At 71.5% G+C, this 57,208-nt stretch carries 49 protein-coding genes, 1 tRNA gene and 1 riboswitch (2 of these 51 only partly in view); of the genes, 12 read left to right on the top strand and 38 right to left on the bottom strand.

What is annotated here, in order from left to right; translation table 11 throughout:
- The 10 genes in view from DNK56_RS05010 to DNK56_RS04965 are tightly spaced (at most 59 nt apart) and all read right to left on the bottom strand, a layout consistent with a single transcriptional unit that may run on beyond the window.
- Positions 1-1,288, bottom strand: partial view of a glycoside hydrolase family 3 protein gene (locus tag DNK56_RS05010; protein ID WP_111330841.1) — the 5' portion only. 221 nt of this gene lie to the left of the window's left edge; only the first 1,288 of its 1,509 coding nucleotides appear in the window; the start codon lies at positions 1,286-1,288; its stop codon lies off the left edge, out of view.
- 45 nt (positions 1,289-1,333) lie between these two features.
- A complete protein-coding gene (locus tag DNK56_RS05005) occupies positions 1,334-2,404 on the bottom strand; it encodes a hypothetical protein (protein ID WP_111330838.1) in 1,071 nt (356 codons plus the stop codon).
- Positions 2,401-3,717 carry a hypothetical protein gene (locus DNK56_RS05000; RefSeq protein ID WP_111330836.1) on the bottom strand — a complete coding sequence of 439 codons (1,317 nt, stop codon included), beginning with the start codon at positions 3,715-3,717 and terminating at the stop codon, positions 2,401-2,403. Before DNK56_RS05000 ends, DNK56_RS05005 begins: the two co-directional genes overlap by 4 nt.
- Positions 3,718-3,776: 59 nt before the next feature.
- Positions 3,777-5,066 (bottom strand): aminoacyl--tRNA ligase-related protein, encoded by a 1,290-nt coding sequence (locus DNK56_RS04995; RefSeq protein ID WP_111330833.1) that lies wholly within the window; start codon positions 5,064-5,066, stop codon positions 3,777-3,779.
- A 27-nt stretch (positions 5,067-5,093) separates the two neighbouring features.
- Positions 5,094-6,101 (bottom strand): radical SAM protein, encoded by a 1,008-nt coding sequence (locus tag DNK56_RS04990; RefSeq protein WP_111330831.1) that lies wholly within the window; start codon positions 6,099-6,101, stop codon positions 5,094-5,096.
- A 20-nt stretch (positions 6,102-6,121) separates the two neighbouring features.
- Complete coding sequence (locus tag DNK56_RS04985) at positions 6,122-7,204, bottom strand: 1-aminocyclopropane-1-carboxylate deaminase/D-cysteine desulfhydrase (RefSeq protein ID WP_111330828.1); 1,083 nt, start codon at positions 7,202-7,204, stop codon at positions 6,122-6,124.
- Positions 7,201-8,013, bottom strand: a complete 813-nt coding sequence (locus DNK56_RS04980; protein ID WP_111330826.1) for a class I SAM-dependent methyltransferase — start codon at positions 8,011-8,013, stop codon at positions 7,201-7,203. The genes DNK56_RS04985 and DNK56_RS04980 overlap by 4 nt, the downstream gene beginning before the upstream one ends.
- Positions 8,010-9,710: a carbamoyltransferase family protein gene (locus tag DNK56_RS04975; RefSeq protein ID WP_111330824.1), complete on the bottom strand. Its 1,701-nt coding sequence runs from the start codon at positions 9,708-9,710 to the stop codon at positions 8,010-8,012. The genes DNK56_RS04980 and DNK56_RS04975 overlap by 4 nt, the downstream gene beginning before the upstream one ends.
- A 45-nt stretch (positions 9,711-9,755) precedes the next feature.
- Entirely contained in the window at positions 9,756-10,472 is a 717-nt protein-coding gene (locus DNK56_RS04970) for a hypothetical protein (RefSeq protein WP_146610526.1), read from the bottom strand.
- Between the two features lie 58 nt (positions 10,473-10,530).
- Complete coding sequence (locus DNK56_RS04965; protein ID WP_146610527.1) at positions 10,531-10,851, bottom strand: hypothetical protein; 321 nt, start codon at positions 10,849-10,851, stop codon at positions 10,531-10,533.
- 48 nt (positions 10,852-10,899) lie between these two features.
- On the opposite strand from DNK56_RS04965, the gene DNK56_RS04960 reads away from it, so the two are divergent.
- Complete coding sequence (locus tag DNK56_RS04960) at positions 10,900-11,907, top strand: helix-turn-helix transcriptional regulator (protein WP_342211069.1); 1,008 nt, start codon at positions 10,900-10,902, stop codon at positions 11,905-11,907.
- Positions 11,908-11,931: 24 nt separating this feature from the next.
- Here the strand turns inward: DNK56_RS04960 and DNK56_RS34910 are convergent, their stop codons facing one another.
- On the bottom strand, positions 11,932-12,087 hold the full coding sequence (locus tag DNK56_RS34910; protein ID WP_158564894.1) for a hypothetical protein: 156 nt from the start codon (positions 12,085-12,087) through the stop codon (positions 11,932-11,934).
- Positions 12,088-12,723: 636 nt separating this feature from the next.
- Here DNK56_RS34910 and DNK56_RS04955 point away from each other — a divergent pair.
- Complete coding sequence (locus DNK56_RS04955) at positions 12,724-13,575, top strand: AfsR/SARP family transcriptional regulator (RefSeq protein ID WP_111330816.1); 852 nt, start codon at positions 12,724-12,726, stop codon at positions 13,573-13,575.
- Here the strand turns inward: DNK56_RS04955 and DNK56_RS04950 are convergent.
- The 7 genes from DNK56_RS04950 to DNK56_RS04925 all read right to left on the bottom strand — a co-directional run bounded on the left by DNK56_RS04950 (position 13,552) and on the right by DNK56_RS04925 (position 24,289).
- Positions 13,552-14,535: an LLM class flavin-dependent oxidoreductase gene (locus DNK56_RS04950; protein WP_199563877.1), complete on the bottom strand. Its 984-nt coding sequence runs from the start codon at positions 14,533-14,535 to the stop codon at positions 13,552-13,554. The genes DNK56_RS04955 and DNK56_RS04950 overlap by 24 nt on opposite strands.
- 67 nt (positions 14,536-14,602) lie before the next feature.
- Positions 14,603-17,398: a DUF4135 domain-containing protein gene (locus tag DNK56_RS04945; protein ID WP_111330812.1), complete on the bottom strand. Its 2,796-nt coding sequence runs from the start codon at positions 17,396-17,398 to the stop codon at positions 14,603-14,605.
- On the bottom strand, positions 17,395-19,560 hold the full coding sequence (locus DNK56_RS04940) for a peptidase domain-containing ABC transporter (RefSeq protein WP_111330809.1): 2,166 nt from the start codon (positions 19,558-19,560) through the stop codon (positions 17,395-17,397). Before DNK56_RS04940 ends, DNK56_RS04945 begins: the two co-directional genes overlap by 4 nt.
- On the bottom strand, positions 19,557-22,643 hold the full coding sequence (locus tag DNK56_RS04935; protein WP_111330807.1) for a type 2 lanthipeptide synthetase LanM family protein: 3,087 nt from the start codon (positions 22,641-22,643) through the stop codon (positions 19,557-19,559). Before DNK56_RS04935 ends, DNK56_RS04940 begins: the two co-directional genes overlap by 4 nt.
- 166 nt (positions 22,644-22,809) lie before the next feature.
- Positions 22,810-22,980: a class II lanthipeptide, LchA2/BrtA2 family gene (locus DNK56_RS35245; RefSeq protein WP_199563878.1), complete on the bottom strand. Its 171-nt coding sequence runs from the start codon at positions 22,978-22,980 to the stop codon at positions 22,810-22,812.
- 21 nt (positions 22,981-23,001) lie between these two features.
- On the bottom strand, positions 23,002-23,169 hold the full coding sequence (locus tag DNK56_RS04930; RefSeq protein ID WP_111330805.1) for a plantaricin C family lantibiotic: 168 nt from the start codon (positions 23,167-23,169) through the stop codon (positions 23,002-23,004).
- A gap of 274 nt (positions 23,170-23,443) precedes the next feature.
- On the bottom strand, positions 23,444-24,289 hold the full coding sequence (locus DNK56_RS04925) for a MurR/RpiR family transcriptional regulator (RefSeq protein WP_111330803.1): 846 nt from the start codon (positions 24,287-24,289) through the stop codon (positions 23,444-23,446).
- Between the two features lie 634 nt (positions 24,290-24,923).
- Between DNK56_RS04925 and DNK56_RS04920 the strand changes: the two genes are divergently transcribed.
- The 3 genes from DNK56_RS04920 (at position 24,924) to DNK56_RS04910 (ending at position 27,487) form a co-directional block, all read left to right on the top strand.
- Positions 24,924-25,688 carry a phytanoyl-CoA dioxygenase family protein gene (locus DNK56_RS04920; protein ID WP_111330800.1) on the top strand — a complete coding sequence of 255 codons (765 nt, stop codon included), beginning with the start codon at positions 24,924-24,926 and terminating at the stop codon, positions 25,686-25,688.
- Between the two features lie 38 nt (positions 25,689-25,726).
- Positions 25,727-26,527 (top strand): C1 family peptidase, encoded by an 801-nt coding sequence (locus DNK56_RS04915; RefSeq protein ID WP_158558547.1) that lies wholly within the window; start codon positions 25,727-25,729, stop codon positions 26,525-26,527.
- A 135-nt stretch (positions 26,528-26,662) separates the two neighbouring features.
- Positions 26,663-27,487: a hypothetical protein gene (locus DNK56_RS04910; protein ID WP_241989763.1), complete on the top strand. Its 825-nt coding sequence runs from the start codon at positions 26,663-26,665 to the stop codon at positions 27,485-27,487.
- Between the two features lie 51 nt (positions 27,488-27,538).
- On the opposite strand, the gene DNK56_RS04905 is transcribed toward DNK56_RS04910, so the two are convergent.
- A complete protein-coding gene (locus DNK56_RS04905) occupies positions 27,539-28,414 on the bottom strand; it encodes an isocitrate lyase/PEP mutase family protein (protein ID WP_111330796.1) in 876 nt (291 codons plus the stop codon).
- Positions 28,415-28,700: 286 nt separating this feature from the next.
- On the opposite strand from DNK56_RS04905, the gene DNK56_RS04900 reads away from it, so the two are divergent.
- The gene (locus tag DNK56_RS04900) at positions 28,701-29,126 is read left to right on the top strand and encodes a hypothetical protein (protein WP_111335471.1); all 426 of its coding nucleotides are present in this window, start codon (positions 28,701-28,703) and stop codon (positions 29,124-29,126) included.
- A gap of 290 nt (positions 29,127-29,416) precedes the next feature.
- Here DNK56_RS04900 and DNK56_RS04895 read toward each other — a convergent pair whose 3' ends face one another.
- Positions 29,417-30,823 (bottom strand): cystathionine beta-synthase, encoded by a 1,407-nt coding sequence (locus tag DNK56_RS04895; RefSeq protein ID WP_111330794.1) that lies wholly within the window; start codon positions 30,821-30,823, stop codon positions 29,417-29,419.
- Between the two features lie 164 nt (positions 30,824-30,987).
- On the opposite strand from DNK56_RS04895, the gene DNK56_RS04890 reads away from it, so the two are divergent.
- The 3 genes from DNK56_RS04890 (at position 30,988) to DNK56_RS04880 (ending at position 34,575) form a co-directional block, all read left to right on the top strand.
- Entirely contained in the window at positions 30,988-32,031 is a 1,044-nt protein-coding gene (locus tag DNK56_RS04890; protein WP_111330791.1) for an SGNH/GDSL hydrolase family protein, read from the top strand.
- A 226-nt stretch (positions 32,032-32,257) separates the two neighbouring features.
- Entirely contained in the window at positions 32,258-33,478 is a 1,221-nt protein-coding gene (locus DNK56_RS04885) for an acetyl-CoA C-acetyltransferase (RefSeq protein ID WP_111330789.1), read from the top strand.
- A gap of 284 nt (positions 33,479-33,762) precedes the next feature.
- Positions 33,763-34,575: a hypothetical protein gene (locus DNK56_RS04880; protein ID WP_111330786.1), complete on the top strand. Its 813-nt coding sequence runs from the start codon at positions 33,763-33,765 to the stop codon at positions 34,573-34,575.
- Positions 34,576-34,644: 69 nt separating this feature from the next.
- Here the strand turns inward: DNK56_RS04880 and DNK56_RS04875 are convergent, their stop codons facing one another.
- The 4 genes from DNK56_RS04875 to DNK56_RS04860 form a co-directional block, all read right to left on the bottom strand.
- Entirely contained in the window at positions 34,645-34,962 is a 318-nt protein-coding gene (locus DNK56_RS04875; protein WP_111330784.1) for a hypothetical protein, read from the bottom strand.
- A 114-nt stretch (positions 34,963-35,076) separates the two neighbouring features.
- Entirely contained in the window at positions 35,077-35,949 is an 873-nt protein-coding gene (locus tag DNK56_RS04870) for a Bax inhibitor-1/YccA family protein (protein WP_111330781.1), read from the bottom strand.
- Positions 35,950-36,051: 102 nt separating this feature from the next.
- On the bottom strand, positions 36,052-36,414 hold the full coding sequence (locus DNK56_RS04865) for a DUF4259 domain-containing protein (protein WP_111330779.1): 363 nt from the start codon (positions 36,412-36,414) through the stop codon (positions 36,052-36,054).
- A 157-nt stretch (positions 36,415-36,571) separates the two neighbouring features.
- Positions 36,572-36,657: transfer RNA gene (locus tag DNK56_RS04860), tRNA-Leu, on the bottom strand.
- A 554-nt stretch (positions 36,658-37,211) separates the two neighbouring features.
- On the opposite strand from DNK56_RS04860, the gene DNK56_RS04855 reads away from it, so the two are divergent.
- Together DNK56_RS04855 and DNK56_RS04850 are read left to right on the top strand one after the other, a co-directional pair.
- Positions 37,212-37,982 carry an ABC transporter ATP-binding protein gene (locus DNK56_RS04855; RefSeq protein ID WP_111330776.1) on the top strand — a complete coding sequence of 257 codons (771 nt, stop codon included), beginning with the start codon at positions 37,212-37,214 and terminating at the stop codon, positions 37,980-37,982.
- 64 nt (positions 37,983-38,046) lie between these two features.
- A complete protein-coding gene (locus DNK56_RS04850; protein WP_111330774.1) occupies positions 38,047-40,575 on the top strand; it encodes an ABC transporter permease in 2,529 nt (842 codons plus the stop codon).
- 75 nt (positions 40,576-40,650) lie between these two features.
- Here DNK56_RS04850 and DNK56_RS04845 read toward each other — a convergent pair whose 3' ends face one another.
- The 9 genes from DNK56_RS04845 to DNK56_RS04805 form a co-directional block, all read right to left on the bottom strand.
- Complete coding sequence (locus tag DNK56_RS04845; RefSeq protein ID WP_111330771.1) at positions 40,651-41,955, bottom strand: SAM-dependent methyltransferase; 1,305 nt, start codon at positions 41,953-41,955, stop codon at positions 40,651-40,653.
- Positions 41,956-42,279: 324 nt separating this feature from the next.
- Positions 42,280-43,665 carry an NAD(P)/FAD-dependent oxidoreductase gene (locus DNK56_RS04840; protein WP_111330768.1) on the bottom strand — a complete coding sequence of 462 codons (1,386 nt, stop codon included), beginning with the start codon at positions 43,663-43,665 and terminating at the stop codon, positions 42,280-42,282.
- A gap of 415 nt (positions 43,666-44,080) precedes the next feature.
- On the bottom strand, positions 44,081-45,022 hold the full coding sequence (locus DNK56_RS04835; protein WP_111330766.1) for a Ppx/GppA phosphatase family protein: 942 nt from the start codon (positions 45,020-45,022) through the stop codon (positions 44,081-44,083).
- Entirely contained in the window at positions 45,019-45,573 is a 555-nt protein-coding gene (locus DNK56_RS04830; RefSeq protein WP_111330764.1) for a DUF501 domain-containing protein, read from the bottom strand. Before DNK56_RS04830 ends, DNK56_RS04835 begins: the two co-directional genes overlap by 4 nt.
- An 81-nt stretch (positions 45,574-45,654) precedes the next feature.
- Positions 45,655-46,125, bottom strand: a complete 471-nt coding sequence (locus DNK56_RS04825) for an FtsB family cell division protein (protein WP_111330761.1) — start codon at positions 46,123-46,125, stop codon at positions 45,655-45,657.
- Between the two features lie 118 nt (positions 46,126-46,243).
- Positions 46,244-47,530: a phosphopyruvate hydratase gene (gene eno, locus DNK56_RS04820; RefSeq protein WP_111330759.1), complete on the bottom strand. Its 1,287-nt coding sequence runs from the start codon at positions 47,528-47,530 to the stop codon at positions 46,244-46,246.
- A gap of 226 nt (positions 47,531-47,756) precedes the next feature.
- On the bottom strand, positions 47,757-48,512 hold the full coding sequence (locus tag DNK56_RS04815; protein ID WP_111330757.1) for a LysM peptidoglycan-binding domain-containing protein: 756 nt from the start codon (positions 48,510-48,512) through the stop codon (positions 47,757-47,759).
- Positions 48,513-48,516: 4 nt separating this feature from the next.
- A riboswitch (cyclic di-AMP (ydaO/yuaA leader) is annotated at positions 48,517-48,688 on the bottom strand.
- Between the two features lie 267 nt (positions 48,689-48,955).
- Entirely contained in the window at positions 48,956-49,993 is a 1,038-nt protein-coding gene (locus tag DNK56_RS04810; RefSeq protein WP_111330754.1) for a LysM peptidoglycan-binding domain-containing protein, read from the bottom strand.
- A gap of 417 nt (positions 49,994-50,410) precedes the next feature.
- Entirely contained in the window at positions 50,411-51,721 is a 1,311-nt protein-coding gene (locus DNK56_RS04805) for an RNA-guided endonuclease InsQ/TnpB family protein (protein ID WP_241989761.1), read from the bottom strand.
- 529 nt (positions 51,722-52,250) lie between these two features.
- On the opposite strand from DNK56_RS04805, the gene DNK56_RS04800 reads away from it, so the two are divergent.
- Complete coding sequence (locus DNK56_RS04800; RefSeq protein ID WP_342211071.1) at positions 52,251-53,498, top strand: cytochrome P450 family protein; 1,248 nt, start codon at positions 52,251-52,253, stop codon at positions 53,496-53,498.
- Here DNK56_RS04800 and DNK56_RS04795 read toward each other — a convergent pair.
- The 5 genes from DNK56_RS04795 to DNK56_RS04775 all read right to left on the bottom strand — a co-directional run.
- On the bottom strand, positions 53,470-54,435 hold the full coding sequence (locus DNK56_RS04795; RefSeq protein WP_111330749.1) for a nucleoside triphosphate pyrophosphohydrolase: 966 nt from the start codon (positions 54,433-54,435) through the stop codon (positions 53,470-53,472). The genes DNK56_RS04800 and DNK56_RS04795 overlap by 29 nt on opposite strands.
- 33 nt (positions 54,436-54,468) lie before the next feature.
- The gene (locus DNK56_RS04790) at positions 54,469-55,125 is read right to left on the bottom strand and encodes a SurA N-terminal domain-containing protein (protein WP_111330746.1); all 657 of its coding nucleotides are present in this window, start codon (positions 55,123-55,125) and stop codon (positions 54,469-54,471) included.
- Between the two features lie 136 nt (positions 55,126-55,261).
- Positions 55,262-55,663 carry a GtrA family protein gene (locus DNK56_RS04785; RefSeq protein WP_111330744.1) on the bottom strand — a complete coding sequence of 134 codons (402 nt, stop codon included), beginning with the start codon at positions 55,661-55,663 and terminating at the stop codon, positions 55,262-55,264.
- A complete protein-coding gene (locus DNK56_RS04780; RefSeq protein WP_111330741.1) occupies positions 55,660-56,628 on the bottom strand; it encodes a glycosyltransferase family 2 protein in 969 nt (322 codons plus the stop codon). Before DNK56_RS04780 ends, DNK56_RS04785 begins: the two co-directional genes overlap by 4 nt.
- Positions 56,629-56,732: 104 nt before the next feature.
- Positions 56,733-57,208: the final stretch of a serine/threonine-protein kinase gene (locus tag DNK56_RS04775; protein WP_111330738.1), read on the bottom strand. The gene runs 1,057 nt beyond the window's last position; 476 of the gene's 1,533 nt are visible here — the last part of the coding sequence; the start codon falls outside the window, past its right edge; its stop codon occupies positions 56,733-56,735.

The following is a 57,208-nucleotide window of genomic DNA, read 5'->3' as shown; positions in this document are numbered from 1 at the left end:
CGTCGCGTCCGTCCGCCCGCTCCCTGGGGAAGTCCCCGGCATCGGCGTCGCTCACGTGCAGGACCTCGCACGCGGGGAGTACCTCGGCCAGGTACGGGGCCAGGGCCCACGGCACCCGCCCCGCCGCGAGATTGGCCTCGGAGTCGAGCTGGACGACCAGCGGCGCGTCGAGGGGTCCGGTCCGGCCGAAAGTGCGCAGCGCCCGCCGCGCGGCCTCGCGGCCGGCTCCCCGCCGCACCCGGGGTGCGGTCCCCCGGGGTGTCCTCAGCCAGTCCTGGAGCGCGTCCCCGTGGCGGTTCGCCTCCTCCAGGCGCTCCCGGGTCAGCGTCCCGGCGGCGACCGCGGCGACCACGGCGCCGGTGCAGTCGTCGATCAGGGAGCGCAGGGCGCCGGGGCCGGGCCGGCCGGCGCCGAGGCAGACGAGGTCGCATCCGGCCGCCAGGGCGCGCACCACGGCCTCGCCAGGTCCGGCCGTGCCGACGGCGCGCATGTCCACGGCGTCGGTGACGACAACACCGCCGAAGCCCATCTCCCGGCGCAGCAGTGCGGTGACGGCCGCGTCGGAGAAGGTGGCGGGCTGCGCGCCGGTGAGCGCGGGCATGCGAATGTGACCGGTCATGGCCATCCGGGTCCCGGCCGCGACGGCGGCGCGGAACGGGCCGAAGTCGCGCTGCCGCAGGACGTCCAGGGGTTCGTCCACCGTGGGCAGGGTGTGGTGCGAGTCCTGGGTGGTGGCGCCATGACCGGGGAAGTGCTTCACGCAGGCGGCCACGCCCATGTCCTGGAGACCGGTCACCGCGGCGGCCACGTGCCGGGCGACGCGCTCCGGATCGCTTCCGAACGACCGGGTCCCGATGATGGAGTTGGCGTGGTGCGTGTTCACGTCGGCGACCGGGGCGAAGTCCACGTCGACGCCGATATCACGCAGTTCGGCGCCGATCCCCCGGTAGACCTCCCGTGTCAGCTCGGTGTCGTCCACCCTGCCCAGGGCGGCGTTCCCGGGCGTGGTCGCCCCGGTCGTGTAGTGGAGTCTGGTGATGTCACCGCCCTCCTCGTCGAGCCCGATCAACGCGTGGGGACGGGCGCCGCGGAGATCCGCGATCAGCTCGCCGAGCTGGTCCCGGTCCCTGATGTTGTTGCCGAAGAGCGCGTAGCCGCGCAGCCCCTCGTCCAGGGCGTCCTCGGCCTCCGGGGGGACGGAGAGTCCGGCGAATCCCGGCAGCAGCGTCCGCAGGGCGAGCTCCGCGACCGTCCGGTTCTCCCGGTGCGTCGTACCTGTTCCGTTCATGGTCTTCTCACTTCGCTGGTCGACGGGTCTCACGACAGGGGGAGGTCACCGCAGCCCCTCGGTATGGCCGTCGACCGCCAGGGCGTGCAGGGGGTCGACACGGTCCTGGACGACTCCGACGGGCACGAAGACGTTGCGCAGTGAGCCGATGGCAACGGTGCGCAGGGCGGCGAGGGCCACGGGCGACAGGTCCGGGGCGCCGGTGCCGCCGTTCGCCCGCACGACGCGGCCCAGGAGGAAGGAGGTCAGCCACACGTTGTAGAGGAACTCCTCGTGCGTGTCCTCGCACAGTGCGGTGAACACCGAGCTCGACCGCAGTGTCCTGCCGAACAGGGCCCTGACCTCGTCCGCGTCCAGCCCCAGCCGTTCGCCGTGGTCCGTCCAGTGTGACCTGATCCACCGGTCCCGCCCGCCGACGGGCACCCGCGCCAGGAAGTCCGTGTGCCCCTCGCCGGTGAACGGGCACAGCGCGAAGTCCCGTACCATCGCGTCGTGGTCGAGGGCAGGAGCGGTGTCACCGTCGAGGAAGCAGGCCGAACGCAGCGGGATGTAGTAGGTGTTGCCGGCGACGCTGTGGTCGTCCCCGTGCTCGACCAGTGAGGGCGCGGAGATGAGCGCCGGGATCTCCCGCTCCCGGATGAACCGCGCCAGCGGGAAGTCGTCGTGGCGCATCATGCCGATGTAGCGGCTCGCGTACGTGACGTAGTCGTCCAGGTGGGCGACCGGGATCGCGGTGGCGAGCATCGGGAAGTAGAAGTCGTGGACGGGCTCCACCCAGGAGGCTCCGGAGACCGCGCCGAGCCGCACTGCGGCGCCGTTCTCCGCGTTCCAGTTCGCGTACCCGGCGAGGACGGTGCCGGGGTGGCGGGCCGCGGCCCGCTCGAACTCCTCGATGAGCCCCGGAACGGGGCGGATATCGTCCTGGAGCACGAGGTGGTGGCTGGCCGAGGGGTCGGCCGACCGCCAGGCCCGTACCGCGTTGTGGAGCGGACCGTGCTTCTCCTCGTCGACCAGCACGGGCACGTCGCCCAGCGCCCGCGACAGGGCACGCGCGGCATCGCGACGGTCCGGGTGGCTCATGATCGTCACTGAGAGGGTGGCCTTCGGCTCGCTCATCGCAGCGGCTCGCCTTCGTGGGTGACGGACCGGCTGACGGCGGAGAACAGGTCCAGCAGGCCGGGCGGCGCCCCCATCTCCACCAGGTCCTCGTAGCCGTAGCAGAAGGCGGGGCCCGGCAGTCGCCTGCGCAGGTCCCGGACGCGGTCGTGGTGGTCGGGGACGGGACCGCCGGAGAGGAAGGACGCGAAGAGCGAGGCCAGTTCCTTCATGTCGTCGCCCGTGGCGCCCAGCCGTGTCATCTCCGCCAGGGACAGCCGGAACGCCGGACCCTCCAGTCCGGGCAGTCCGCCGAGCCGGTTCACCAGGATGCCGCTGTCGTGCATCCGCTGGGCGACGCTGCCCGCGTCCACGCCGTCGACCGTCTGCGCCCACACCTGGTGGCACCGGGTGAACCCCTGGTCCGGTGCGGCGACCGGAATCCCCTGTGCGCTGAGGTGTTCGGCGAACTGGCGGGCGTTCTCCAGGATGCTCGCCCCGTACACCTCCCCGCCGCAGTCCCGCAGTTCCAGCAGGGTGATCGCGAGGGAGATCACCGCGCCGAGGTGATGGTGGCTGACGTAGTGGTACGCGATCGCGTCGATGCGGTCGCGCAGCCGCTCGTCGTTCGTGGCGAGGAAGCCCTTGTGCGGGCCGGGCAGCGTCTTGTGGGTGGAGCCGCCGAAGGTGTGCGCGCCGGCCGTCAGCGGGTTCGTCATCGCCCCGGTGAGGATGAGGCCGTTGGTGTGGCTGGAGTCGACGTGCAGGACGGTCTCGGGCGAGGTGGCGTCGATCAGCGCGCGCACCGGACGGGGGTCGATCGGGAAGAGCTGGGTGGACTGGTCGAGGTAGATGAGGTCGGGGTGGTGGCGGGCGAGGTCGCGCTCCAGCGCTTCGAGGTCGAGACCGTGGGTGTCGCGCATGGGGAGCGGCACGGTCCTGATGCCGAGACGGGCGGCCACGTGTGTGGTGCTCATGTGCCCGCCGCCGGACTCCGGGACGGTGAACATGGTGCCGCCGTTCGGGCAGAGACCCGCCATGGCGATCGTCATGCAGTTGAGCCCCGAGATGGGGCGCACGTCGACGTACCGGGCACCGGTCATCTCCTGGAGCAGGGGGCGCAGGATCTCCGGCTCGATCAGCCCGGCCTCCAGCCCGCCGAAGAACATCCACTCCCCGAACAGCTCCTGGTGGTTGAAGAAGTAGCGGGAGTAGGAGTCGGTCACGAGGGGCACGCGCGCCAGCGGGGACAGCACGTTCTCGCTCGGGGTGAAGTTGAGCGACCGTCGGGCACGCGCCTCGTGGCCGCCCAGGCGGTGGAGCAGAGCCGACATCGATCCGTTGGGCACGGTAACTGGCCTTTCTGCTGAGAGAGTCGGTTCACGGGGGAGGATCAGCCGCGGCCGGGGCGCGGCCGCAGGACATCGGTGTCCATGGCGGTCCGCAGCGCCTCCGGAAGGACGACCCGGCCGTCGTCGCGCAGGCCGTTCTCGATCAGAACGCCCCAGAGCCGGGAGGCCGCGAGTGCCGAGGCGTTGAGCGTGTGGGGGAAGGTCCTGCCTCGCGGTGTGCCGACCCTGATGCCGCTGCGGCGTGCCTGGAAGTCCGTGAAGAGGCTGACGGTGGAGACGGGGAGCCAGCTCCGGGTGCCGGCCGAGTAGACGTCCAGTCGTCGCGCGAGCGCGGCGGCGAAGGGAAGCCGGCCGGTGCAGACGTCCAGGACGCGGTAGGGAAGCCCCAGCGCGACGAGCGCGCGCTCCGCGTCGGTGAGGAGCATCCGGAAGTGCTCGTGGGAGTCGGCCGGGGAGACGATCCGGGCCAGCTCCACCTGGTGGTACTCGTGGAGCCGCTGCATCCCCCGGGAGCTTCCGCCCGAGGCTCCCGCGGCCCGCCGGAAGCACGTGCTGTGCATCATGTAGAGCAGCGGCAGCTCCTGCGGGGTCAGCAGCTCGTCGCGGTGCAGGGCGGTCACGGGGACCTCGGCGGTGGGCACCGCGTAGAGGTCCTCGTCCTCGACGCGGTACACCCCGTCCGCGAACTCCGGCAGGTGCCCCGAGCCGACCATCGCCTCGCCCCGGACCAGTTGCGGAAGGACGAGCTCCTCGTAGGTACCCCGGTGGAGATCGAGCCCGAACGCGACGAGGGCCCGCAGCAGCCGCGCGCCGTCGCCCCGCAGTACGGAGAAGCCGTGGCCGCTCAGCTTCACCGACCGGGCCGCGTCCGACCAGCCGTCCGCCTCGGCGGTGACCCAGTGCGCCGGCGGGGCGTGGCCGCGGTCGGGCGGACCCGATTCGCCGACGAGGGCGCTGTCGGTGTCGCGGGTGCCCCGGGGAGCTTTCTCCTCCGGCAGATTGGGCAGCGCCAGGACCCGGGCCCGAGCCTCCCGCCGGGCGGACCTGTGCTGGTCCTCGAGCTCGGTGACCCGGGCCCGCGCGGCGCGCAGGTCGGAGCGCGAGGGCGGGGGTGCCCCGTCCTCGGAGGGCTCCGTGCCGCGCGCGGCCCGCGCATGGTCGCGGGTCTGCCGGTTGGCGCTTTCCCGCGCCGTGTCGAGCAGCTTCGCCGTCTCACGGGCGAGCCGGAGCGCTTCGGCGGTGGCACGCACCTCCGCCGGGTCGACGCCCCGTGTCGCGAGGAGTCCGGCCACCCGGTCCGGTTCCTCGAGCAGCAGTCTGGTATCGAGCATGACGCCCCGTTCTCCGCGTCGGCGCGGTCAGTTGACCGACTGATCGACGCAGCGCAGGCACGCCTCGTTCGTGGTGACGTCCAGGGTGCGGCGGAACTCCGTCGCCCCGGGCGAATTGACCGCCTCCAGCAGCGAGGTGTGGTCATTGCGGTTTCCGTAGGCCGGCATGGGGAAACAGGGACGCACGGTGCCGTCGTACTCGAGGATCGCGGAGGTCCACGGGGCATTGCAGCGGATGGAGCGGCGGCCGATTCCGTTGAGGCTCCGGTAGTAGGTGACGAGGATGTCCCGGAGCCGGTCCGGCGCGTCGCCGATGAAGCCCGAGGCGAAGTCCTCCGCACGGGTCACGATCAGCCGCTCCACCTCCTCCTCCAGGACGGGAAGCTCCTCCGAGCCGATCATGAGGCTCTCGATGTACTTCTGGTCGATCGTCTCGAAGCGGCGGAACGCCTCCTCGTTGTGCATGTCCGTGCCGGAGAACGTGATTCCGTGGACGCCCAGCTCCTTGGCCGTCTCCACCGTCGCGGCCAGATGCCGGAAGTTCTGCTTGTGCACGGCGCACCGGGCGTGGACGGGGTAGTCCGGGTAGCGCTCGTGGAGGGCTGCTATCCCGCGGCGCAGCCGCTCGTACGCCTTGGAGACGTTCCGCATCCGCTCGTGCACGGGTTCGGGTCCGTCCAGCGAGACCCGCAGGACATCGCAGTACTTCCCGACGTTCTCCGCGTGCCGGTGCAGCAGCAGCCCGTTGCTGAGCAGTTCGACGCGGATCCGCTCCTCCTTGATCGCGGCGACGACCGGCCACACATCCGGGTGCATCAGCGACTCACCGCACATGACGACGGTGGTGATGCCGGCCTCCCGCCATTCGGGGGCCCAGGAGCGGATCTCCTCCACCGTCAGGGTGGTGCCGGGCTTCTCGCGCCAGATGTCGCACATGCGGCACCGGGCGTTGCATCCGCTGTTCATCCACAGCATCAGCTTCGACAGACTGGCCACATTCGCCGCGGGGAATTCCGTCAGCGTTCGCGTGGACATACGAGGTCTCCTTCGTGGGGTTACGAGTGCGGCGAAGGGCGCGGGGCCAGGAACTCCGCGAAACTCCTGGCGTACCAGTCCTGGAGGACCGGGCTGTCGCCGTGGATGCCCAGTCCGCCGCCGGTGTGGACGAGTACAGTCCGTACGTCGCGCGAGAGCGCGCCCGTCCTCAGGGCGTCGCGCATCCCGCCGTAGGCCTTGACCATGTAGTTGGGGTCGAGCAGCAGCCGGTGTCGGCGCAGGGCGCCGCGCATGGTCTCCAGTTCGGCGTCGGTCGGCCGGTCGTATCCCGCGCCGAGCGAGGCACCGTGCACGGTGACGTCCGCGCCGCGCACGGTGGCGTCGCCGAGCAGTCCGGCCGCCTCCTCGCGCAGCCGCGCCACCTCGTGCCGCACGGTGTCGGCGGATCCGCCGATGCACATGCCGTGCACGGTCCAGCGCAGGCCGAGCAGCCGGGCGGCGATGCTCAGGCCCAGACATGTGGTGCCGGAGCCGGCCGCGGTGACCACCTGGACGTCGTCCGCGCCCTCGGGTGCCGCGGCGAGCTGCCCGGCGAGTTCGACGCCCAGATCGATGCTGCCGAGGATGCCGGGCCAGGCGTTGAGGCCCGGCGGGATCACCTGGGGCCGGCGTCCCCGCTCCCGCTCCTGGTGGGCGGCGGCGGCGAGCAGCTCCTCGATCCGTGCCCACGGGGTCCGCTCGTGCCAGGAGACGCGTGGCCCCAGCAGCAGCGTGACCAGGTAACTGCCTTGGGGGCGAGCCGGTTTGACCTGCTCGTCGCCGCAGTAGACCACATGGCATTCGATGCCCAGGCGACGGGCTTCCGCGGCCACGGCCACGCACTGCCCGGAGGGCAGGCTGCCCCCGGTGACGAGGACGTCGACGCCGCGGCGGACGGCGTCCGCGGCCACGTAGGCGAGTTTCCGCGCCTTGTGGCCGGAGCCGAGATCGTCGAACAGGTCCTCGCGCTTCAGCCATACGGGAGCGCCCAGGTCCTCTGCCAGGTCGCGTCGCTCGTCGAGCGGTGTGGGCAGCCGTCCGCCCGGTACGGGTACGGGGATCGCGGCTCCGGGCAGCAGCCCGGCAAGCCGGCCGGCGTTCATCGGCCGGTCCGCTCAGCCACGAGGGAGAACATGAAGGGGTAGGGGGAGGACCCGGTGGCCGTGTGCCACATCCCGTCACGCTCTTCGGTCAGCTCGTCGAACAACTGATAGGAGCTGTACGGGTGTTCACGCAGAGTGGTGAGGGTGAGTCCGGCTCCGAGCAGGGCCGTGGCGATATCGGCCAGCGTGTGCTGCCAGCGGAACTCCCGGTACTCGATGTCCGCGCTCTGATCGGCGTACGTGCCCCGGTTCCACACCCCCTTCGCGGCCGGCGCGCCGAAATAGCTCTCGGCCCCCGTCATCTTCCCGGGGTGGACGTACTCCAGGATCGGGTGGAAGTCGACCACCACCAGACGGCCGCCCTCCTTCAGCGAACGCGCGATGCCCTGGGCCCAGGCCGCCAGATCGGAGATCCAGCACAGCACCCCGTACGTCGTGACGGCCAGGTCGTAGGGTTCGTCGGGCTGCGGCAGGTCCTGGACGTCCGCGGTCTCGAAACGTGCGCCGATGCCGGTCTCGGCCGCCGCCGCACGGGCGACGGCGATGGCGGCCGGCGAGAAGTCGACGCCGGTGACCTCCGCACCACGACGGGCCCAGGAGAGGGTGTCGAGCCCGAAATGGCACTGGAGGTGCAGCAGCCGCAGCCCCCGGACGTCGCCGGCGAGCGTGAGCTCGACCGGTTTGAGCGAGCAACGGCCGGCCTTGACCGCTTCTGTGCTGTAGAAGTCCGAGCCGACATGGACCGATGTGAGCAGGTCCCAGGTCCGGCGGTTGACGTCGAGAGGCTTGTCGGGCGCGGTCCCGGTCATCGGCTCCTCCGCTCGATGAACCGGTTCTCCATGACCATCGCTTCGATGCCGGAGGAGAAGAAGCAGCCGAGGGCTTCCTGTGGGCTCTCGATGATGGGCCTGCCCCGCACATTGAACGAGGTGTTGATGAGCACGGGGTGTCCGGTGATGCGCCCGAACTCGGTGAGGACGGCGTGCAGGAAGGGGTCGTGGTCCCGGGGGACGCTCTGGACGCGTGCGGTGTCGTCCGCGTGGACTGCGGACGGGATCAGGTCCCGGGCCTCCGGCCTGACCTTGGTCGTGAACAGCATGTACGGGTCGCGGTGCCCGTCGAAGTACCGGTCGAAGGCCTCGTCGGCGACGAGCGGGGCGACCGGGCGGAACTGCTCGCGCCCCTTCACCACGTTCAGCCGCTTGCGCATCGTGGGGTCGAGCGGGCTGGCCAGGAGGCTCCGCATCCCCAGGGCGCGGGGGCCGAACTCCATCCTGCCGCGGAACACGGCGCAGATGTCGCCGTCGGCGAGCCGGCGTGCCAGCCGCTCGACCATGTCCTTCTCCACCAGGACCTCGGACTCCGCTCCGGACTGGTCGATCGCCTCGGCGATGCTCCGCTCGTCGTGGCTGGTGCCGAGGGCGAACGACGCGTAGCGCAGCTGGGCGTCGCCGCCGCGCCGGATCGCACTGAGGGCCGCCGCGCCGAGCGCGGTTCCCGCGTCGCTGGCGGCGGGCTGGACGAAGATCTCGTCGAAGAGCCCGAGCCCGGCCAGCCGGCCGTTGGCCACGCAGTTGAGGAAGGTCCCCCCGGCGAGACAGAGCCGCCTGAGCCCGGTGGCCCGCGCGTGGTGGGACACCAGGTGGACCAGGGTCTCCTCAAGGCGCGCTTGGGCCGACCGGGCGATGTCCATGTGAATCTGTTCGATCTTCTGGTGCGGCAGCCGACGTTCGCCCAGGGCGGCGGTCAGGGACCGCAGCGCGCGCAGGTCGACGGTGTAGCGCCCCTGCGGGCCGAGCCGGACGATGGAGTCGAAGACGTCCTTGTAGCGCGGCTCGCCGTAGGCGGCGAGACCCATGACCTTGAACTCGTCCCCGAAGGGCTCGAACCCAAGGTGTTCGGTGACGAAGGAGTAGAAGTGCCCGAGGGAGTTCGGCAGCACCTCCTCGGTGATCTTCCGCAGTTCCTTGCCCCGGCCCTCGTACACCGTGGTGCACGCCTTCTCCCCCGCGCCGTCGGCGACGACGACCAGGGCGTTGTCCCAGCCCGAGCAGTAGTACGCGGAGGCCGCGTGGCTCAGATGGTGACGCCACTCACGGACCGGAACCCCGCGCAGGTCCTCCGGGCGGAGGCGGTCGCGCAACCGGTGCGGTATCTCGTACCCGCTGCGCAGCGCGTGGGGGAGGTTGGCGAGGGTCGCGAAGGCGCTGAGTTCGTCCCGTAGCGAGGACAGCCGGCTGCCGGTCAGGCAGCCGGCCAGGCTCTTCAGGTGGTCCCAGCGATGGTAGGAGTACGCGATCTCGTCCAGGTCGGCCGCGGTGCGCCCGATGTAGGCCAGCCCCTTGTGCATGGCGTTCACCGGGAGGTAGCTGCTGAACGGGGTGTAGCGGCGGCCGTGCTTGATCCCGGTGAAGCGTTCGTCCTCGGCCGCGAAGAGGACTTCACCATCCTCGATCAGCGCCACCGAAGGGTGCTCGAAGTAGCTGTTGATTCCCATGATGAGCATGAGGAAACCTCTCCGTATCCATCGCCTGTACGGCGTAGCGGCTGGTCAGAAGGGTGCGTGGCATTCCAGGAAGGTGCTCAGACGGCGCTGCAGCGCCACGTCGGTGTAGAGGCTCGGCGCGGCGGACGGCTGCTCGTCGAAGAGGGGCGAGTCGGTCAGGGTGGTCGCGGTCTCGCTGCGCTGCGGGGAGTGGAGCATCAGGGTCGCGACGAGGTCGCGGCGGTCGGTGACGATGCGGTGCATGAGCGAGCGCGTCAGCAGATAGCTGTCTCCGCGCCGGATCGTCCCGCTCATCGCCAGGGAGACCTGACGCCTGCCCAGGAAGCGGTGGCGATACGAGGAGCCGTCGCCCTTGGCGTACTCGTAGCCGTACATCGGCGTGCCGTCGGAGGCCGGCTGGAAGTAGTCCGCCAGACAGGCTCCGGCGAGCATGAACGAGGCGAAGTCCCACCGGTGGTTGTGGATGTTCTCGGTGTGCACGCCCCGGTCGGGCCACCAGATGTTGAGCCGCAGCCGCCAGCCCGACGTGGAGGACGCCAGCGTGATCTTGTCGAAGCCGTTGTCATGGGCGTGCGAGCGCCGGGCGGCGGATCGCAGGGCCTCGGGACTGTCCAGCAGCGTCTTGACCACACCGATCAGCCCGTTGCCCGTGGCCAGTCGCTGGACGGCGGTCCGGGCGGCGTGCTCCCCGTGCCCCTCTCCCGAGGGGAGCATCCCGTCCAGCCAGTCCGGAACGTCATGAATATGGCTAGGGGTATCCACTGCTTTCTCCAAATCTGTACTCGGTGGGATGGCACCCGTGCGCTCGGCGTCCCGGAGGTCACAGGACGCATCGGACATCGACGAGCCGGCCGGCCCCGAATCGCGTGTCCCGACGGATCAGGAGCCGGCAGAGCGCTGCGAGGTCCTCCTCGGCCCGGCGGCCCGAGGAGTGCAGGGTGAACACGCCGATCACGGGCAGTGCCCCGGGACCCCGGTCGTGCACGGTCACGTGCTCGATGAGCCCATGGGAAAGCGAGGCCGACCGGATCGCTTCGGCGAAGGACCCGAGGAAGCGCTCCCGTTCCCCTTCCAGGGCGAGGGTGAGGTGGGTCAGCCGCATGGACTCACGGCCGGCGCACGCGTCGGCATAGGCACCCACACCCATTGGCCTAGACCTTTCCGGGGGCTCGCTGGCATGATCTGCCAGATGGGAAATCTGCTCGAACCACTGGGCGTGGACGCCACGTGCGAATTGGTGTACCGGGAGATGCTCACCCATCCAGGTGAAGGCGTGGCCGCCTTGGCCCAGCGTCTCGGACTGTCGAGGGAGGACGTGGGAATCGCCCTGGACCAGCTCAGCTCACTGGCCCTGGTGCGTCAGTCCTACGAGCCCTCCGGACGTCAGCGGCCGGTGAGCCCCGAAGTGGCGATGAGGATCCTTCTCGAACGGCAGAGCGCCGAGCTCGAAGCACATCAGCACCGCCTCGCCCTGTCACGGGCCGCCGCGACACAGCTCATCGCCGAGGCGTCCGAGGCGATGGCCGATCCCCAGCAGGTCGGTGTGGAACTCCTCGTCGGCATCGACCGGATACGCGAATGGCTGTCCCAGCTCGCCACCGAGATCCAGGGCGAAGTGCTGACCTTCGCCCCGGACGGGGCACAGACGCAGGACAACATGGACGCGTCCCGGCCCCTCAACCTGGGGCTGCTCCAGCGCGGCGTCCGTCTGCGGACGATCTACCTGGAGAGCATCCGCAGCGACGCGCCCACCCTCGACCACGTGCGATCCCTCATACGGTCGGGTGCCGAGGTGCGGACAGCGCCTTTACTGCCCACCCGAATGATCATCGCCGACCGCCGTCTGGCCATGCTGCCCGTCGACGACCACGACAGCGGACGCGGAGCGGTCGTCTTCTCCGAGTCCCCAACGGTCCAAGCGCTCCACGCGCTCTTCGAATCGGTCTGGGAACGGGCCCGCGTGGTCGGCGGGGCTCCTCCGAGCTCGAAGGACGCCGATCTCGCCCCGCAGGACGCGGCGGCGCTGAAGCTCCTCGCCGAGGGCCACACCGTGGAGAGCATCGCCAAGCGGCTGGGGGTCTCCCCCCGTACCGCCCGCCGCATCACCACCTCGCTGCAGGACCGCCTCGGAGCCCGGGGCCGTTTCGAGGCCGGCGTCAAAGCGGTCCGCCGCGGCTGGCTGCCGATGCGCGACTGACGGGCACCGCCGCCCTCCGGCCCGCTACTGCCAGCCGAGGTCATCGGAGGAGTCCTGGGGCACCGTGTCCGTCGCGGCGTCGGTACCGGTGAGTTGCGCCGACCGCACCTCCGCGGGACCCGACGCCGCAGACGTTCCGACGGCGCCGACCGCCACGCCGGAGACAACGGGTACGGCCATCACGAACAGTGCCACAGCACAAGTCAGAGAGATTCTGCTCATCTCAGGTTGCCACTCCACTCACGTGAACGACACAGGTGGGACATCGCCGACAGCCGGACCGGCTGCCGCGACTGCCTGTCGGTGACTCCATACTTTCCAGCGCGGCAGTGCTTGTCAGCGCCTGAGAGCGGACACTTGGGGCCATGACCCCATATGGCCAACGGCACGGCGGTGTCCCTGGAGGGTTCGGCCGCACGAAACGGCCGGCGCGGCGGCCAGGCAGGGCCGCAGGGGCAGGCCGCGATGGGTGGCCATGACAATCAACTCCCGTCCTGACCACGGACGTTGCAGGATGACGCAACACCCTTGACCCCCTCGTGACCCGGTGACATGGTGAGGGCCGCGCGAGCGAGGAGAGTGGCACACGAAGCCTCTGTACGGGAGAGCGGGGGCGACGACGGACGCCCCCTCCGCGGACTGGCCGGGCCGGGTGACCACCCTCGAACGCCGATCCGTTCCGCTCCCTGCCGCTCCACGCCGGGCCCCGTTGCCCCCGGACACCCGCTTCTTTGACCTGTCCGGCGCGTGACAGGAACCATTGTTCTCAGTACTGCCCGGTACCTGACCCAAGTCCGGGCTAGGGGGGATCGGGGCATGCTCTTCAGGATTCTGGGACCGGTGCAGGTGGGCCCTCGGGCCGAGGCCTGCTCAAGCGTCCGGCGCGCGCTGCTCACCGCGCTGCTGCTGCGGCGGGGGCGGCCGCTGGCCGCCTCCGACCTCATGGAGATCCTCTGGGACGAGCCGCCCGGTTCGGCCACCGCCAACATCCGCAGCCATCTGACCGGGCTGCGCCGCGACCTCGACCGCGCGGTGCCGGGCCTCAGCGACCGGCTGCACACCCACCGGGGACCCGCCGGCGGCTACGTGCTGCGCGCCGAGGCACACGAGCTGGACCTGGCCGCCTTCACCGGGCACGCACGGCGCGGCCGGCAGCTGCTGCTGCGGGGCGAACCGCACGCGGCGGTGACCGAGCTGGAGGCCGGGACGGCGCTGTGGCGCGGGCCATTCGGCCACGCGCTGCCGCCCACCCGCTGGTTCGGCGCGCACGCCGCCGGGCTGGACTGCGCCCGGCTCGACGCCTACCAGGACCTCTTCACCGCCTGTGTGCTGGCCGGCCACACGGAGCTGCTGGCCTACCGCATCGAGAGCGTCATCGCCGAGGCCCCCTACCGGCAGCGGCTGTGGACGCTGCTGGCGGCGACGCACTGCGTCACCGGTGACGCGGCCGGGGCGCTGGCCGCCGTCGAGCGGTGCGCGTCGGTCTTCGCGGAGGATCTCGGGCTGGCGCTGCCACCCGAGGTCGAGGCGGTGCGGACGGCGGCCCTGGCCTGGGACCGGGAGGCCGCCCTGCGGCTCGTGGCCGCGTATCCGGCACGTACGTCCGCCCGCCCCGCGGCGGACCTCACCGTGAACCGTGTCCCGTCACCACAGGCCGCCGTCCCCTGACTCCGCGTCGGGCGTGACGCCCCGCAGCATCCGCAGCAGATCGTCGGCCGCCGCCTTGGGACCGTGCGTCAGGGCCACGCCCGTGGCGTTCAGCACCACCTCGTCCACCCCGGCGGCCGCGAACTCACCGAGCGCGCCGTGGATCTCCTCGGCGCTCCCGTACAGGAAGACCCCGGCGTCGACCAGGGCCCGCGCGTCCTCGTCCGCCTCGCCCCGGACCTCGACCCCGGCGCGGCGCAGCGTGTCCCGGTAGTGCGGCAGCTGGATGTGGGACCCGCAGGCCGCCGACGCGAGGGCGACCGGGTCGCGGCCGGGGCCCGCGAGGGCGAAGGGCACGATGGCGCTCACCCGCAGCGGGGCGGCGAGTTCGCGATCGGCGCCGCGCATCGCCGGGAGCAGGGTGTCCGTGAGGTACCGGGCGCCGGCCATCCAGGTGACGGCCGCGTCGGCGGCCTCGCCCGCCGCGACCGCCATCCGCTCACGCAGCACCCCGAGGCCGACCGCGACCGGCGGCGCCAGGGCCGGAATGAGGGCCGCCGACACGGTGAAGTGCTCGCCCTCCGCCTCCGCGGTGCGGCCCGCGACCAGGTCCCGGACGATCCGGACGTACTCCTTGGCGGCGCCGATCTGGCTCGGGTAGGGGCGCCCGAGCAGGCCCCGCTGGAGCGACACCGCGCCGGGGCCGAACCCGGCGACCGCCGGGCGTCCGGTGGTGATCGCCACCGAACGCGCCTCGACGGCGGCGTGGTACGGCGACCGGAACGGCATCAGTGAGACGCCGAAGCCGATGGGCACCCGGATGCCGAGCCCGGCCAGCCAGCTGACCAGGTGCTGCGACTCCAGCACCATGCCCTGCCCCAGCCAGAGCCGGTCGGCCGCCGTCCACTGCACCAGATTGGCGAAGGGGACCACCTGCTCGGGCCGGGTGGGGCCGATGGGCAGCAGCAAGGAGTACTTCATCACCGTTCCTTTCCGCGGCCGGACCCGCGCCGCGTCACCGGGGCCGCACCCGCGCGGGTACGGCCGCTCACCGGGCGGCGGCCGGCACGACCGCGTCCGCGTGCGCCGGGACGCGCAGGGCGACGGGCACCGGTACGTCCGGCCCGTCCTCCAGCGCCGCCGCGAGCAGCAGATCCGTGTCGCCGACCCCGGCCCAGCCGAACATGTAGCCGAGCAGGGAGGTCCGTCCGGGCGCGCCGAGATGGAAGCCGTGCCGGACGGCGGTGGCGATGGCCCGCTCCTGGAGGTCCACCGCCCGTTCCAGGAGCGCCGGTTCGCCGAGCAGCCCGGCGGCGGCGACGAGCGACTGGACGGCGCCGCTGGTGCCGTGGCACACGGACAGGTCGACCGGCCCGTCGGGCACCGCCGTCGCCCGGTCCACGAGTGCGGCGAGCGTGCCGCCGGCCAGCCGTTCGGGCCGGCCGGCCGAGACCAGGATCTCCGCCGAGGCCAGCAGCAGCCCGGCGGCGCCCTTGCACCATCCGGCGAACTCGGGGCGGTCACCGGTGCGCAGCCGTTCCTCCAGCCAGTCGGCGGACGCGGCGCCCAGTGCCGGGTCGTCCAGCACCCTGCCGGTGCGGGCGGCGGCCCAGCGCAGGCCCAGTTCGCCGTGGGCCAGGTCGTACCAGGGCGCCGCGAGGGAGGCGGTCCGGGAGCGGACGAGGCGGGCCAGGTCCCTGGTCCCCCGCGGTTCCCGTCCGGCCGCGGTCCGCGACAGCAGCACCATCAGGGTGCCGGCGGGCCCGTTGGCCAGGTCCGCCTCCAGGGTGCCGGCCCGTGCCGCCTCCGTGATGCGGGCCAGTACCCGCGCCGTCCAGTCGGGGTCGTCCCGGTCCGGGCGGGTCAGGGCCAGCGACGCCCCGCCGGTGAAGATGCCCTCCGGCACCTGGAGCAGGATGTCGCCGTACTCCGCGAGCAGGGCGTCCAGGCCGCGTTCGGCGGCGCGTCCGGCGGGGCCGAGGGCGGGGTCGCGGAGGGCGGCGTTGCGCAGGAAGGCGACGATGCCGCCGGCGTCGTGGAAGGAGATGAAGTTGCCCGGGGTGAGGGTCGGCGCGTTGCGGCCCGGGCCGATGCCGGAGACCCAGCCGGTCTCGGGGCCGTCCGGGCCGTCGTGGCGGACGGCGACCGCGTCCACCGTGCGGGCGATGGCGGGCCACCACCGGCCCGGCCGGGCGCCCCGGCAGGCGTCGGCGAAGACGCTGTGCGGCGAGAGCCCGCCGGGCCGGTCGGCGCAGAGTTCGCCGAAGCACTCCTCCAGGAGGAAGTGGTGGTAGGCGTCGCTCCGGCGGCCGTTGACGGCGAGGCCGCGGCGGGCGAAGTCCAGCGGGGACGACGTGTAGACGGCCGGCATGGTCCGGCCGGCGGCGGCCAGTGCGGTGGAGTCCGCCCGGGTGACGAAGTAGGGGACGTTGCCGGTGTCCAGGGCGGCCCGTTCCCCGTCGCCGACGAACCGCGCCGCCGCGGGGCCCAGGTATTCGGGGTAACTGCCGAGGAGCCGCAGGAGCCGGTCGGCCTCCTCGGGCCGGACGAGGTAGTCGGGGTGGGTGGCCGCGTCCAGGAACCGGGAGTAGATCATGGTGGAGCGGATGAGGCAGCGCACCGGCATGTCCCGGTGGCCGTCGAGCACGACCCCGAGACCGTCGCCGCGCACCGGGCCGAGCGCGTCCCGGTATCCGGCGAGCAGGGCGGGGAAGTGGTCCACGGGGGACAGCGCGTCCGCGCCGAGCCTGGGCACGTTGTCGCGGTGCCGGTAGACGAGGTTCTCCCAGCGGACGTGGAGGTTGTCGGTGCCGGTGTCCCGGAGGGCGGGCCGCCGCAGCCGTGACGCCTGGTCGCCCTCGACCCCCACCCCTGCCACGATCATGTCCATGGCTCCGTTGGGGTCGACCATCGGGATGAGCACCGTGGAGGCCACGGACAGCTTCAGATGGTCGACCAGCGTCTTCGGCAGGGAGGCCGGGACCTCGCCGGGGTCCGGCCGCAGCACGGTCTCCGTGTCGATCAGGCACGGGTGCTCGCCGGCCGCCAGCAGGTTCTCGTCGTGCAGGTCGGAGGCCCCGATCGCGCCGAGGAGCGCGCACAGCGCCCCGAACCGGTAGAAGTAGCGCTCGGGCTGGTCCGCGCCGTCCATCGCGGACGGGACCACGTACCGCTGCCAGCCGTGCTCCCCCGCCGTGACGGAGGCCGGCACGCAGTCGGCCAGCGAGTGCCGCAGCCGGGGCTCCGCCGCGGCGAACAGGTCGCGGACGAACGCGTCGGTGCCCAGCGGCCGGGGCTTGAACACGAGCCGCGTCCCGTCGGTGAGGTGGACGCGCACCACTTGGCGGTTGTCGTTGTGCAGGTCGGAGCCGGTGCCGGAGATGTCCGCGACGCCGGTCCGGTCGCCGGACAGCAGGCCGGCCTCCCGCAGGGCCGCGCGGTCGGCGTCGAAGGCGGCGAAGACCTCGGCGTGGGCGTCCAGCCCGTTGGCGACGACGGTACGCAGCCGGTCCCGCAGGACGGGGTGCCGGTCGGTGATGTCCCGGCAGACGGCCGGGTCCTCCAGGCGGAGCCGGAAGCGCCGCAGTGCGGTGTCGGTACCGGTGGACGCGGGCAGCCCGGCCTCCTCGCGGAAGGCGTGGAACTCCTTGATCAGCGTCCGGAAGGCGTGCGTCTCGACGGCGCGGACGAGTCCGGCACGCACCTGGAGCAGCAGCGGCTGTGCCCGTCCGGGCCCGGCCGCCCGGGCGAGCGCCGGGCCGACGCGGTCGGCGACGGTGTCCTCGGGGACCAGGTGCGCGTAGAAGGGCTGGAACGCCTCGATGGCCGGGGGGTTGTGGGTCATGACCGCTCTCCAGGGACGAGGGTGGGGTCCTCGGTGCGCTCCGCGTACAGCTCGGCGTAGAGGGACCCGCTGTTCAGCAGTTCGTGGTGGGTGCCCTGTTCGACCACCTGGCCGCGGTCGAGGACATGGATGCGGTCGGCGGAGCGGATGGTCGCCAGCCGGTGGGCGATGATGACCTGGGTGGCGCCCAGATGCTCGATGATCCCGTTGACCCGGCGCTCGTTGACGGTGTCCAGGGAGGCCGTGGCCTCGTCCATGACCAGCAGCTTCGGCTTCTGCAGCAGGGCCCGCACGATGGCCAGCCGCTGGCGCTGGCCGCCGGAGAAGTTGGCGCCCATCTCGGAGACCAGGGTGTGCAGTCCCATGGGCAGGTCGTCGAGGAAGTCGAGGATGCCGACCTCGGCGCAGTACTCCCGTACCCGCTCCAGCGGCAGGTCCTGGCCGAGTGTCAGGTTCTCCAGGACGGTGCGGTTGTGCAGGTGCACTTCCTGCGGGATGTAGCCGATGGTGCGGCGCAGGGCGTCCCGGTCGTACTGGGACGCGGGGTGCCCGCCGAACCGCACGGTGCCCGAACACGGCTCGTACAGGCCGCAGATGAGCCGCCCCAGGGTGCTCTTCCCGGACCCGGACGGCCCGACCAGGGCGATGCGTGAGCCGGGCTCGATGGCCAGTGAGACGCCGCGCAGTACGGGTTCGCTGTGCCGGGTGTAGCGGAAGACGACGTCGTCCAGCACGATCGAGGTGTCGGGGAGCCGGGTGCGGCTGCCGCCGCGCGGCTCGGGTGCGGCCTCGGCGATGTCGTTGAGCCGGGCCATGTAGCGGGACGCCTCGGTGAACTCGGTGTACGTCTGGAACACCGAGGTCGCCAGGGCGAAGTAGGTGCCGGACACCGTCTGTACGGCGATGGCCGCGCCGAGCGAGATCCGGCCGTGGCTGACGAAGTAGAGGCTCGCCAGCAGCACCACGATGGGCCCGAACATCTGGGTGGTCGTGGTGACACCCGCGATGCGGCCCTGCTGGAGTCGCATCCGGGTGCGCATGGCGTCCAGGGAGGCGTCGTACGTGGTGCTCCACCGGTCCACGAACTCCTTCGCGTAGCCGCCCATCTTGATCGAGGAGATGGACACGATGGCGTCCAGCTGGGCGGACTGGCTCTTGGAGAGGTGGGAGATCTCGGTCTCCGCCGACTCCAGCACCCGTATCCGGGTCATCGCCAGGTAGGAGGCGTTCAGCAGGAGCAGCACCGTGGCGACGGCGCCGAGCCGCCATTCCGTGACGTACAGGTAGACGGTGACGCAGAGCAGGGTGCCGATGTCCAGGACGCCCTGGGCGATCCGGGAGGACAGCAGGTCGCGGATGGAGTTGACGCTGTTGAGCCGGAACAGCAGTTCGCCGGGCTGGCGCACGGTGAAGAACCGGTAGGGCAGGGCGAGCAGCCGGCTGAAGGTGTGGGTCATCAGGTGCCGCCCCATCAGGGTGACCACCGAGGAGAGCATCAGCACCCTGATGAGATGGATCGCGAAGAAGCCGGCGGCGACGGCGACGACGGCGGCCATGACCGGGGCGAGATCGACGGGGCGGTGCCAGTCGCCCGCCCGGTCGACGGCCCATTCGGTCAGCAGCGGGATGCCGAGCACGGCGCCGTAGCCGCTGAGGGAGAGCAGGGCGACCAGGGCGATGCGCCGGGGCGCCCCCTCCGCGAAGAGCGGCACGGAGCGCCAGTCCGCGAACGGCCGGGCGCGTTTGCGCTCGAACTCCGGTCCCGGCTCCGCGCTGATGGCGATGGAGCTGAACCCGTCCTCCAGTTCCTGGCGGCTGATCCGGCGGCGTCCCACCGCGGGGTCCATCACGACGGCGGTCCGGCCGTCGAACCGCTCCAGCACCAGGAAGTGCTGGTCCTCCCAGAAGAGGATCACCGGGGAGGTGAACTTCTCCAGCGCGCCGATCCCGCGTACCCGGTACGACCTGACGCGCATGCCGCGTTCGGTCAGGAACCGGACGAGGTCCCTGCCGGACAGGCCGTCCCGTCCGGCGTCGAGCGCGTCCCGCGCCTCGGTCATGTCCTCCGCCCGCCCGTGGTGGCGCAGTACGGCCACGCAGCAGCACAGGCCGCACTCGGTCTGGGTGACCTGGGTGACGGTCGGCACCCGTCGTCCGCTCATCGCCGGTCCTCCAGGGTGAGTGTCACGGGCGAGAGCCGTACGGCCGGGTCGAGCCGGCCCACCAGGTGGACCACGATGCCGGCGGTGCCGACCATGAGGCTGCTGGTGTGCGCGTAGCGGCTGGTGCTGTCGTCGATCTTGCGGGCGAAGGCGCCGGGGTGCAGCCACCGCTCCTCGACCTCGGCGAGGGAGGCCCGCAGGTCCGGCCCACCGGCCCCGGCCCCGGTCCCGCCCCCGGCCCCGGCTTCCGCTTCCGTGAGGGCGCGCAGGGCGTCGTGGTTGCCCAGGTCCCCGTGGCACCACGTGAGGTTGCGTCCGAAGCCGTGGGCGACCAGGTTGCGGACCGCCCGGTCCCGCAGCGGCCCGCAGCCCTCGTGGCCGGGGCGCTCGCCGAAGCGCTCGCCGAAGGTGTCGGCGCAGGCGGCGAGGGCCAAGGCGATACCGGTGGCGCCGTGGCACCAGCCCGTGGAGAAGGTGCGCTCGCCCGCCGTGTTGGAGAACCAGTTGTCCGCGGCCGGGTCGTGGAAGTGCCGCAGCCGCTCCAGCAGCGCCGCCGCCGTCTCCTCCGCCGACGACGCCTCGTCGCCGGACAGGACGGGGCGCGTCCGGCACAGGGCGTGCAGGGCGCCGCTGACGCCGTGGGCGAAGCCCGACTGGGCGAACAGCGGATCGGCGGTACGGGCCGGGTCCCGCAGGAGGCGGGTGAGCAGCCCGGTCAGCTCGGCCAGCGCCGCCGGGGCGAGCGGGCCGCCGACCGCGGCGACGCAGGGGATCACGCCGGCGAGCCCGCCGATGACGTCCAGCGGCAGCCGGCCGGCGGGGGCCGCCCGTATCTGGTCCATGACCAGGGGCAGGGCGCCCCGGGCCGCCGTCACCCAGTCCTCCTCGTCCAGCAGCCGCCCCGCGGAGGCCAGGGCGAACAGCACCCCGGCCATGCCGGTGTATCCGGCGAAGCCGGCCTGCTGGACGCTGCGGGTCTCGTAGCCGCGGGTGGCGAGGATCTCGGCGGTGGTGGAGAAGATCTGGGCGGGCAGTTCCCGGTACGCCCCGTCGCCGAGCAGCCGGGCCGCCGAGGCCAGGGCCAGGGCCGGGCCGGTGCGTCCGGTGTACAGGTCGTAGCCGAGGACACCGGGCGGCCAGGGCCGGTTGGCGTCGGCGGAGGCGATGGGTCCGATCCAGGTGCGGGGCAGATGGGCGAACTGGTCGGGCAGGGAGGTCTCGACGAGCCGGTCGGACAGCCGGCGGACCAGCGCGGTCATCTCCTCGCGCCGCCGCGCGGCGTCCGGTGCCGGGCCGTCGGCGGGCGCGGTGCCCGCGGCGCTGAGGTGGTTGTCGGGGAAGCGGGAGGAGAACGCGGAGTGGATGAGCCGCAGTTGCTCGCGCAGGTCGGGCTCCGAGAGCCGGTCCGCCTTGTCCAGGGCCTGCTGGAGGGGCGAGCTGTCGAAGGACGAGCCGACGGGTGTGCCGGAGCCGTCGCACAGGTCGGTGCCCTCCGCCGCCACCGTGAAGTAGGGCACGTCCCGCTCCGCGAGCTGGCGTATCTCCGAGCGGATCAGCGGCTGGTCGCCGGACTTGCTGGCGATGGCGACGCGCTTGAGCAGCGCCAGATAGGGGCCGGTGCCGTCGAGCGCGGCGGGCCCGGAGGTCATCCGCAGCGTCTGCCCGTACAGCGCCGTCGGGTTGTGCACGTAGCGCACCCGTACGCCGGAGGCGGTGCGGCGCAGCAGGCCGGTCCAGCCCTCCCGGTCGGCGAGGACGGCGCGGTAGAGCCGGGTGAAGCCCTCGGCCATGCACCGCCCCAGCTCGCGGACCCGTTCCTCGGTGACCGCGCCCGCGACGGTCCGGCGCTCGGCCGCGGCGGACGACCGCAGCACCAGGCTGATCCGGTCGGTGTACGGGTTCTCGAAGCGCAGGCTCTTGAACGGGGTCGCGCCGCGCCCCTGGCCGCCCAGGAAGCCGAGGTCGATGTGGCCGGCGTCGGGGCCCTTGCCGGGCATGACGAGCGGGAGGATGCCGATGCCGTAGACGGACCCGCCGATGGCGGCGTAGGCGTTGCCGGGGGCCTCCGGCACGGGGCCGTGGTGCATCCGCTCGGGATGCAGGAGGGTCTCCAGGTCGATGGGGACGGGGCCGCGGCGGGTGGGCAGGATGTTCTCGAAGTGCATGTCGCGGGCGTTCAGCAGGTAGAACAGAGCGGCCAGTTCGCCGCTCTCGCGCAGGAACGCCGCGGAGATGTCGGCGACTTCCTCGGCCTCCACGTACTCGACGTAGCCGTATCCGTCGCGCTGGAGCACCCGGGCCGCGCTCAGCCGGGTGCCGTAGCGGGCGTTGAGTTCGGGGGCGAGGCGCGCGTAGGCGGCCTCGCAGGAGATGTCCCTCGGCTTGTGGACGACGCGGAGCCCGGAGCCGAAGGTCAGCACGCCCACGCTGCGGCCGTGGTGGTGGGTGTCTCCCTCGGCACCCCCGAGGGAGACCAGCCGGTCGGCGGGGTCCAGGCCGAGGACCCGGGCGAGGTCGGCCCGGTCGGCCGCGAGCCGGCTCAGCACCTCCGCCACGGCGTTCCGCTCGTTGCGGACGAGGAGGGGGACGAGACCGCGCAGCACGGGGAAGGCCAGCCCGCCCGCCTCCTCGAACGAGGAGTCGACGGCCTGCCGTACGAAGGAGAGGTAGCGCTCCTGCGGCGTGTCGCCGGTGAGTACGCCGCGTTCCCGGGCCCGGTTCACGGCGGCCACCAGCGGCCGGGTGCAGACCTCGCGCAGCCGGGTCTCGGTACGGGTGAGCACCTCGCGCAGAAGGGCTCGGGGGTCGTGGAGCAGGTCCTCGTGGCCGGCGAGCGGGTCGGTGGCGGCCACCCGGGCGGCCAGGGACCGTACGACGCGCTGGAAGGGGTACTCCTCGGCCTCGTCGATCCAGTCCCCGGTGCCCTCCGGCGCGGTGCCGCCGTCGGCGCGTACGGACCTCAACTCGTCGGAGCCGTCTTTGAGCATCGCCAGGATCGGGCCGTCGAAGCGCGCGAGGGGCGTGATGCTCTCCGCGATCTCGGCGCCGTCGAGTTCCGGGTAGTAGTCGGCCGGAGATGTCACGTTCGGGTTCTCCTGGAGCACTGGCGGGAGGGACGGGAAGCAGGAAGGGGGAAGGGAGCGGGGATCGGTGAGCCGGAACGGAACCGGCGATGCGGCACCGTTCCGGCCCGCAGGGCCGCCGGACAGCACGGCCCGGCATGTCACCGTCCGGGACGGCTGACCCCCATCAGCACTGGCTGGTGCACTTGGTGGTCGGGCAGGCCGCGGCCGACACCAGGGTGACCGCGGCTATGCACCACGGACCCGACAGCATCCCGCCGTGGGACTCCGACTCGCTCAGCTCCACGAGCTCCAGCTCGTCGTAGCCGCCGAGAAGGTCGTCGTTGTTCTCCCGCATGATGCGTTCCTTCCGAAGGTGTCAGTTGCAGTTCGGCTGGCACTCGACGGTGAGGGTGCACCAGCCACCCTTGTTCCCCAGGTAGTCGGAGAGGGAGAAGGTGTTGGTGCTGCACGCCATCCGCGCGCCGACCGCGTCGAACTCCTGCTCCTGGATCTCCTCCAGCAGGGAAATGTCGCCCTCGTACATGAGGACCCCCTTTCTTGTTTCGTTCGGGCTCCGGCCGGACCGTCCGGACCTCACAGCCCGTCCCGCATCCTGGGACGCCACTGTTGCCCGCGCGCATCTCCTCCGCGTGTCCTTCGCATGTTCTCCGCATGTGCGGTGCACAGGGCGGGCACAGGGGGCATACCGGGTGGACGGTACGGGCGTGGCGGCGCGGGTGAACCCAGCCGCGCGCCGCTCAGCCACGCCCCCGCTCAGCCACGCCCCCGCTCAGCCGCGCCCGCCCACCCCGCTCCGCCTACTCCACGAAGAGGCCCCGTGCCGCCGCGCCCGCGTCGAACTCCTCCAGGCGCGCCTGGGCGTCGGGGAGGCCGTCGCACATGGCCTCCAGGAGGACCCGGCCCAGCAGCATCGGCGCACAGGCGGTGTCGAAGGCGAGGCCGGTCCCCACGGCGGCCGGAATGAGCAGGTCGCTGTGGCCGGCCACCGGGGCGAACGCGGAATCGGCCACCGACACCACGGCCAGCCCCAGACCGCGCGCGTACGCCAGGGCGTCCACGACCTCGCGGGGATGGCGGGGCAGCGCGAAGCAGATCAGCGCGCTCGCCCCGGCCCGCCGGGCCGCGTCGATCCGGTCGCGCAGCATGCTGCCGCCCTCGTCGAGCACCCGGACGTCCGGGTGCACCTTGGCGGCGAAGTAGCCGAACCCGCGCGCCTGCGAGGAGGCCGCGCGCAGCCCGAGCACGGGTAGCGGCCGGGACGCGGCGAGCAGCCGCCCGGCCCGCTCGACGGGGGCCGGGTCGGCGAGGAGTTCGGCCAGCCGGCGCAGGTTCTCGATCTCGCCGAGCACCGCCTGCTGGTACTCGTTGTACGTCTCGGCCGCCTCGCCCGCCTCCGCCCCGGCCGGCACCATCTCGCGCAGCCGCCTGCGGAGCGCGGGAAAGCCGTCGAAGCCGAGCGCCACCGCGAACCGGGTGACGGAGGGCTGGCTGACCCCGGCCAGCTCGGCCAGCTCGACACTGGACAGGAAGGGGGCGTCCCCGGCCCGGCGCACCATCGAGTGCGCGATGCGCCGCTGCGTGGGCGTGAGCCGGCGCCCCTCGAACAGCTCCTGCAACCGCGCCGCCGGGCTGCTCCCACTCATCCTGTCTCCCAGGGCGTGTACCTGCGCCGACCCCCGGCGCCAGACCCATTCAGCCAGCCTGGTCACTGAATGTCCATATGCAGCCGGGAGGGCCGCCCACCCGGTCGTACGGCAGTCCGGGACCCGCCGTCCTCTTCACCGGTCGGCCAACATCAGCAACGGAAACTTTCGAGCCAATCCGGACGGGCGCCGAAAAACGTAAACGCGCACACCACCAGCGACTATGACGCCTCACCCGGCCGGACAAGGCTTGATACCTTCGATGCGCCCAGCAGGCCCCCCTACCGAAAGCACTTGGCTTGTGATTGCCTTCAGGAAAGATCACGCTACGGGAGGCCTCTGTTGACTTTCTCGTCAGGTGGACATGACAACGCCAGACGGCGCCTCGCAATCTCATTCCCCAGAACCGCAGGGCACTGACGAGTTCATGCTCAGCCCGTTTCGTCCGAGGGGCTTGAATTAATCGCTCCCCGGCGAAAAAACACCCCACCCTGCCACTCCAGACAACCCGCCGGAATACACCGGCGGGCGCCTTCGCGTGCCCAAAAAATGAATACTGAATAGTAGAAGCGGAATACTGGAAACCCGTTGACAGACCGATCGAGAACTTGTTCAGATTGCCTCGCCTCGGGCGGTGGAGGACTGCCGCACGTATCTGCAGACCGTCAGCGCCGTCGGCGGCGCGCTGGCCCGGTACGCCGCCTTCCCGAAGATCCACCTGGTGTCGATGTGGGCGGACCGTATCGTCCACCATCCCGCGATCGTCGACGCGGTCGAGTCGCTGCTCGGCCCGGAGCTGCTCGTCTGGTCCACCAATCTCTTCATCAGGCCGGCCCACAGCGGCAGCTCGCTCGCCTGGCATCAGGACGCCGTCTATCTGGGGCTGGACGGACTCCAGCGGCACGCGGTGCGGGTCTGGGTCGCGCTGACCGATACGACGGTCGCCAACGGCACGATGCGCTACGCGCGAGGCTCACATCTGCGGGGCCCGCTCCCGCACCGGTTCAGCGGTTCCGGCCTCGAGGACATCATGCGCGGCGAGGAGATCGCCGTCGAGATCGACGAGGCGAACGCCGTCGACGTCGTCCTCGAAGCCGGCCAGTGCAGCCTGCACCACCTGGCCATGGCCCATTGCTCAGGCCCCAACCACACGGACAGCGGACGCTTCAACCTCGCGATCGACTACATCACCCCGCAGGTCGCCCCCACGGCCGGCGAGGACAGCGCGCTCCTCGTCCGCGGTGGGAACACCGGTGCCTTCCTGCCCGAGGCCAGGCCCGTATCGGACTTCGACGGCGCGGCACTGCGGCAGTTCTACGCCGCCGCGGCGCGCCGCCAGAAGCGGATCGACGAGACGATCTCGAACCGTGGCACCACTCGGGACCAGGACCGGACATGACCGGCGGAACGGCAGCGCAAGGAACGTCACCACAGCCCGTGACCGCCGACGACGCCTACCTCTCCCGCATCCGGCCCCCCTGGTGGAGCAGCGGCCGGACGCCGGAGCACATGGACCTGTCCAGCTGGATGCCGCCTGTGATCAACCAGGGCCGGGTTCCGCTGTGCACCGCCGCCGTCACCACGGCCATCGCCGGCTACTACGCCCGCCGGGCCGAGCACGTGGAGTTCACCGGGTCGGTCCTGTTCAACTACCGCCTCTCCCGTGTGCTCGCGGGCCTCGCCGACCGCAAGGGCTCGCGGCTGGAGCACAGCTTCCGGGCCTGGGCGGAATCCGGGCTGTGCGAGGAATCGGCCTGGCCCTACGACCAGCACGGCCCGACCAGGGTGGACCGGGACCCGCCCGAGCACTGCCGTGCCACCGCCCGGCGCACGCGTCCCGTGAGCAGCCGGCTGTCCGCGTCCGGCGGAGCGGAGGCGCTGGACCTGGCCCGCCGTGCGATTTCCCTGGGTATTCCCGTGAGTGTGGAGATCCGGCTCTGTCCCTCGATCTCCATGTCCTTGCTCAATGGCGGTGTCATTCCCGTACAGATGACGACCGAGCAGTCCGTAGGGCCGCACGTCATCCTCCTGACCGGCTACCACGATCACGTCGACACCGCTCCGTACGACCGGGGAACCGGGCCGGGCGCGTTCCATGTGCGCAACAGCTGGGGAACGCAATGGGGCAACAAAGGCTACGGCCTCCTGCCCTACGCGTTCCTCGAACAGCAACTGACAGGGGAACACTGGATTGTCGTGGAACAGGACTGGGTGGAACAGGACTGGGTGGAACAGTGACGGCCACCGGATTTTTGCGAACGAATACGGCCACCCACACACTTGTCCACGATTCCTCATGAAGAGGCACCTGCCATGATTGCCTGGAAGCCGACCGCCCGCCGCAAGGACAGGTGAACCGCGTTGAGGAAGTTCTTGGCAACCGCTGCCCGGTGGGCGGCACCCACCGTGGTCCTCGCCCAGGCGTGCCTTGTGTGGACCGGCGTGTTCAGCCTCGGTGAGGCCGTCGCGGTGGGGCTGCTTCTCGAACTCCTGCTGGCCGGGATCGTGATCACCGAAATCACCCTGGCCAGGCGGGCCTTCCGCGCTTCCAAGAGCCAGGGGGCCGACGGGCAGGAGGCCCTCAACCAGGCGCTGTCCGCCGTGCTGCCGGGGCCTGTCGCCAAGGCGATGGGGATGGAGTTCGGGCTCTTCCGCGCGCTCTGGCGCTGGATCCGCCGGAAGCCGGACACGCCCGAAGGGCATCAGATGCTCAGCTACGGCTCCGAAATCAAGCCAATTATGTGGGTGATGGTCTTTCTCGTGCCGCTGGAGATCCTCGCCGTCGAACTTCTGATCCCCTGGAAGGTGGCACGCATCGTCCTGCTCGTGCTCTCCGTGTACGGATCGGTATGGCTGCTCGGATTCATCGCGGCACTCTCCGTCCGCCCTCACACGGTCGGCGACGGAAAGATCGTCCTGCGGTTCGCCCACTTCACTCAGATCGCCATTCCGCTGGAACTCGTCGAATCGGTGCGCACGTCGCGGCACAGCGGCTACCGCAGGGCGGTCAGCATCAGCGATGAAGTGCTGGCCATGCCGATCGGCGACTCCACCACGCTCAGCATCAAACTGCGCGAGCCCTACTCGGTGGCGCCCAAGCCCGGAATGCCGGAGCAGGAAGTACGAGAGGTCCGCTTCGCCGCGGACAACACCCGCGAAGCCATCCGCATACTGAACACAAGCATCTTTGGGGCCTGAACCGTTCAGGACGGGGCCGGGTTCGCGATGAACGTGCGCCCGGCCGGGCGGTCAGGCGGTCATCGCCGCGTTGGCCTCGGGGTAGGGCAGAGCGTCGGCGCCGAAGCCGAAGGTCCCCCGGGTACGGATCTCCTCGGCGGCACGGGCGACCGCGCCGAGCGCCGCCCGTGCCATCGCCGAGCCGACGCTGACCCGCCGTACGCCGAGCGCGCCGAGTTCCGCCAGGGACAGCGGGAGGGCGGGCGAGCCCATCAGGACGTTGACCGGCCGGTCGACGGCGGCGCACACCGCGCGCACCGCTTCGGCGTCCGGGAGGCCCGGCGCGTACAGGACGTCGGCGCCGGCCTCCGCGTACGCCCGCAGCCTGCGGATGGTGTCCGGCAGGTCGGCGCGGCCCTGGAAGAAGTTCTCGGCGCGGGCGGTCACGGTGAAGGGGAAGTCGAGGGCGCGCGCGGCGGCGACGGCCGCGGCCACGCGTTCCACCGCCTCGTCCAGGGGGCGTACGGGGTCGTCCGCCCGGCCCGTGGAGTCCTCGACCGAGCCGCCGACGAGGCCGGCCCCGGCGGCGAGCCGGATGGTCTCGGCGACGTCCTCCGGCGTCTCGCCGAAGCCGCTCTCCAGGTCGGCGGAGACCGGGAGACGGGTCGCCGCCACGATCTGCGCGGCGTTCGCGAGGACCTCCGGCCGGCCGACCCGGTTCGCGCCGTCCGGCAGGCCGAGGCCGTAGGCCAGTCCGGCGCCGGTGGTGGCGAGTGCGGCGAAGCCGAGTCCGGTCAGCAGCCGGGCGGTTCCGGCGTCCCACGGGTTGGGGACGACGAAGGGCTCGGGGCCCTCGTGGAGCCGGCGGAAGGCCAGGGCGCGGGCTCGCTGGTCGGCGGGGCTCAAGGGGTTCTCGGGCGTTGCTGAAGAAGTGACGGGCGCATTCATGGTGACGATCCCTCCTGAGCGCTGTTGTCGGACCGGGCGAACGGGTCGGATGGCCGGACGACCGGACGAGTTCGACGCGCCGCATTCCGTGACCGGATCATCATCGGCGAGAAAAGCACCGTATTCATCGCGAGGGAACGTCCAGGGAATTTCCGGGACCGGCCAGCGACCGCGGCGGGTCGCCGGAGAGCGTACCGAGCGGCGCGTGTCGAAAGCCCTGCGTCCGGCTGGAAGAGGGGGGTTACCCCCACTGACGCGGCCGTCGCTCCTTCGTACCGTGGGCACCATGGACGCAACCGACACCGAGCTCGACAAGGAGCTCAAGGCGACTCTGCAAGCCCGTGGCGAGCTGGGGGCCGACTACGACTCCGCGCTCGTCGAATCGTTCCTGGAGAAGGTGGAGCAGCGGCTCGACGCCACGCTCGACCGCAGGGTCCGGCGCCATCTGGCCGAGGAGCGGACCGCCGTCGCCCGCGGCGGCCGGGCCCCGGAGCATCCGCACGGCAACTTCGGCGAGCGCTTCGGCTTCGGCATCGTCTCGCTGGTGCTGGCCGTCCCGCTCTCGGCGATCGGCGCCGCGAACGCGGGCATCGGCGGGCTGCTCGTGGCCTGGCTGGGCATCGTCGGCGTCAACGTCTTCCAGACCGGCCACGGCCGGCGGCTGTTCCGCGGCCGCGAGGAGCGGCGCGCGTCCCCCGACTGGGAGAACTGAGGCCGCGCGCTCACGCCCGGCGGGCCCGGCTCGTGGCGGCTGTCGCGGGGACCGCCGCACCCCCGAGGTCCGGAGGGCGGGACGACGACGGTCCCCGCGCGGGACGCGGCGGGCCGGGGCCCGCGGCGCGTCCGGGCGACGGTGGAGGTCCGGGAGCCGCTCCGTAGTCCGTTGTCGCCGGCCGGTGCCGGCGGATCTCCTCCGCCGACATCACCACTGTGCCCGAGCCGTGTTGAGCCGGTGTTGCGGCGACGTGACGCGCGCGTGCCGTTCGTGCGAAACGCGGGCCGCTACTTCCCGGCGGCCGGGGCGTCCTTCGCCAGATAGGCGAGCAGGTCCTGCCGGCTGACGACGCCCTTCGGCTTGCCCTCCACCAGCACGATCGCCGCGTCCGCCGCGCCGTTGCCACCGAGCACCGCCATCAGGTCCTCGACCGGCTCGCCGGAGCCGACCTGCGGCAGCGGCGGCGACATGTGCTTCTCCAGCGGGTCGCTGAGCGAGGCGCGCTGGGCGAACAGCGCGTTCAGCAGCTCGCGCTCCACCACCGAGCCGATGATCTCGGCGGCCATCACGTCCGGGTGGCCCGCGCCCGGCTTCACGATCGGCATCTGCGAGACGCCGTACTCGCGCAGGACGTCGATCGCCTCGCCGACCGTCTCCTCCGGGTGCATGTGGACGAGGGTGGGGATCGGGCCCGCCTTGTGGTCCAGCACGTCCGCGACCCGCGCCGAGGGGCCGGTGTCCTCCAGGAAGCCGTAGTCGGCCATCCACTCGTCGTTGAAGATCTTCGAGAGGTAGCCGCGCCCGCTGTCCGGGAGCAGGACCACGACCACGTCGTCCGGGCCGAGCCGCCGGGCGACCTCCAGGGCGCCCACGACCGCCATGCCGCAGGAGCCGCCGACGAGCAGCCCCTCCTCCTTGGCGAGCCGGCGGGTCATCTGGAAGGAGTCCTTGTCGGACACGGCGACGATCTCGTCGGTGACCTCGCGGTCGTAGGCCGAGGGCCAGAAGTCCTCGCCGACGCCCTCGACGAGGTAGGGGCGGCCGGAGCCGCCCGAGTAGACCGAGCCCTCCGGGTCGGCGCCGACGACCTTGACCGCGCCGCCGCTGACGTCCTTGAGGTAGCGGCCGGTGCCGCTGATCGTGCCGCCGGTCCCGACGCCCGCCACGAAGTGGGTGATCTTCCCCTCCGTCTGCTCCCACAGCTCGGGACCGGTGGTCTCGTAGTGGGAACGCGGGTTGTTCGGGTTGGAGTACTGGTCGGGCTTCCAGGCGCCCGGCGTCTCACGGACCAGCCGGTCGGAGACGTTGTAGTACGAGTCGGGGTGCTCGGGGTCGACCGCCGTGGGGCAGACGACGACCTCGGCACCGTAGGCGCGCAGTACGTTGATCTTGTCCGTGGACACCTTGTCCGGGCAGACGAAGACGCACTTGTACCCCTTCTGCTGCGCGACGATGGCCAGGCCGACGCCCGTGTTGCCGCTCGTCGGCTCGACGATCGTGCCGCCGGGCCTCAGCTCGCCGCTCTGCTCGGCGGCCTCGATCATGCGCAGGGCGATGCGGTCCTTGACCGACCCGCCGGGGTTGAAGTACTCGACCTTGGCCAGGACCGTCGCCTGGATGCCGGCCGTGACACTGCGCAGCCTCACCAGCGGGGTATTGCCTACGAGACTGATCATCGAATCGTGGTATCGCACCGTGTACTCCGGGGTCTCCGAGATGGTCCGGCAAGCGTATGCGTACGAGCACGAGATCGGGCGGCGCGATTGAACAGCGGGCGGTAGCGGGCAGGTAGCTGTGTGTACGGCTCTACGGCGGTACGTGCGACGAGGAGGTGGACCGGACTGTGTCGACGGCAAGGGTGGCACGGCGGATCGCGGCGGGCGCGGCCTACGGCGGTGGCAGCATCGGGCTGCTGGGGGCCGCGGCGGTCGGAGTCCTGCTGGCGGAGGTCCAGCTGGCGAAGCGGCAGGTGGGCGGCGGTATCGCCCCGGTGCCGCCGAGCGCGGACGGACGGTACGGGGTGGCGTTCACGGGCCCGGCGGAGCCGTTGCGGCTCGGGCTGCTCGGCGACTCCACGGCGGCCGGGCAGGGGGTGCGGCGGGCCGGGCAGACACCGGGGGCGCTGCTGGCCTCCGGGCTGGCCGCGGTGTCGGAGCGGCCGGTGGACCTGCGCAATGTGGCGCTGCCCGGGGCCCGGTCGGACGATCTGGAGCGGCAGGTGTCGCTGCTGCTCGCGGACCCGTCCCGGACGCCGGACGTGTGCGTGATCATGATCGGGGCCAACGATGTGACGCACCGGATGCCCGCGACCCAGTCGGTGCGCTGTCTGACGACGGCGGTGCGCCGGCTGCGGACGGCGGGGGCCGAGGTCGTCGTGGGCACCTGTCCGGACCTGGGCACGATCGAGCCGGTGTACCAGCCGCTGCGCTGGCTGGCCCGGCGGGTGAGCCGGCAGCTCGCGGCGGCGCAGACGATCGGCGCGGTGGAGCAGGGCGGGCGCACGGTGTCGCTGGGCGACCTGCTGGGCCCGGAGTTCGCGGAGAACCCCCGGGAGCTGTTCGGCCCGGACAACTACCACCCCTCCGCCGAGGGCTACGCCACCGCCGCCATGGCCGTGCTGCCGACGCTGTGCGCGGCGCTGGGCCTGTGGCCCGAGTCGGACCGGCTGGACGGCGCGCGGCGCGAGAACATGCTGCCGGTGGCCAAGGCGGCCTCCCAGGCGGCCAAGGAGGCCGGTACGGAGGTCACGGGGGCCCGCGCGCCCTGGGCCCTGCTCAAGCACCGCAGGCGGCGGCGCCTGCCCGACGCCACGGAGCCGCACCCGGAGGCGGAGGCGGGCGCGGGCGCGGAGGACGGCGGCGCGACCCGGATGGACCACCGCAGCGGGGAGCCGAGGCGGTGAGCGGGGCGGTCGGACGGTCGCCGCGGGGCGGTGTGCGGGGCGGCGTGCAGGGTGGCGTGCGAGGCGGTGTGCGGGGCGTGTGCGGGCGGTCGGGAGCCCATGACTGAGCGCTCGCTTAGAAAAGAGGCCCTCATCACACGCCGCGTCGGGTGACCCGCGCGCTACGTGCGGGTAATTTCCAGAGCAGTCGTGCCAGACAGCCGTCCAGCCCTCATGGAGCCGCGTGATGCCCGAAGCCGTGATCGTCTCTGCCGCCCGCTCGCCCATCGGCCGGGCCTTCAAGGGTTCGCTGAAGGACCTGCGCGCGGACGACCTGACCGCCACCATCATCGAAACGGCGCTGGCCAAGGTCCCCGAGCTGGACCCGAAGGACATCGACGACCTGATGCTCGGCTGCGGGCTGCCCGGCGGCGAGCAGGGCAACAACCTGGGCCGGATCATCGCCGTACGGATGGGGATGGACCACCTCCCCGGCTGCACGGTGACCCGCTACTGCTCCTCGTCCCTCCAGACGAGCCGCATGGCCCTGCACGCCATCAAGGCCGGCGAGGGCGACGTCTTCATCTCGGCCGGCGTGGAGATGGTCTCCCGCTTCACCAAGGGCAACTCGGACAGCCTGCCGGACACGCACAACCCGCTCTTCGCCGAGGCGGAGGCCCGTACCGCCGCCCGCGCCGAGGAGTCCGGCGCGGGCTGGCACGACCCGCGCGAGGACGGCCTCGTCCCGGACGCCTACATCGCGATGGGCCAGACCGCGGAGAACCTGGCCCGGCTCAAGGGCATCACCCGCCAGGACATGGACGAGTTCGGCGTACGGTCGCAGAACCTCGCCGAGGAGGCCCTGAAGAACGGGTTCTGGGAGCGCGAGATCACCCCGGTGACCACGCCGGACGGCACCGTCGTGGCCAAGGACGACGGCCCGCGCGCGGGCGTCACGCTGGAGGGCGTCCAGGGGCTGAAGCCGGTCTTCCGCCCGGACGGCCTGGTCACGGCGGGCAACTGCTGCCCGCTCAACGACGGCGCCGCCGCGCTGGTGATCATGTCCGACACCAAGGCGCGCGAGCTGGGCCTGACCCCGCTGGCCCGGATCGTGTCCACCGGCGTCTCCGGACTCTCCCCCGAGATCATGGGCTACGGCCCCGTCGAGGCGAGCAAGCAGGCGCTCCGGCGGGCCGGGCTGACCATCGGCGACATCGACCTCGCCGAGATCAACGAGGCGTTCGCCGCCCAGGTCATCCCCTCCTACCGGGACCTCGGGCTGCCGCTGGAGAAGGTCAACGTCAACGGCGGCGCCATCGCCGTCGGCCACCCCTTCGGCATGACCGGCGCCCGGATCACCGGCACGCTGATCAACAGCCTCCAGTTCCACGACAAGCAGTTCGGCCTGGAGACCATGTGCGTCGGCGGCGGCCAGGGCATGGCCATGGTGATCGAGCGTCTGAGCTGACGGCGATCGGGCGTCCGGGCTGATCAGGGCGGGTTTCCGGCCCGCACCGGCCACCGAGCCCCGACCGTGACCGAATCTCCCCCAGGATGTGATGTATCTCCTGGGGGAGAGTCGTTTCCGCAGGTCACACTGGTGATCGAGGGTTACACCGGGCCTAAAGACCTGTCCATTTCGTGACGTAATGCACTGACAGCTGGTGCCATTGGGGGACAAGCTGATGTAGGAAGCTCGGGGGATCGATTGAAACCGGGAGTATGTCAGTGAGCGCCATGCCTATTGCCCTGTTGCTGACCACCGCCGCCGCCACGGCCGTGGGCGCCGCCGCTCTGCACGCTGCTCACGGGCTGCGCAGGCAGGTGTCCGCCCTCCGCAAGGAGCTGGCCGAGAACCGCGCCGTTACAGCCGCCGTACCCCCTCAGACCCGTCACGACACCACCTCCGCCGAAGAAATACGCGCCGCGGTCGCGGAGGCACTCGCCGAGGAGCGGGAGCGCGAGCTGGCCGAGGCCCGCGCGTTCTGGGCCTCTCAGGAGGCGCGGGACGCCGCCGACGCCCCCTCGCTGCTCGGCGGGCTGGCCGGCCTCGGCGAGGACGCCCCGTTCTTCATGCCGCGCCAGAGCGACTTCGCCGGTCTCGACGCCATGGACCTCGAAGCGGTGGAGGCCGTGGACGAACTGACCGAGACGGTCGGCCTGAACGAGGCGGCCGAGTTCCCCGAGGACTCCCCCGAGCTGGCCGCGGCCCGCCGCCGCCACCCCTCGCACCCCGACTTCGTGCCGGTCCAGACGCCCGTCGTCACCGACCACGAGCGCACCGTGAACCGCCTGGAGGAGCTGGCGGACAGCCGCACCGAGCTGTCCGACGTGCGCCCCGGCCCGCTCGGCACGCTCGACGTGTACGTGTTCGCCGACGGCACCACGCTGTGCATGACCCCCGGCCACCGCGAGACCGCGGAGCGCCTGGCCGAATCGCTGCGGGCCGGTGAGCACCCGGTGCTGCTGGGCGGCTCCGGCGTCTCCGGCGCGTACGCGCTGACGTTCTCCTGCGGCAAGGAGAACGTGTACATACTCGCCGACCGCGTCATAGCGAGCTTCTGAGCCCGCTCCCCGACCCGCCCCGCCCCTACCCCCGGCCCGGTCCGGTCCCGGGCGTCCCTGCGCGAGGCCCTATCCGAAGGCCCGCGCGGCCGCCTCGTCGACGTATCGCACGGCCTCGTCCAGCTCCGTGGACGGGGCCTTTTCCAGTGCCACGGCCAGGTCCCGCCCGGCGACGGCGACCTGGTCGCCGACCGCGAAGACCCCGGCGTCCGGCATGATGCGCGGCTCCCGGCCGGGCTCCTGCGCCCGCTGGGCCCGTACCGACAGCTCGCGCGCGGCGGCGAGCCCCGCGGCCGCCGCACCCCGCTGGAGCCGGCTCTGCGGGGCGGCGCGCAGCCGGTCGGCGAATCGGTCCACGGCAATGATCAGAGGAGTCGTATCGAGCACCCCGCGACCCTATCCCGCCCCCCGATCCGCAACACGGGAGCACACGAAGAAGCGGCCCGCCGCCTCCGGGAGGGAGACGGCGGGCCGCTCGGTGCGCGCCGGGCGCGGGGACGGTCAGTCGTCGCCGCTGAGGATGGAGAGCAGGCGCAGCATCTCCAGGTAGATCCAGACCAGGGTCATGGTCAGGCCGAAGGCGGCCAGCCAGGACTCCTCGCGCGGAGCGCCGTACGCGATGCCGTCCTCGACCTGCTTGAAGTCGAGGGCGAGGAAGCAGGCGCCGAGGATGATGCCGATGACGCCGAACAGGATGCCGAGGCCACCGCTGCGGAAGCCGAGGCCGTCACCGCCACCGAAGGCGGCGAACAGCAGGTTGACGACCATCAGGAGCATGAAGCCCATGGCGGCGGCCATCACGAAGCCGTAGAAACGGCGGGTGACCCGAATCCAGCGCATCTTGTACGCGAGCAGCACACCGGCGAAGACACACATGGTGCCCATCACCGCCTGCATCACGACGCCGGGCCCGATGTAGGTGCTGACCGCGCTGGAGATGACGCCGAGGAACACACCCTCGAAGGCGGCGTACGCCAGGATCAGCGCCGGGACGGGCTTGCGCTTGAAGGACTGGACGAGCGACAGCACGAACGCGATGATCGCGGCGCCGATGGCGATGCCGTACGACTTGCCGAGGTTCGCCTCGTCGACCGGCAGCAGCGCCCAGGCGAGCGCGGCACCGAGCACGACCGTGCCCAGCGTCATCGCCGTACGGGTGACGACGTCGTCGATCGTCATCGCGCCGGTGCGGGCGGGCGCGGGGGCGCCCGTGGTGGCGTACGGGTTCGTCGCGTACGGGTTCGGGGCGGTGCCCTGCGCGTACGGGTTGGCACCCGCTGCGGGGGCCCCGGCCTGCGGCGCCGCGTTGAAGCCCGCGTAACCGTTGTCGCGGCTGAAGCCCCGTCGCGAGAAGACCGGGTTGCTGCTCCTCATCTCACTCCTCCATGGCCACCCAGCGTGGCCTTCCCACAAGAGTAATGGGTAGGCAAAGCAATCCGTCCAGTACCGAAGGAGGATCTTTCCACCGCGGGCTCCTCACCCGGCGGCATCCGCCAGCCGGTCGAAGGTCGCGGTCAGAACCGCCCGCCGCTCCTCCTTGAAGCCCTCCACCGGCCCCAGGTCGTCGATGGTCCGCTCCCACACCGCGAGGTACGCGTCCCGCCACCCCCGGATCACCTCCGGCGCCGGCAGGGTCACACCGACCCAGCCGCGCTCGTGCAGCAGGAGGAGCAGCTCCACGTTGCAGGGGACGGCCACGCCGTCGTACTCGTCCGGCTCGATCCCCTCCGGATCGCCCGCCATCGCCCCGGCCACCTCGCCGACGAGCCGCTCCACCAGCGCGGAGAGATGGTCCGCCGCCGTATCACTGTCAAAGTTCCCCGCACCCCAGGTCCCCACGGTCCACCCCTCGCCTCATCACCACCGGTATCGGGGGCCATCACAGCACGGGGCACTGACAACGCCCAGGGCGACGGGGTGGGGGTGGTTGCGGATATTCTGGCGGGTGCGGTGTGGGGCGTGGGGGTCTTGGCTTCGGTTGCCCGCAGGCGCGCGATGGTGCCCGGAACCGGACTCGAACCGGTACGCCCCCGAGGGGCAGCGAGGTTTAAGCTCGCCGTGTCTGCATTCCACCATCCGGGCCTTGGCGCGCGGCTCCGCGTTGGCACATGACCCTATCCGGGGGGCCCGGCGCGAACAGCCGAACAGTGGCTCGATGTTGTCTTATTTATCGATCTCTTGAGTCTCCGTCAGCCCATGTGGACGGCATACCCACATGCCCGGGCGAAGGGGCGGCAGTACAGCGGCAGTACCGGAGTCCCAGTCGAATTGACGGAAAGTCGCCGCACGGACACAGCCGATTCGCCAGGGGCGCGCCACCGATCGCCAGGGGTGCGCCACCCGGTGGCTGATTCTAGAGCTCGGCACGGTCCTCCACGCGGCGCGGGACCGGGCGTGTCACGGGGGCCGGCAGACGTTTCCCCTAAGTCGCACGGAGGCGGATGTCATACCCGAGGAGGATGCCGAGGGGGTGATCGTGCGACTCGAGAGGGCCCCGGGAACGGGCACGGGGATTGACGCCCCGCGGCCGTCCGGCGGAGACGATGGAGCGGTACCCCCGACCCGGAAGCCACGCCCTCGCGGCGGGCCCCGGGCCGGTCCCGTCCCGTACGCATCCACCCACCCTGGAGTCTGCCGTGACCACCATGTCCACCGCTCACCGCGCCACCGCGGTGGCCGCCCGCGCCACGGAACTGTCGAAGGTCTACGGCGAGGGCGAGACCCGCGTGACCGCCCTCGACCGGGTCACCGTGGACTTCCCGCAGGGCGAGTTCACCGCGATCATGGGCCCGTCCGGCTCCGGCAAGTCCACGCTGATGCACTGCGTCGCCGGTCTGGACAGCTTCAGCGGCGGTTCGGTGCGCATCGGCGAGACGGAGCTCGGCTCCCTCAAGGACAAGCAGCTCACCCAGCTCCGCCGGGACAAGATCGGCTTCATCTTCCAGGCGTTCAACCTGCTGCCGACGCTGACCGCCCTGGAGAACATCACGCTCCCGATGGACATCGCCGGCCGCAAGCCCGACCAGGAGTGGCTGGGCCGGGTCATCGAGATGGTGGGCCTCTCCGACCGGCTCGGGCACCGCCCCACCGAACTCTCCGGCGGCCAGCAGCAGCGCGTGGCGGTGGCCCGGGCGCTCGCGTCCCGGCCCGAGATCATCTTCGGGGACGAGCCCACCGGCAACCTCGACTCGCGCTCCGGCGCCGAGGTCCTCGGCTTCCTCCGCAACTCCGTGCGCGAACTGGGCCAGACCGTGGTGATGGTGACGCACGACCCGGTCGCCGCCTCCTACGCGGACCGGGTCATCTTCCTGGCGGACGGGTCGATCGTGGACCAGATGATCCGCCCCACCGCCGACGGGGTGCTCGACCGGATGAAGGCGTTCGACGCCAAGGGCCGCACCAGCTGAGCCGGACCCCGCCCGCGCTCCGTACCGCCCCCTTCGGCCCACCTTCCCCACAGGACTGACAGACATGTTCCGAACCGCCCTGCGCAATGTGCTCGCGCACAAGGCCAGACTGCTGATGACGATCCTCGCCGTGACCCTCGGCGTGGCCTTCGTCTCCGGCACCCTGGTCTTCACCGACACCCTCGGCAACGCCTTCCGCAACCAGTCGGCCAAGAGCTACGACGACATCGCCGTCGCCGTCACCACCTACGCCGACCAGCGCGACAACGACGACCGCGCCGTCGACGAAGCCACCCTGGAGAAGATCCGCGCCCTGGACGGCGTCGCCTCCGCGACCGGCCGGGTGGACGGCTTCGCCGGGGTCGCCGACCCCGACGGCAAGCTCATCGGCAACGGCTGGTCCAACGCCGGCGCCAACTTCGCCCCCGGCGAGGACGGCCGGGACCCCGCCTACGACTTCACCTCGGGCAAGGGCCCCGTGGAGCCCGGCGGGGTCGCCCTGGACAAGGACACCGCGCGGAAGGGCGAGTACGAGGTCGGCGACACCGTGCGCGTCGCCACCAACGGGCCGGTGAAGGAATACACCCTGACCGGGATCTTCACCACCGAGGACGGCGCGGTCAACGCAGGCGGCAGCCTGGTCCTCTTCGACACGCCCGTCGCCCAGAAGCTGTTCCTGCGCCCCGGCGAGTTCAAGGACGTCTCCGTCGCCGCCGCGCCCGGCGCCTCCGACGAGAAGCTGCTGGCGGCCGTGAAGCCGCTGCTGCCCGAGGGCGCCGACGCCAAGACGGGCACGGCCCGCGCGGACGAGCAGGCGAAGGACATCGAGAAGCAGCTCAACGGGATCAACTGGGTGCTGCTCTCCTTCGCGGGCGTCGCCCTGTTCGTCGGCGTCTTCCTGATCGCCAACACCTTCACCATGCTCGTCGCCCAGCGCACCAAGGAGCTGGCCCTGCTGCGCGCCGTCGGCGCCTCCCGCCGCCAGGTCAAGCGCTCGGTGCTCCTGGAGGCCGCCGTGGTCGGCCTCAGCGCCTCCGTGATCGGCTTCGCGCTCGGCCTCGGGCTCGCCGTCGGGCTGCGCTCGGCCATGGGGCTGCTGGGCGGCAAGATCCCGGCCGGTCCGCTGGTCGTCGCCCCGCTCACCTTCGCCGCCGCCTTCACGGTCGGCGTCCTGATCACCGTGCCGGCCGCCTGGCTGCCCGCCCGCCGGGCCGCGAAGATCCCCCCGGTCGCCGCGATGAACAGCGCGACCGCGGTGGCCACGGTCAGGTCCCTGGTCGTGCGCAACACCATCGGCGGCATCATCACGCTGCTGGGCGCCGCCGGCATCCTCGGCGGCGCGGCCACGGGCGGGACCTCCGGCCGGCTGCTCGTCGGGGGCGGCACGTTCCTGGCGCTGATCGGCATCATCATCCTGATCCCGCTGCTGTCCCGCCCGGTGATCGCCCTGGTGCGCCCGCTGCTGATGCGGCTGTTCGGGGTGTCCGGCAAGCTCGCCGCGCAGAACGCGGTCCGCAACCCCCGGCGCACCGGTGCCACCGCGTCCGCGCTGGCGATCGGCCTCACCCTGGTCACCGGCATCTCGGTGCTCGGCGTCACCCTCGGCCACGCGGTCGACAAGCTGACGACGGACAACATCAAGGCCGACTACATGGTCTCGATGGCCGGCGGCGACCCGCTCGACGAGTCCGCGCTGACCGCGCTGGAGAAGGCGAAGGGCGTCACCGCCGTCTCGCCCCAGCAGGCCGTCTGGCTGACGATCGGCGACAGCGGAGTCTCGGCGTCCGGGGTCACGCCGGGCGACGTGCAGCAGGTCCTCGCCGTCGACACCGTCGCCGGTTCGCTCGACTCGCTGGAGAAGGGCGAGATCGCCGTCGCGGAGAAGACCGCGAAGTCGCGGGGCTGGAAGCCCGGTGACACCGTCCGGGTCACCTTCCACGACGAGAAGAAGGGCACGCTCAGGATCGGCGCCCTCTACACGGACAACGAGTTCCTCTCGCCGGTCCTCGTCCCCCGCTCCGTCATCACGCCGCACGAGCCCAAGGGCGACATCCGGGAGATCTGGGTCAAGACGGAGGGCGGCGCGAGCGCGGCCAACGAACAGGCCCTGGTGGACGCGCTGGGCGGCAACCCGGGCATGAGCGTCATGGACCGCCAGGACATCCGGGACATGTTCGGCGGCAGCGTCAACCTCATCATGAACATCATGTACGGCCTGCTCGGCATGGCCCTGATCATCGCGGTGCTCGGGGTCGTCAACACCCTGGCCATGTCGGTGTTCGAGCGCCAGCAGGAGATCGGTATGCTGCGGGCCATCGGCCTGGACCGGCGCCGGGTCAAGCGGATGATCCGGCTGGAGGCGGTCGTCATCTCGCTGTTCGGCGCGGTGGTCGGCATCGGGCTCGGGCTGTTCCTCGGCTGGGCGATCGGCCGGACCGTGTCCGCGAGCATCCCGCAGTACGTCCTCGTCGTCCCGTGGGACCGGATCGCGCTGTTCCTGCTGCTGGCCGGTGCGGTGGGCGTGCTGGCCGCGCTGTGGCCCGCCCGCAGCGCCGCCAGGCTCAACATGCTGACGGCCATCAAGACCGAGTAGGCGTACCCGTACGACGCACGGGGCCGGTGTCCGCTGCCCGCGGACACCGGCCCCGTTCCGTCGGCGTTACGGCGCTCAGGCCGTCGCGTCGGCCCGCCAGGCGCGGGCGCGCAGCGGCATCCGCGAGGCGCCGTCCTCCTCGGGGCGCACCGCCAGGATCTGGTTGACGCCGATCCGGTTGCGTTCGAAGGAGAGCGCGGAGGCGGCCATGTACAGCCGCCAGACCCTGGCCCGGCCGGGCGAGACCAGCCGCACGGCACGCGCCCAGTCGCGCTCCAGGTTGGTGACCCACTGCCGCAGTGTCAGCGCGTAGTGCTCGCGCAGCGCCTCGACGTCCCGGGCCTCGAAGCCGGCGTCCTCCAGGATGGACAGGGTCCGGCCGACCGGGGCCAGTTCCCCGTCCGGGAAGACGTAGGCGTCGATGAAGGCGTCGATCTCGTAGGCGGACTCGTCCCGCTCCGGGCGGCGGCCGATCTGGTGGTTGAGCAGGCGCCCGCCGGGCTTGAGGAGGGCGTAGAGGTCGTCGGCGTACTCGCGGTAGCGGGCGGAGCCGACGTGCTCGGCCATGCCGATGGAGGAGATCGCGTCGTAGGGCCCGTCGCGGACGTCCCGGTAGTCCTGGACGCGGATGTCGATCAGGTCGGCGAGGCCCTCGTCGGCGATGCGCTTCCTGGCGTAGGCGGCCTGTTCGGCGGAGAGGGTCACGCCGGTGACGCGGGCGCCGTACTCGCGGGCGGCGTGGATGGCCATGGAGCCCCAGCCGCAGCCGACGTCGAGCAGGCGGTCGCCCTTCTTGAGCGCGAGCTTGCGGCAGACCAGGGCGAGCTTGTCGCGCTGGGCGCCCTCCAGCGTTCCGGCGTCCTCCCAGTAGGCGCAGGAGTAGACCATGGAGGGCCCGAGGACCAGGGCGTAGAAGTCGTTGCCCACGTCGTAGTGGTGGCTGATGGCCTGCTTGTCGCGGCGCTTGGTGTGCCGGGTGCCGCTGCGGCCGCGCACCTCTTCGGGGGGCGGGGCGGGCGGGAGCCCGGGGCCGGCCAGTTTCAGGAACTCCCCGGCGGCGGCCCGCACGCGTGGGTCGCGTACCGCTCCGAGGCCCCCCTTCGCGCCGTCGCCGCGCTCCCAGAGGAGCCCGGCCATCAGGTCCAGGGCCTCGTACAGGTCGCCGTCGATGTCGAGTTCGCCGGCCACCCAGGCGCGGGCGAGGCCGAGTTCGCCCGGTTTCCACAGCAGCCGGCGCAGGGCGCGGCGGTGCTTGACGACGAGGACGGGGGCGCCGGGCGGTCCGGCCTCGCTGCCGTCCCAGGCCCGGACGCGGACCGGTAGGGGTTGTCCCAGCAACTCCTGGGCGAGAGCGGTCAGCCGCAATGCGGCGTCTGCCATGGCGCACACCTCCGTGACGGTGTTTCCCGACGTGCCCGAACATGCCCACGCATGTCCTCGACCACGCCCGGCGCCCGCGGCGTCCCGGCGTGATACATCCCTCACAACAGTCTCCGGCGGCCGGGCCATCCCGCTACCGGGCAAGGGAACGGCAAAGAGCGTGCAGGGCGCACGCATCCTGCGCGGGTGCGGGTCGCGCGCCCCCGTGCGCCGTACGGTGCCGGTCGCCGCCGGATACGCCGAAGGGGCCGTCCGCACCACGGATGGCGGACGGCCCCTTCGGGCGTTGTGCGTGTTGCCGCTGCCGGGCGGACCCGGCGTGGGTCAGGAGGCCTTGGCCTTCTCGCCCACCGGCTTGGCGGCGGCCGGCGCGGGGGCCGGCTTGGCGGCCTCGTAGAACTCCTCGCGCGGCGTCTCCATGGCGCCGAGCGAGACGACCTCGCGCTTGAGGAACATCGCCAGGGTCCAGTCGGCGAAGATCCGGATCTTGCGGTTCCAGGTCGGCATGGCCAGACCGTGGTAGCCGCGGTGCATGTACCAGGCGAGACGGCCCTTGAGCTTGATCTTCATCTTGCCCATGACGATCATCGCCACGCCCTTGTGCAGCCCCAGGCCCGCGACCGCGCCCTTGTTGGCGTGGCTGTACTCGGCCTGCGGGAAGCCGCGCATCCCGGAGATGACGTTGTCGCCGAGGACCTTGGCCTGGCGCAGCGCGTGCTGGGCGTTGGGCGGGCACCAGGCGTTGGGGTTGCCGGCCTTGCGGCCGACGACGTCCGGGATCTGGGCGTTGTCGCCGGCGGCCCAGATGTAGTCGGTGCCCTGCACCTGGAGCTTCTCGGAGGTGTCCACGTGGCCGCGGGGGCCGAGCGGCAGACCGAAGCGGGCCAGCGCCGGGTTCGGCTTGACGCCGGCCGTCCACACGATGGTGTTGGAGTCGACCTCGAGGCCGTTCTTCAGCACGACGTGGCCGTCGACGCAGGAGTCCATGGAGGTCGAGAGGAAGACCTCGACACCGCGGGACTCCAGGTGCTCGCGGCCCCAGGTGCCGAGCTTCGGGCCGACCTCGGGGAGGATCTTGTCGGCGGCGTCGACGAGGATGAAGCGCATGTCCTCGCGCTTCACGTTGGTGTAGTACTTGGCCGCGTCGCGGGCCATGTCCTCGACCTCGCCGATGGTCTCCGCGCCGGCGAACCCGCCGCCCACGAAGACGAAGGTGAGGGCCTTGCGGCGGACGTCCTCGTCGGTCGTGGAGTCGGCCTTGTCCAGCTGCTCCAGGACGTGGTTGCGCAGGCCGATGGCCTCCTCGACGCCCTTCATGCCGATGCCCTGTTCGGCGAGGCCGGGGATCGGGAAGGTGCGGGAGACCGCGCCGAGCGCGATGACGAGGTAGTCGAAGGGCAGCTCGTAGGACTCGCCGACCAGCGGCGCGACCGTGGCGACCTTGCGGTCCTGGTCGATGGTGGTGACGCGGCCGGTGAGGACCTCGGCCTTGGGCAGGACGCGTCGCAGCGGGACGACGACATGCCGGGGCGAGATGCTGCCGGCAGCAGCTTCGGGGAGGAAGGGCTGGTAGGTCATGTACGACCGGGGGTCGACGACCGTGACGGTCGCCTCGCCGTAGCGCATCTTCTTGAGGATGCGCCGAGCTGCGTACAGGCCTACGTACCCACCGCCTACTACGAGGATCCTGGGACGCTCCGTGGTGCTCATGCCATCGAGTATCCACCCCCCTCGGAGGGCAGGCTCGTGAGCCCCTTCACAAGGATGTGGCCACCCTCTGCTATAGTTCGCCGCCCGCGTGACCCAGGTCATGACCCGTGCCGGGAACCCCACCCTTCCGGTGAACGTTGTTCACCGCCTGTGAGCTGGCCCTGGGCCCCGCGACCCCGGCCGCCCCCGGACGGGACCCCGCCCCGGCCTTCACTCCCGGAACCCCCTGTTCCGCCCCCCGAGTGACCCCGCTCACCCCATCCGGGGCAGAAGTCCGGACCGGGGTGGCCAATCTCTTGTGAAGAAGTTCACGAAGTTGGTCGCGGGGCGGCCCGGAAGCCGCCCCACCAGGCACATCCCGCCCACTCAAAGGGGCGGCCGGAAGGACGCATGAGCGCCCGGCGGGGCCGGTCGGTCAGGCCAGGGACCAGGCGATTCCGTCCAGGATGTCGTGTTCGCTCACGACGATTTCCCGCGCGCCCGTTCGTTCCATCACCGACTGGAGGATCAGGGCTCCGGAGGTGATGACGTCGACCCGGCCCGGGTGCATGGCGCCGATCGCCGCGCGTTCCGCGTGCGTGGACGCCAGGAGGCGGGCGGTGATCTCGCGGACCCGGTCCAGGGGGACACGGGAGTGGTGGATCGCCTCGGAGTCGTACTCCTCCAGGCCCAGCGCGATCGCGGCCACCGTGGTGACCGTGCCGGCGAGGCCCACCAGGGTCGCCGCGGAGGTGAGCGGGACGGTCTCCGCCGCCAGGTCGAGGGCGGCGGCCACGTCCGCGCGGATCGCCGCCGCGGACTCGGGCGGGACCGGGTCCTCGACGGCGCCGCCGCGCATGAGGTGGCGTTCGGTCATCCGGACGCAGCCGATGTCCACGGAGCGGGCGGCCCGTACCCGGTCGTCGCCCACCACGAACTCCGTGGAGCCGCCGCCGATGTCCACGACCAGGTACGGCTTCGCCAGGTCGTCGCGGCCCGTCAGCTCCCTGGTCGCCCCGTCGAAGGAGAACGCCGCCTCCTGGTCGCCACTGATCACCTCGGGCTCGACGCCCAGGATGTCCAGCACCCCGCGTACGAAGTCGTCCCGGTTCTCCGCGTCCCGCGAGGCGGAGGTGGCGACGAAGCGGACCTTCTCGGCGCCGTGCTCCCCGATCACCTCCGCGTACCGCCGGCAGGCGGCGAACGTACGCTCCAGCGCCTCCGGGGCGAGCCGGCCGGTGCGGTCGACGCCCTGGCCCAGCCGGACGATCTCCATCAGCCGGGCGTACTCGACCAGCTCCCCGGTCGCCGGATCGGCGTCCGCGACCAGCAGCCGGATCGAGTTGGTGCCGCAGTCGACGGCGGCCACGCGCGTCATGCCGACGCCTCCCCGCCCTCGTCCGTACCCTGCTCGCCGCACGGCGTGACGCACGGCCCCTTGCGCCACCACTCCGGCAGCATCGCGATCGCCTCGTCGCCCAGCGGGTTCACCCCGGGCCCGGCCGCCAGCGAGTGCCCCACGAGCACATGGAGGCACTTGACCCGGTCCGGCATGCCGCCGGCGCTCGGGAAGCCCTCAAGGACCTCGATGGCGTCCCGCCGCGCGATGTAGTCCTCGTGCGCCGCCCGGTAGGCCGCCACCAGCTCCGGGTCGGTGCCCAGGCGCTCGGTCATCTCCTTCATGACCCCGTTCGCCTCCAGCGTGCCGATCGCGGACGCCGCGCGCGGGCAGGTCAGGTAGTACGTCGTCGGGAACGGCGTACCGTCCTCCAGCCGGGGCTGCGTCTCGACCACGTCCGGGTTGCCGCAGGGGCAGCGGTGCGCGATGGCGCGCAGCCCGCGCGGCGGGCGCCCCAGCTGCTGCTGGAACGCGGCGATGTCCGCCTCGGTGGGGACGGTGGACTCGGTCTGGGGAGGGGGCGTTTCCATGCCTGCCTTGAAATCTGGTCGGGCTGCGCGAACCCGCGGGGTGCCGGTTCGACAGGGGTACGGGGATGGGGACGACGGCCGTCAGCCGCGGTCGGCGCTGTCCACGCCGTCCCACAGGTTGGAGTACCACGGCCGGTCCGTCCCGGACGGCTTCCCGCCGCGCGCACGGGCCGCGTCGGGGTCGACCACGGTGTAGCCGGTCTCCCCGGGAAGAACGTAGTGCAGGTGCTCGCGGGCCAGCCGCCTGATGTACGCGTCGTCCTGGAGCCGGGCCTTCTCGTCCCGCAGCTCCTCGGTGCGCTCCTCGGCCTCCCGCGACAGCCGCCGCTGGTCGGCGATCTCGTCGCGCTGCGACACGTACTGCCGCATCGGGTACGCCAGGGCGACCACCAGCGAGCAGACGATCAGGGCCAGGAAGGCGGCCCGGCCGGTGAGCCGGGAGCGGCGGGCCTGCCGCCGGTTCTGCGACCGGTAGACGCGGGCCGCGGTCTGCTCGCCGAGCAGCCGCAGCCGGGTAGCGGTGGAGAACCGGTCCCGGTCCTTCGCGGCCATGTTCCCGCCTCCCCATTACGCACGTACGTCCGTCCCCGCACACGGTACGGGACCGGGTGCGGGGACGGACGGAGGCGGGGGTGGTCGCCCTGCCGGGCGGCCGCCCGTACGGCGTTCGTCAGTTCGCGGGGCGGAACCGGGGGAACGCCGAGCGGCCCGCGTACACCGCGGCGTCGTCGAGGATCTCCTCGATGCGCAGCAGCTGGTTGTACTTGGCGACGCGGTCCGAGCGGGCCGGGGCGCCGGTCTTGATCTGGCCGCAGTTCACCGCGACCGCGAGGTCGGCGATGGTGACGTCCTCGGTCTCGCCGGAGCGGTGCGACATCATGCACTTGAAGCCGTTGCGCTGGGCCAGCTCCACGGCGTCCAGGGTCTCGGTCAGCGAACCGATCTGGTTGACCTTGACGAGCAGGGCGTTGGCGGAGCCCTCCTCGATGCCGCGGGCCAGGCGCTCCGGGTTGGTGACGAAGAGGTCGTCGCCGACGATCTGGACCTTGGCGCCGAGCTTGTCGGTGATGATCTTCCAGCCCGCCCAGTCGTCCTCGTACAGCGGGTCCTCGATGGAGACCAGCGGGTACGCGGAGACCAGCTCCTCGTAGTACTCGGTCATCTCGGCGGCCGAGCGGGACTTGCCCTCGAACTCGTAGGAGCCGTCCTTGTAGAACTCGGACGCGGCGACGTCGAGCGCGAGCGCGATGTCCTTGCCCGGGACGTAACCGGCCTCCTTGATGGCCTCGATGATGAGGTCGAGGGCGGCGCGGTTGGACTCCAGGTTCGGCGCGAAGCCGCCCTCGTCGCCGAGACCGGTGGACAGGCCCTTGGTCTTCAGGACCTTCTTGAGCGTGTGGTAGACCTCGGCGCCCCAGCGCAGCGCCTCGGAGAACGACTCGGCGCCGATCGGCGCGATCATGAACTCCTGGATGTCCACGTTGGAGTCGGCGTGCGAGCCGCCGTTGAGGATGTTCATCATCGGAACGGGCAGCAGGTGCGCGTTCGGGCCGCCGAGGTAGCGGAACAGCGGGAGGTCGCTGGCCTCGGAGGCGGCGTGGGCGACGGCGAGGGAGACGCCGAGGATGGCGTTGGCGCCGAGCGAGCCCTTGTTCTCCGTGGCGTCCAGGTCGAACATCGCCTGGTCGATGAGGCGCTGCTCGGTGGCGTCGTAGCCGACGAGCTCCGGGCCGATCTGCTCGATCACCGCGAGGACGGCCTTCTCGACGCCCTTGCCCTGGTAGCGGTTGGGGTCGCCGTCACGAAGCTCAATGGCCTCGAACGCGCCGGTGGAGGCGCCGGACGGAACAGCAGCACGCCCGGTGCTGCCGTCGTCGAGGCCGACCTCGACCTCGACCGTGGGGTTCCCCCGTGAGTCGAGGATTTCCCTGGCTACGACGACGTCGATGGACGGCACGAGGCATCTCCTTCTGGGATATGACGCTGATGGTGCAGGGTCACTTTGGCCTTGCCACAAGAGCCTAACCGGCCCGGCCCTCCGCGTCGGCGGGGCGCCCGCCCCCTGGGACGAAAAAGGACCCAAGGGCGGGCATAAGCGGACGCAACGCCAGATAGTTACCGACTGGTAACTACAACAGTTGAACGGACCGGGCCGGCAGGCGATCAGCGAGGAGAGGCCGCGACTACTTCGTCAGGTGGAGCTTCTGACCGGGGTAGATCAGGTCGGCGTCCTGGACGATGTCCTTGTTCAGCTCGAACAGCCGCTCCCAGCCGCCCTTGACGTGGTGGTCGGCGGCGATCTTGCTCAGCGAGTCGCCGGTGACGACCTTGTACTCGCCGTCGCCCTTGGCGACCTTCTTGCCGGTGGGAGTGGTGACCGTCTTCTTCGCGGCCTCGTTCGGCGCGTCGGAGCGGTCGGAGCGGTTGGTGGCCGGGGCCTCGGTGCGCTTCGGGGCGGACTCCCGCTTCGGCGCGGCCTCCTGCTTGGGGGCGGCCTCCTGCTTCGGCGCGGTCTCCTGCTTCGCGGCACCGGAGCCGGTGTCCACACCGGGGTCGACGCCGTCGTTGGTCAGGCCGCCGGCACCGGCGCAGGCCCAGGCGCCCGGACCCTGCATATCCAGGAGGCGCTCGGCGGTGGCGATCTGCTGGGCCTTGGTGGCCAGGTCGGCGCGCGGGGCGTACTGCGTACCGCCGGCGGCGGCCCAGCTGGACTGGGAGAACTGCAGACCGCCGTAGTAGCCGTTGCCCGTGTTGATGGACCAGTTGCCACCGGACTCGCACTGGGCGACGGCGTCCCAGGTGGCGACCGAGGCGGCGGAGGCGTTGGTGGCGCCCATCAGGGGCACGGCCACGGCGGCGCCGGCGACACCGGCCAGGGTGGCGAGACGGACGGCCTTGGACGGACGGCGGTGCTTGTTGCTCTTGCGGTTGAGCAGCATCGAGTCTTCTCCTCACCGACGCCTACGAGGTGAGCTGTCGGGTTCGGGCCAAGTGAGTTGCCCGGTCGCACGTCCTAGCACGCGACTTCACCCCAAGCCGGTCCTGATGCGTCTTGCGACGATCGGGCCCGGCGCCTACCTGGGTCCCCCGCTCCTGCCTACGGCGCTTTCGCGTCTGTTCCCTTCGACCGACGGCAGGATTCGGCGTGACGGTCGACGGGGCCCGCGGTGCGAGCGGTTCCGACCGTAATCACACCCAACCGTCATATTCAAAGACGGACATACCGGATAATCATCACGTAAGAGCATCCGAAGAACCCTCGTTTGCGCAGGTCGGAAGGGATGCGGCGGGACCTCCCGGACAAGGCGCGTGAGTTCACGCAAAGAGACCCATGTCTCACTCGGTCAAAAGTGGGACACGGGCCTCTCAAACCACCCAAACCTCAGCGGGCGTCAGCCCCCAGATCGAGGCTCTGACCGGGCAGGATGAGGTCCGGGTCGGAGCCCACCTCGTCCTTGTTCGCCTCGTACAGCTCCGGCCAGCCGCCGGGCACGTCCTGCGCCTCGGCGATCGCCCAGAGGTTGTCGCCCGGCCGCACGGTGTACGTGTCGCCGTCCGGCCGCGCACCGCCGTCGCGGCCGTCACCGTCGCCCCGCGAGGCGTGCCGGCCCGCGTCGCGCCCGCTGTCCGCCGGGGTGTCCTCGGCGGCCGGGGCGCCCCGGTGCTTGCCGCCCTGCTCCCCCGCGGCGTCCGACGCGCCGGCCGCGGGGTCACTCGCGCCGGAGGGGTCCGCGGAGGGGGTGCCGGAGGGGTCGGCGGACGGCGAGGCGGAGGCGTCTGCGGACGCGCCGTCCTCCGCGCTCCGGCCCGCGTGCTTGCCCTTGGCCTTGGCCTTGCCCGTGCTCGGGCTCGCGCTCTTGCCGGCGCCCCGGTCCGCGGCCGTACCGCCGGCCGCGGCGTCCGCAGACCCGTCCGACGCGGACCGGTCCGACGCGGTGGCGTCGTCCTCCGGGTCGGTGCCGAGTCCGGCGTCCAGGCCCGCGTCCGCGCTGCGGGCGGGCGCGTCGGCCGCCTCGTCGCCCGGGTCCACGTCCGCCGTGCCGGTGCTCTTGGCGAGCCCGGAGATCACCGCGCAGCTGGGCCACGCCTTCGGACCCTTGTCGGCCAGGACCTTCTCGGCCACCGCGATCTGCTGCGCGCGGCTGGCGAGGTCGGCGCGCTCGGCGTACGCCTCACCGCCGTACGCCTTCCACAGCTCCGGCGTGAACTGGAGGCCGCCGTACGAGCCGTTGCCGAGGTCGGCGCTCCAGGTGCCGCCGCTCTCGCACTCGGCCACCCGGTCCCAGGTCGCGGCGTCGGCCGCGTGCGCCCCGGACGCGCCGAGCAGGGGGATGGCCAGGGCCGATCCCGTGACGCCCGCCGCGACGACGATGGCGGGTGCCTGACGAGGGCGGCGGTGTCTGCCGTTCGCGGAGCCCATGGGAGATGCCTTCCGTGTGACTGACAAGCGACTACTGACAAGCGACTGGTGAGTCGAACGGTGAACCTAGCCGGAGTCGAACGTGTGTCACAAGTCGATGCAGCGCAGATCACGTGAAAGTCACAGAGTTGACAGAGTGTCACGATTGCGAGCCGATGTAGGCCCCGCTCCGCAGCCGGAAGGAAGCGCCAAACCCGCCGCATCACAGGGCTGTCCGGGTGTCAAGAGCTTCGCGACACCCCCTCACCGGCGGGCCGGCATTTCCTTTCGGCACCTCGACCGGTCTCTCGGTGGACGACATGGCCACAGCGAACGGTCTCGCTGTACAGGCGGTTGCGGAGATTCGCCGCCCCCACGGCACACCACTACGGGTGAGAAGCCCGCACGCGTTCAGCTCCTCGCACGCCCCGGAAATGTTCATGCCCCGGTCGACGATGAACTCGGTGGCGAAGAGCACCCTGGATTCTTGACATCCTCCCCGTCCCGGAGGGCGGGGATTCCTGGCTCACGTTGGCTGGGGACCTGCGGTCCGCCGGCTCTTGCACGATCGGCACCAGCCGGGTTGAGACCAGCCCGGACCAGCATCACGCGGGCGGAGTTCTTGTCCCTGGGGGACACGGCTCCGCACGCGGTGCAGGTGTAGGTACGTTCCGAGAGAGGTAGTGCGTGCTTGGTTCTCGCTCCGCACGACGCGCAGTCCATGGTGGTGTGCGCGGGATGCACGAGACGGATGTCCCGGCCGTGCTTACGCCCCATCTCGATGAGGGCGGTCTTGGTGGCGCCGATCGCTGCGTCGGCGGCCTTGCGGGCCATGCTGGTCTTCGCCAGGAACTTCGGCCGGAAGTCCTCGACCGCGATGGCGTCGTGGTCGAGGACCACCGCCTTGGCCCACTTACGGGCGGTGTCCTGCCGCTGCCGGACCACCTTCTTGTGCACCTTCGCGGCCTGCCGCCGGGCGTGGCGGTAGCCCTTGGAGGCTGCCTTGCCCCTGGCGGGGCGGCGGCGGGCCATCATCCGCTGATAACGCCCAAGCTTCCGCGCCGCGCTCCTCCCGTGTTCGGGATGGCGGAGGTCGTGGACATCGGATGTGGTGGTGGCGGTCTCCTTCACGCCCCAGTCCACGCCGAGCACACGCCCCGTGGCGGGCAGCGGCTCGGGTTCGGTGGCGACGACGAACGACGCGTACCAGTGGCCCAGACTGTCCCGGTACACCCGCACCGAGGACGGCACGGACGGCAGCCCGCGAGACCACACGACCGTCAGGACGATGCCGCCCGCAAGGTGGAGACGGCCCTTCTTGAGGCGGAATCCGCGCCGGGTGTAGTTCAGCGTGGGCCGTGCGTCCCGCTTCCGCTTCATCCGGGGCATCCCGGCCCGCCGCCGCACCGGCACCCTGGCCTCGATGTCCTTGACCGCCTTGGCACGGGACGTGGCGAAGTCACGGATGACCTGCTGCTGCGGCACCGACGCACCCTCACGCAGCCACACCATCGACTGCCGAGCCCCGGTCAACAGCCTGTCGAGCCGGCCCGGACCACACGTCGTCTTCTCAACGGCATCGCGGTTCGCGACGTGGACCTTGCGGGATATGGCCACGCACTCGTTCCACACCCACCTGCACCGCGCCCACTCCGCCTCCAGCCGGACGAGCGCCGTCGACGACACACGCAGCCGGAAGGTGTACCGGGCAAGCCCGGAAACCCGCTCGGCCGTTGCTGTCGTCGCCATGATCCGCAACCTAACAGCCCCCACTGACAACGAAAGAGAACGCAGGTCAGAACCAATGTGCAGCGAACTACGCCGCTTCGCGGCCCCGCACCGAGGACCCGTTCCTCCCCGTCCTGAAGGACGGGGCATCCTGGGAGAATCAAGGTGACGTGCGTCGAGAACGAGACGGTCCATCTCGGGCCGGCGTCCCAGCACGCCGGACACCGCCTCGTCCACGTACTCGTCGTAGACGGTGGCCTCTTCGCCACGACGATCGCAGCCGATGCGGGCGGGCACAGGCGTGCCACAATGGACATGTTCAGTCCTCCGAGACTGTTCCGTTCCCGGGGTGTTGACGCACCGCCGGAAAGGTGTCGGCCTCATGGCGCTCTATGAAACGCTGTGGGGCCGGTGCCATTTTCCGGAGCGACTATGGCGCACACATGAGCGCTCTACTGCTGGAACAGCCTCTCCCCTCACTCTTTCGTGTGGGGCGATCGTCGTTGCCGTCCCGCGACGGCCCGCGGTGGGGGCCCGATACCGTCATCGTGTGAACCGCACGCCGCCCGAACTCTTCACCTGGGAGTTCGCCACCGACCCGTACCCCGCCTATGCCTGGCTGAGGGAGCACAGCCCCGTACACCGGACGACCCTGCCGAGTGGGGTGGAGGCATGGCTCGTCACCAGGTACGCGGACGCGCGTCAGGCCCTCGCTGACAGTCGGCTCTCCAAGAATCCGGCACACCACGCCAAGGATGCCCAGGGCCGGAGCAAGACCGGTATCCCGGGTGAGCGCAGCGCCAACCTCATGACGCATCTGCTGAACATCGACCCGCCCGACCACACACGGCTGCGCCGCCTGGTGTCCAAGGCGTTCACACCTCGAACGATCGCCGCATTCGGGCCCCGGGTGCAGGATTTGGCGGACCGGCTCATCGACGACTTCGCGGCGAAGGGGGAGGCGGATCTGATTCATGACTTCGCCTTCCCTCTTCCTATCTACGCCATTTGTGATCTGCTCGGTGTACCCGCGGAGGATCAGGACGACTTCCGGGACTGGGCAGGCATGATGATCCGGCACGGCGGCGGGCCGCGCGGTGGGGTCGCCCGGTCCGTGAAGAAGATCCGCGCCTACCTCGCGGAACTGATCCACCGCACGCGGAAGAATCCTGGTGACAACCTGATCTCAGGACTGATCCGGGCGAGCGACCACGGCGAACACCTCACCGAGAACGAGGCCGCCGCGATGTGCTTCGTGATCCTCTTCGCGGGTTTCGAGACGACCATCAACCTGATCGGCAACAGCGCGCACGCCTTCTTCCGGAACCCGCCGCAGCGTGTCGTGTTCCAGAACGCGGTCCAGCGAGGAGACGACCGCCTCCTCGACACCGCCATCGAGGAACTGCTGCGCTTCGACGGCCCGGTGGAACTGGCCACCTGGCGCTACGCCACGGAGCCGCTCCGAATCGGAGGAACGCAGATTCGCGAGGGAGACCCCGTGCTCGTGGTTCTCGCGGCGGCCGACCGCGATCCGGCCCGCTTCTCCGAGCCGGACTCGCTCGATCTGTCCCGTCGGGACAATCAGCATCTCGGCTACGGGCACGGCATCCACTACTGCTTGGGCGCCCCTCTCGCACGGCTTGAGGGCCGCACCGCGCTGGAAACCCTGTTCCGTCGCCTCCCCGACGTTCGACTGTCCGTAGAGCCCGGTGACCTCCGCTGGCGGGGCGGCCTCATCATGCGCGGTCTCCGTACGCTCCCCGTGGAATTCACGGCAGTGAGCCCTCGGCCGTCCTGATCGCGTCCCGGTACGCCCGGCCGGCGGCCCGCAGGGCGGCCTCCGGGTCGATGCCGTCCTCCTGGGCGCGTACGGCGAGGGCGAGGAGCCGGTAGCCGATGTCGTCGCCGCCGGGGAGCGGCACGTCGAGCCCGGCGGTGCGGGCCCGGCCCGCGAGCTTCGCGGCGAGCGCCAGGGCGGGCTGGCCGAGCGGTACCCCGTCGGTGACCGATTCCCGCCGCTTCTCGATCGCCTTGGTGCGCAGCCAGTGGGCGTGGACGTCCTCCGGGGTCTCGGCGGTCTCGTCGCCGAAGACGTGCGGGTGGCGGTGGATCAGCTTCTCGATCAGCGTGCCGGCGACGTCGTCCACGGAGAACGGCTCCTGCTCGTCCTCCTCGGCGATGCGGGCGTGGAAGACGACCTGGAGCAGGACGTCGCCCAGTTCCTCGCGCAGTTCCTCGCGGTCGCCGGCCTCGATCGCCTCGACCAGCTCGTACGCCTCCTCGATGGCGTACTTGGCGAGGCCCTTGTGGGTCTTCCCCGAGGTCCAGGGGCACTCGATCCTGATGCGGTCCATGATCTGGACCAGGTCGAGCAGGCGGGCGCCCGGCAGGTCGTAGGAGCCGGGCAGCAGCTCCAGGTCGGGCATCCGGACCCGGCCGGAGCCGGCCAGGCGGGCCAGGCCGTCGGTGAGCGGCTGGTTGCCGTCGCCGCCGGTGAGAACGATCACGGTCCGGCCGCCCGCGCAGCTGTCCACGAGCTGCTGGGCGTCGGGCAGGCCGGGGGTGACGGTGACGCCGGCCTCGCGCAGATACGGGAGCTGCGGCTGCTCCGGCTCGCCGCAGCGGACCTCGTCGGCGGCGTGCAGGGCCTGCCAGGCGGGCCAGGACAGCAGTCCGGGCGCGACCCGGTGGCTGGCGGTGAGCAGGACGATGCGGCCGGGGTCTTCAGCGTTCACACGGCGAATCTACCCGGCCGCGGGCACCGGCTCTCAGGCCCCGGCGTTCGGGACCGCGCTCTCCTGCTGGGTGACCTGGCTGAGCCAGGGGGCCTTGTAGTCGCCGAGCTGGATCTGCTGGTGGTCCCAGGCGCCGTAGCGCGGGTTGACGTCGACGTTCAGCGCCTTGGACGCCTTGGTCAGGGCCTCGCCGACGGCCCGGCTGCCCTCGGGCGTGGCCAGGTCGGCGCCGAGTGCCTGGCCGAGCTTGGTGAGCTGGATCTGCTCGCGCAGGAAGCCGTCGATCTGGTCCGGTGCGAGCCAGCGCTCCTGGAGGACGGCCGCCCGGAGGCCCTCCTCACCGTTGTAGTTCGCGACGACCGACGTGCGCATCTGCTGGATCTCGGCGCTGGAGACGGTGATGCCCGCGTCCGCGGCCGCCCGGTCCAGGACGCGGTCCAGGATCAGCCCGTGCAGCTTGGCGCGGGCGAGCCGGCCACTGCGGTCGGTGAGCTGGGCGGCCTGGTCGGAGGAGTTCTGCGCTTCGCGTACGTCCGCCACCTGGGCCTGCACGGTGGACACCGTGATCCGTTCGCCGCCGACGACGGCCGCGGCGCCGGGGTGGGCCTGGCTGCCGCAGGCGGTGAGGAGCGGCGCTGCGGCGAGCAGTGCCGCGGAGACGGTGAGCGCGGTGCGACGGCGGCGGTGCAAAGGAGCCTCCCGAGGAGATTGTGCGGCGGTGCACAAGGCCTTGCGATGATCGATGTTAGGCAGTGGAACAAGTCACGGCCACTGATTCGACCAACGATTCGGGAGCAGTTGGGGATGTGGCCCGCCTTCGGGCGGCTCAGCCGACTGGTTCGGCCGTTTTCTGCGGTGTGTCCGGTCGGAGCATGATCGTGCGGGAGAGCAGGAAGGTCACGGGGATCGCGGCGGCCGCCGCGACGGGCGGGGCGTAGCGGCTGCTGAACCCGGCCACATCGACGAGGAGGTAGACCCCGCCGGTGGTGATGACGAAGTTCGCCGCGTTGGTGAGCGGGAAGAGCAGGAACTTCCGCCAGGTGGGCCGGGTGCGGTAGGTGACGTACGAGGTGAGGAAGAAGGAGCCGGTCATGCTGAGCGCGAAGGCGAGGGCGTGCGCGGCCAGATACGGCAGTACGTGCAGGAGCAGCAGGTAGCAGCCGTAGTACGTGGCCGTGTTCACCGCTCCGACGAGGACGAAACGTACGAGTTGGGCGGAGACCGTCATCGGCGGGCGAACTCCTGCGGCTCCCGGTCGGGGGTGTTGCGGCGGGTCTGCGCGTTGGTGGCCTTGACGAGGAAGTGCGGGCGGCGCTTGACCTCGTAGTAGATGCGGCCGACGTATTCGCCGACGACCCCGGCGAGCACCATCTGGACGCCGGCGAGCGCGGTGACCACGACGAGCAGGGTGACGTAGCCGGGGGTCTCGACGCCGCGCACGAGGGCGACGCCGACGATCCAGGCGGCGTGGAGGAGGGCGAGCGAGGTCAGCAGCAGGCCGAGGTAGAGGGCGGCGCGCAGGGGCTTGTTGTTGAAGGAGAGCAGCCCGTCGAGGCCGTAGTTGAGGAGTTTGCCGAAGGTCCAGGCGGAGCGGCCCTGTTCGCGTACGGCGTTCTCGTAGCCGAAGGTCGTGGTGGGGAAGCCGACCCAGGCGAAGAGGCCCTTGGAGAAGCGGTTGTACTCGGTGAGGGAGAGCACGGCGTCGGCGGCGCGGCGCGACAGGAGCCGGAAGTCTCCGACGCCGTCCACGAGTTCGACGTCGATCAGGCGGTTGATCAGCCAGTAGTAGGCGCGTGCGGTGAGGGTGCGGGTGACGCGGTCGCCGGCACGGGTGCGGCGGGCGATGACCTGGTCGTAGCCGCGTGCGTGTTCCTGGAGCATGCGGCCGATGAGTTCGGGCGGGTGCTGGAGGTCGGCGTCCATGAGGACGACGGCGTCGCCGTCCGCGTGCTGGAGTCCGGCCAGCATGGCGGCCTCCTTGCCGAAGTTGCGGCTGAAGGAGACGTAGCGGACGCGGGGGTCGGTGGCGGCCAGTCGTTCGATGAGGGGCAGGGTCCGGTCGGCGCTGCCGTCGTCCACGTAGACGATCTCGAACGCGTGGCCGATGCCTAACATTTCGTCCGTGACGCGTGCGTGGAAGCGGTCGAGGACTTCTTCCTCGTTGTAGCAGGGCACCACCAGCGAGATCAGCACCCATGTACATCACCGGGTGCACGTGTCGTCCGCCGGAGCCCGGTGTGACGGCCGGGCGGCCATCGGGTGAACGGACCCGGACGCCCTTCCCGGCGTCCGGCCGCTCAGCCGCCCCGGACCTGCACGCGCCGTTCCAGTTGCCGGCGCAGGTCGGCGGGCAGCGGGTGGTGCGGTCCGTAGGCGCGCTCGGTGTCGTGGAGCAGCGCCTGGAGCTGGGCGATCGCCCCGGCGTGGTCGCCGAGGGCGAGGAGCAGTTCGCCGATGCGGTGGCGGATCTCGTAGGAGCGCGCCGGGTCGTTGCCCGTGGCGTACTGGTTCTCGTAGTAGGGCAGGACGGCGCGGTACTCGGCGAGCGCGGCGGCGGGTTCGCCGAGCTGTTCCAGGCACTGGGCGACGTCGCGGCGGTAGCCGAGGGTCTGCGGGTCGGCGGGGCCCGCCTCGGCGGCCCGGTCGTCGGCGAGCCGGCGCAGCTCGGGCAGGGCGCGGCGGTACTGCCCGTCGTCCATGAGGGTCGCGGCGTACTGCTTGCGCAGGATGCGCACGACCGGGGAGCCGGGGCCGTGCTGTTCGGCGGCGACGG

The sequence above is a fragment of the Streptomyces sp. AC1-42W genome (assembly GCF_003248355.1).
In the GTDB taxonomy this organism is placed as follows: domain Bacteria; phylum Actinomycetota; class Actinomycetes; order Streptomycetales; family Streptomycetaceae; genus Streptomyces.
Note: the sequence above shows the minus strand (reverse complement) of the source record. Positions and strands in the feature narration are given on the sequence as shown.

Coding starts and splice junctions, on each gene's coding strand:
- DNK56_RS04945 (WP_111330812.1), bottom strand. CDS start 17,398: ATGACCCACAACCCCCCGGCCATCGAGGCGTTCCAGCCCTTCTACGCG.
- DNK56_RS04995 (WP_111330833.1), bottom strand. CDS start 5,066: ATGCTCGATACCAGACTGCTGCTCGAGGAACCGGACCGGGTGGCCGGA.
- DNK56_RS04975 (WP_111330824.1), bottom strand. CDS start 9,710: ATGCTCATCATGGGAATCAACAGCTACTTCGAGCACCCTTCGGTGGCG.
- DNK56_RS04905 (WP_111330796.1), bottom strand. CDS start 28,414: ATGAATGCGCCCGTCACTTCTTCAGCAACGCCCGAGAACCCCTTGAGC.
- DNK56_RS04835 (WP_111330766.1), bottom strand. CDS start 45,022: ATGACGCGCGTGGCCGCCGTCGACTGCGGCACCAACTCGATCCGGCTG.
- DNK56_RS04960 (WP_342211069.1), top strand. CDS start 10,900: ATGGGAAATCTGCTCGAACCACTGGGCGTGGACGCCACGTGCGAATTG.
- DNK56_RS04930 (WP_111330805.1), bottom strand. CDS start 23,169: ATGTACGAGGGCGACATTTCCCTGCTGGAGGAGATCCAGGAGCAGGAG.
- DNK56_RS04805 (WP_241989761.1), bottom strand. CDS start 51,721: ATGGCGACGACAGCAACGGCCGAGCGGGTTTCCGGGCTTGCCCGGTAC.
- DNK56_RS04980 (WP_111330826.1), bottom strand. CDS start 8,013: ATGACCGGGACCGCGCCCGACAAGCCTCTCGACGTCAACCGCCGGACC.
- DNK56_RS05000 (WP_111330836.1), bottom strand. CDS start 3,717: ATGTCGGCTCTGCTCCACCGCCTGGGCGGCCACGAGGCGCGTGCCCGA.
- DNK56_RS04870 (WP_111330781.1), bottom strand. CDS start 35,949: ATGAGGAGCAGCAACCCGGTCTTCTCGCGACGGGGCTTCAGCCGCGAC.
- DNK56_RS04900 (WP_111335471.1), top strand. CDS start 28,701: ATGGACGCAACCGACACCGAGCTCGACAAGGAGCTCAAGGCGACTCTG.
- DNK56_RS04810 (WP_111330754.1), bottom strand. CDS start 49,993: ATGGGCTCCGCGAACGGCAGACACCGCCGCCCTCGTCAGGCACCCGCC.
- DNK56_RS04845 (WP_111330771.1), bottom strand. CDS start 41,955: ATGGCAGACGCCGCATTGCGGCTGACCGCTCTCGCCCAGGAGTTGCTG.
- DNK56_RS35245 (WP_199563878.1), bottom strand. CDS start 22,980: ATGCGGGAGAACAACGACGACCTTCTCGGCGGCTACGACGAGCTGGAG.
- DNK56_RS04985 (WP_111330828.1), bottom strand. CDS start 7,204: ATGAACGCCGGCCGGCTTGCCGGGCTGCTGCCCGGAGCCGCGATCCCC.
- DNK56_RS04825 (WP_111330761.1), bottom strand. CDS start 46,125: ATGGCCGCGAAGGACCGGGACCGGTTCTCCACCGCTACCCGGCTGCGG.
- DNK56_RS05005 (WP_111330838.1), bottom strand. CDS start 2,404: ATGAGCGAGCCGAAGGCCACCCTCTCAGTGACGATCATGAGCCACCCG.
- DNK56_RS04925 (WP_111330803.1), bottom strand. CDS start 24,289: ATGAGTGGGAGCAGCCCGGCGGCGCGGTTGCAGGAGCTGTTCGAGGGG.
- DNK56_RS04990 (WP_111330831.1), bottom strand. CDS start 6,101: ATGTCCACGCGAACGCTGACGGAATTCCCCGCGGCGAATGTGGCCAGT.
- DNK56_RS04785 (WP_111330744.1), bottom strand. CDS start 55,663: ATGACGGTCTCCGCCCAACTCGTACGTTTCGTCCTCGTCGGAGCGGTG.
- DNK56_RS04850 (WP_111330774.1), top strand. CDS start 38,047: ATGTTCCGAACCGCCCTGCGCAATGTGCTCGCGCACAAGGCCAGACTG.
- DNK56_RS04940 (WP_111330809.1), bottom strand. CDS start 19,560: ATGAGCGGACGACGGGTGCCGACCGTCACCCAGGTCACCCAGACCGAG.
- DNK56_RS04815 (WP_111330757.1), bottom strand. CDS start 48,512: ATGCTGCTCAACCGCAAGAGCAACAAGCACCGCCGTCCGTCCAAGGCC.
- DNK56_RS34910 (WP_158564894.1), bottom strand. CDS start 12,087: ATGGCCGTACCCGTTGTCTCCGGCGTGGCGGTCGGCGCCGTCGGAACG.
- DNK56_RS04950 (WP_199563877.1), bottom strand. CDS start 14,535: ATGAAGTACTCCTTGCTGCTGCCCATCGGCCCCACCCGGCCCGAGCAG.
- DNK56_RS04830 (WP_111330764.1), bottom strand. CDS start 45,573: ATGGAAACGCCCCCTCCCCAGACCGAGTCCACCGTCCCCACCGAGGCG.
- DNK56_RS04885 (WP_111330789.1), top strand. CDS start 32,258: ATGCCCGAAGCCGTGATCGTCTCTGCCGCCCGCTCGCCCATCGGCCGG.
- DNK56_RS04955 (WP_111330816.1), top strand. CDS start 12,724: ATGCTCTTCAGGATTCTGGGACCGGTGCAGGTGGGCCCTCGGGCCGAG.
- DNK56_RS04840 (WP_111330768.1), bottom strand. CDS start 43,665: ATGAGCACCACGGAGCGTCCCAGGATCCTCGTAGTAGGCGGTGGGTAC.